Genomic DNA, 56,912 nt, shown 5'->3' with positions numbered 1-56,912 from the left:
GCCGTTGTTGGCGCTTTAAAAGAGTTTCCGCTTCTAAATGCGGAAATTCAAGGCGATGAGCTTCTCATCAAGAAGTTTTATGACATTGGCATTGCTGTTTCGACAGATAGCGGTCTCGTTGTCCCTGTATTGCGGGATGCCGATCGCCTCAGCTTTGCTGGCATTGAGAAAGGCATTGGCGAACTTGGCAAAAAAGCACGGGACAATAAATTGCAACTGGCAGATATGCAAGGTGGTACATTTACGATTACGAACGGCGGGGTGTTTGGCTCCCTCTGGTCAACGCCAATTTTGAACGCGCCGCAAGTAGGCATTCTCGGTATGCATAAAATTCAAATGCGCCCAGTAGCGATTGACAACGAACGTTTCGAAAATCGGCCAATGATGTATTTGGCGCTCTCTTATGACCACCGCATTGTCGATGGCAAAGAAGCTGTTAGCTTCCTCGTGAAAATTAAACAGCTGATTGAAGATCCTGAACAATTGTTGCTGGAAGGCTAAGAAGATAAGACAGCACAGGGCTGGCGAACCAGCCCTGTTTGCTGTACAATAAAGGAACGCAGCACAAGGAGGGACGATCAGTAGTGATTCACCAAACGTGGACGAATGCACCGACGATACGCATGGTGAAATGTGTACATACCGATGCGAAAAAATATATTGTCAACCGTGCTTTGACAGCAGGGAAAGAATATCCGCTTAAAAATGAAACCGACGAGTTTTATTTTGTCATTGACAATACTGGAAAAGTGGGCGGCTATTATAAAGAGTATTTTCAAGGCTAGTAGGCGCTTATTGTCGCAATAGGAACCCCCCGTGCTAAGGCAACGGGGGGTTCGATGTTTATTTTACATGTTTTAAGTAATCTTCATACGAGTCTTCGTCTATGATGCCATCCGCTGTCAACTCAATGACGCGATTTGAAATCGTGCGAATGAATTGTTGGTCATGGGAACTGAACAAGAGCGACCCTTTAAAATTAATCAACCCGTTGTTGAGCGCTGTAATCGACTCTAAGTCCAGATGGTTTGTCGGTTCATCCAACAGCAGCACATTCGCGCCAGAGAGCATCATTTTTGACAGCATGCAACGGACTTTTTCGCCACCTGATAAAACGTTTGCTTGTTTAAGCACCTCTTCGCCAGAGAAGAGCATTCTGCCAAGAAAACCACGCAAGAACGTATCACTGTCATCTTCAGGAGAGTATTGACGCAACCAATCGACAAGATTTAGCTCGTTTCCTTCAAAAAAGGCAGAGTTGTCTTTCGGAAAATACGATTGGCTTGTCGTAATTCCCCATTTAAATGTGCCCTCGTCAGGCTCGATTTCACCCATTAAGATTTTAAATAGCGTCGTTTTGGCGACATCGTTTGAACCAACAAGAGCGATTTTATCGTCTTTGTTCATGCGGAACGACACATTGTTCAACACTTTTTCACCATCAACGGTTTTTGACAACCCTTCAACCAAAAGCAAATCATTTCCAATTTCACGTGCTGGCGAAAAGTGGATGTATGGGTATTTGCGCGAGGAAGGTTTAATGTCGTCAAGGGTGATTTTTTCTAATTGCTTTTTACGCGAAGTCGCCTGTTTGGATTTGGAGGCATTGGCGCTAAAGCGAGCGATAAAGTTCTCAAGCTCTTTGATTTTTTCTTCTTTCTTTTTGTTTTGGTCTTGTGCCATTTTTAAGGCCAATTGGCTCGATTCATACCAAAAATCATAGTTTCCAACGTACAGCTCAATTTTCCCATAGTCCAAATCGGCAATATGCGTGCAGACATTATTTAAGAAATGGCGGTCATGGGAAACGACAATGACCGTATTCTCAAAATTAATAAGAAAATCTTCCAACCATTGAATCGCTTTTAAATCGAGGCCGTTTGTCGGCTCGTCCAGTAAAAGCACATCCGGTTTGCCAAATAGCGCTTGTGCCAGAAGCACTTTGACTTTGTCTGATTCAGCAAGCTCAGACAACGTTTTATGATGTTGGTCTTCGCCAATGCCGAGCCCTTTTAATAGGACGGCTGCATCTGACTCAGCTTCCCAACCGTTTAATTCTGCAAATTCGCCTTCTAGCTCAGCTGCTTTCATGCCATCTTCATCTGAAAACTCAGCTTTCATATAAATGGCGTCTTTTTCTTTCATCACTTCATAGAGGCGTGCATGTCCCATAATGACGGTTTGCAACACTTCTTCATGTTCATATTCGAAATGGTTTTGCTTAAGAACAGCTAGGCGCGAACCTTCTTTCATCGAAACATGCCCTGTCTGAGATTCGATTTCCCCTGAAAGGATTTTCAAAAAGGTCGATTTGCCAGCTCCATTGGCGCCGATTAAACCATAACAGTTGCCTGGCGTAAATTTAATATTAACGTCTTCAAATAGTTTGCGTCCGCCATATTGCAAACCAACGTTCGCTACAGTAATCATAAAAAAAGCCTCCTACACATTGAGCATAAAAGGATGCCGCTGTCGGATCCCTATCTCTTTCATCTACTACTACTACGTAGTTTACCGTTTAAACCGTTGCATGTAAACGAAAAGCAGCGATTTTCACGAAAATCATAGAAATCCCTATTTTTTACGATCACTGGAAATGTCAAAAAGGAAACAACCAGCAAACCCGAAAGGGCTTGCTGGTTGGATTTTAACGCGTATTCATTTCGCTCGGTTTAGCGCCCCGGCGTTGGTTGCGGTCAAGGCGATTAATCGCATCCATTTCTTCATCGGACAGTTCAAAATCGAACACATCAAAGTTTTCTTCAATCCGCGATGGCGTGACTGATTTAGGAATCACAATTGTATTATTTTGCAAGTGCCAGCGGAGGACGACTTGTGCCGTAGTTTTGTTATGTGCTTTGGCAATTTTTTCAACGACTTCGTCGGTTAGTACCTCGCCGCCTTGGTCAAGGGGACTCCATGCTTCCACATAAATATTGTGTTTGGCACAAAAGTCTTTTAGTTCATTTTGGGCAAAGTATGGATGGCATTCCACTTGGTTTAATACAGGCGTTATATCGCACTCGTCAAGGAGTCGCTCCAAGTGGTCAATGTCGAAGTTACAAACGCCGATTGCCCGGACGCGGCCATCGTTGTACAATTTCTCAAGCGCTTTGTATGTCTCAATGTACTGGTCATAATGAGGCGTCGGCCAATGAATCAAATAGAGGTCGATGTAGTCAAGGCCAAGGCGCTCCAGGCTCGCATCAAACGCTTTCAGTGTTTGCTCGTACCCTTGGTCTGCATTCCACACTTTCGTTGTAATAAATAGCTTTTCTCGATCAATGCCCGATTCTTTAATGGCTTTCCCAACGCCGGCTTCGTTTTTGTAAATCATCGCTGTGTCAATCGACGTATATCCCACTTCGAGCGCTTTAGCAACAGCGGGCGTTGCTTCTTCATCTGGCACTTGCCAAACACCAAAACCAAGCTGCGGCATGTTTACACCGTTGTTTAATGTCACCATTTTCATGTTCAGACACTCCTTTATCGGAATTGGATCAACTCTATGATAGTATACGACATTTACCGATACTTGTCCTTTTTTGTGCTTGCTTGTGTTAAGACAACTGAATGTTGTTTTTATGTTAAAGGATTTCTCTTAAGAGGGAGTCGACTTTATTATTAGCCTCGTACTATACTAAATAGAACAGATCAGTCTATGTAAGGAAGTGTTCAAATGGGACAGGCGTTATTGGATCAAGCGGAGCACGTGTTGCGGTCATTGTATGGCTATACGGCTTTTCGGCCTGGCCAACAAAAAATTATTGAGTCAATTTTAAATAAGGAAGATGCTCTTGTCGTCATGCCAACTGGCGGCGGCAAGTCTCTATGCTATCAAATTCCGGCTGCCGTGCTTGAAGGCGTTACGCTCGTCATTTCTCCTTTAATTGCGTTAATGAAAGACCAAGTAGACGCTGTCAATGAAATCGGCATACCTGCTACTTACATTAATAGTTCATTGACGAAAGCAGAAGAACGAAAGCGTTTGAAAGATGTCGCTGACGGAAACATTTCGTTGTTGTATGTTGCACCTGAACGCCTTTATGAGCCATCGTTTCAAGCAGCGTTGGCAAAGCAACCCCTTGCCTTAATCGCCATTGATGAAGCCCATTGCATGTCACAGTGGGGGCATGACTTTCGGCCAAGCTATTTGACGATGGCCGACTGGATTGATTCACTACCAGAAAAAGTGCAAGTTGTAGCGCTTACGGCGACGGCGACACCGGATGTGGCGCGCGACATATGCAGGCGCCTTCACATTGATGAAAACAACCAACATCTTACTGGGTTTAAACGAACCAATTTGACATTGCGTGTGTTGAAAGGACAGAAAAAAACCGCCTTTTTACAGCAATACGTTGAAGCAAACCAAGGGGTTCCAGGTATTATTTATGCCTCAACGCGGAAAGAAGCAGAAGCGATTTACAGAGCCATCGATGGAAAAACAAACGCTGTTCTCTACCATGGCGGCCTTCCAGAGAAGGAACGGACCGAAAGCCAGGAAGCGTTTGTCTATGACCGGGCTGATGTCATGGTTGCCACAAATGCGTTTGGCATGGGCGTCAATAAAGCCAATGTTCGCTATGTGCTTCATGCCAATATGCCAGGGACGCTCGAAGCTTATTATCAAGAAGCCGGGCGTGCCGGTCGAGATGGCGAGCCAAGCGAGTGCATGTTGCTATACCAAGCACAAGACGTTCAAACGCAACGTTTTTTTATTGAACAGTCCGACGCCTCTGAAGAGAAACGGAAACATGACTTTGAAAAACTGCAATGGATGAGCCGTTATGCCCATACCAACCAATGTTTAGAGCAATTTATTTTAAGCTATTTTGGCGAGGATGCAGGTGAACCGTGTGGGAAATGCAGCAATTGCAAACGGGAAGGGGAACAGCAAGATGTCACACGCGATGCGCAAAAAGTGCTTTCTTGCGTTGTTCGTGTCAAAGAGCGATTTGGAAAAACAGTGATTGCCCAAGTGTTGACAGGCTCAAAAAACAAGAAAATTGAACAGCTCGGTTTAGATAAATTGTCGACATACGGGCTGATGAAAGACAGATCCGCAAAAGAAGTCCAAGCATTTATCGACTTTTTACTAGCAGAACAATACATTGGGTTAACGCCTGCTTCGTATCCGACCATTCAATTGCTGCCAAAAGGCGCGGCGGTTCTAAAAGGCGAAGGCCAAGTTTATCAGTACAAAGAAACGGTTGAACGAACAGTAAGTGACGAAGACCCCATCTTTGCCGCACTCCGTGCTGAGCGGAAAGCATTGGCTGATGAGCAAGGAATTCCTCCTTATTTGATCTTCTCCGATAAAACATTAAGAGAAATGGCCGCTGTCGCCCCTCAGTCATTGGAAACATTGGCTACGATTTCTGGCGTGGGCGAACACAAGCTCAGCAAATACGGAGAAGCTTTTTTAAAAACCCTTACCCAATTTGAGAAGCAAGAAAACGCGGGTTTGCCTTTGGATAAGGCACAGTCTACCGGGCACAAACGTGTAAGTCGTGAGGAAGTCATCAAGCACTTTGAAGCTGGACAAGCACCAGCTCAAATCGCGGCAACACTCGGTTTTAGCGAACAAACGATTGTGAAACATTTAATTGCTGCTGAGAAGAACAACGAGACGACAGGTGTCGCCAATCTCGTTGAGAAAGAGAAGGCGGCCTTGATCCGCCAAGCAATCAAAGAAGTCGGCTCTTCTTATTTAAAGCCAATTAAGGAACATGCCGGTGATGGGGTATCTTATACAGAGATACGTATTGTCATTGAATTAGGGTGACGGATTTAAGAATGAGCGGTTGCGGCTTACAGGTGTGGTATGGTACAACAAAATGAGAACGCTAAAGGGGATGATCGCATGATTGAAGAGCTAACAACAGAAGCAGAATGGCAAACATTTTTACAGGGAAGTGGGGACACCCTATCGCTGCTATTTAAACATAGTACGCAATGCCCTGTATCGGCAGAAGCATTTGAAGAGTACAAGCAATTTGCGAATGAAAACAATTCCTACCGGTACGGGTTCGTAAAAGTGATCGAATCCCGGCCGGTTTCAAACAAAATTGCCGAAGACTTAGATACCGTTCATAAATCTCCACAAGTGTTTGTTTTAAAAAACAAATCCGTGCGATGGACAGAATCGCACTGGAATATTAAAAAGCAAACAATTGCCGAACATGTCGAAAACGAGCGCTAGCGCTCGTTTCTGCTTTTTGCCGCCTTGTCTTGTTTAAGGATGCAACCATATGTGAATAAAACAAACCCAATCACGAGCAGTGAACAGATCCGCTGAATGACAGAAAACCAATCCATTTTTCCGCCTCCTTGCATGTAGGTTCCCGCTCACAGGCGAATTTATTCTGAAAGAAAAAACAACGGCACTCAAGTTGATAGAAAACACTTGGTTACAGTTTGAAGGACCGAGTCCTGTAGGGTTCGGTCCTTGCAGTTAACCATGCCAAATAACGTGGCCTGATTGTGTTTCTTTATTGACGGAGACATGGAAATGGTGTTTTTTGTAAAAATGGATGAGTCTATCCAAATGATCCCAATCACGCTTGGCAAGCTTGCCTTCAATCAAACAATTGTGTTGCCAGGCCGCATCTTTTAAGTATGCCATGCAAATGGAACCAAAACCACGGTTCGGGTCACCTTTGATATCGTCAATAAAGAGACGATGGGCGTTAACGTATTCTGCTTGGAGGGCAAAATCCCAATGGCCATCATAGGGCGAATGGCAATCGTTAACCATGAGCTGGAGCGTGCGCCCATGTTCTTTTTTGGACACAATCACCCATTCTTCGTTGGGCGTTTGTTCAACGCCAATCACTTCTTTCTGTTCTTCTTTCGCAATTTCTCGAACTTGTTGCTGCATACGGATGAGCTGAATGTCTGTCTGATCAGCACCCCGTATATCGATTGTTGTCACAGAATCACTCCTCTTGAATTTGACACCGTGTTCTAGTATAAAGGAAGAAGTGTATAGGTGCAAAAAAATGTGGCTAGGAGGGCGGGGGAATGAAAGAAATGGCGATCGCGCCAATAAGCATAAAGTATTCAAAACATTTATGGAAATGGGTCTTTTCTCAAGACGACCCAGAATGGAAACAATGGGATGCTCCTTATTTTGAGCATCATTCGCTCCCTTATGATGCGTTCCGTGAAAAAGCAGAAAACTGGGTCAATCGCCAAGACGTGCAAGGAATTTTTGTAGAAGACGAATTAATTGGGACGGTGTCGTATTATTGGGAATGCGAAAAAACCCGCTGGCTCGAGCTAGGCATTGTCATCTTTAATCCTGCATATTGGAATGGCGGTTATGGCACTGAGGCGCTGCGGCGGTGGTCAGCTATTGTGTTTCACATGCATCCGCAAATTGAACGTGTAGGTTTTACAACGTGGTCAGGCAATAAGCGAATGATCGCAGTTGGCGAAAAATTAGGTTTTAGCCGTGAAGCGCGTATTCGCAAAGTTCGCTATTACCAAGGAGTCTATTATGACTCAATTCGTTACGGGCTAACACGCGAAGAATGGAATACGCGCCAAAACCAACGGTAAAGGCGTCTGTTAAGAAATAAAAGCCAACTCGTCCGCCAATTTAACGCGAATAGCAAGACGTGAAAGTTCCTTGTCAACTTCGCCCCGATTCAAAGAAAGAACAGCGTCATTGATAGAATAGTGGCGGAGTTCGGGAATGTCGCAGATAATGGCAGAAAGCTTTTTTGAAAGCTGAGTAGACGCTTGTCCAGCTAGTAGTTTTTTCTGTGCCCGTTTTAATGGCGGCTGGATTGTGTCGATTTGTTGATATAGCGATTCAATCGACCCGTACGCAGCGATGAGAGGCAGGGCGGTTTTTTCGCCTATTCCGGGACAGCCTGGAATATTATCACTTGTATCGCCGACGAGCGCCTTTACATCCACCCACTGGGTAGGGGAGAGGCCGTAACTGGCTTTGAACGACGCTTCATCGAATAACACTTCTGTTTGCTTTTTAGCAACAATTTGAGTGGTGCGGGAACTCAGCAATTGAAACAAATCTTTATCGTTGCTGTAAATATAGCAAGGACCGCTCGTTTCAGCTTCCCATTTGGCCGAAATAGCACCGATAATGTCATCTGCCTCATATGGCGGCACTTTTAATTGCTCAACCCCGATGTAGGAAAGTGTTTTCACACATTGTTGATATTGTTGGATTAATGGTTCCGGAAGCTCATTTCGCGTCAATTTGTAGTCGGGAAACGTTTTTCTTCGCAAGGCTTCCTCCCGAGGCACATCCCAAGTGACGATGCAATGGGAAATCGAATAATCGGTAACTAGCTTAAATAGTTTTTGGATAAACACACGAAGGCCGTTCACATATAAGCCTTCGTCGTTTCGTTCTAACTTTTCAATCGGGCGGTTATAGCTCGTCGCAAAATACCCGCGGCTCAATAAGTTAAAGCCGTCGACTAATAGCAGAGCCTGTTCATTGGCCAAAACAGTTCCTCCTTTTTAATGGAAAAAGCCGCCTCCCTGAAATTGGGAGGCGATTCACGCGAACGGATACGTCCAGAAACGTTCGTTGCAAAGCCGTTCCTTCGCTTCTTCGACGCCGTCATAATAGGCTTTTTCTAAGCTTGGCAGCGTCCATGCTAACTGGGAAGCATGGGCGCGTAACGTATCAAGCTTGCGGATGGCGTACGCTGAAACATCATGGACGATATCCGCTGGGCCAATCTCTTTTTCGTGGTTGTTTGAGAACGCGACTGCGTAAAAAGTAGGGCGCTCGCTCTTTGGTAACTCTGCTAGTGCGGACGCGACGGCAAGGCCAGTAGCGTCATGGTCAGGGTGAACAGCATATCCTGGGTAAAACGAGATAACGAGGGAAGGCTTAAGTTCAGCAACTAGGTCAAGCACCATCTGTTTCAAGCGTCCTGGTTGTTCAAATTCAAGCGTTTTGTCGCGATAGCCCATCATCCGCAAATCGGTGATGCCCATCACGGCGGCAGCCTGCTGCAATTCTTTGCGGCGAATGTCTGCCAATGATTCCCGTGTCGCAAAGGGAGGGTTCCCTAAGTTGCGTCCCATTTGCCCAAGCGTCAGGCAGGCGTATGTCACGGGCGTTCCTGCATCAATATAAGCAGATATCGTTCCTGAAACACCGAATGCTTCATCATCTGGATGAGGAAAGATGACAAGGACATGGCTTTGTTTTTTCATGCTCGTTCAACTCCCAGCAATCAATTAATCGTCAAAAGGCGTGCGTGAAAGTTCAAAGGCGACGCCAAGTTTTCCGTCAGGGCCGTGGCCAGCCATTAGTAGCCGCCCCTTTTTGTCTAGCTCAAAATGGGTTAATCCTTCGCCATATACCCAGCCGATGTTCAATTTTAACCCAACCCTGTATGGTCCGTTGCCAGCGACAACGCCATGTTCGTACGAAATAAGGGCATTGCGGATGTAGGCGCTGGCTGAAAAAAACGATTCATCAAAATGGGAAGCGTAAGCCCCATTTGTCGTTTCTAAATGCAAGTAAACGTCTTCGTTCAGAAAAGAATCAAGCAACGATTGAAGGCGTTCTTTCTCAATCGGTTCCATAATAAACCTCCAGCAAGTAGCATCTATGTATCCACATTATAAGTGAACGATCCAAGGCTGGCAACGGCAACGACTTGACAGGCAGGGCAGTCATTTTTGTAGCAAAGGGACGAGCGATGGTATACTGAATGTAAGAGAAGACAACGTCGAGGTCATTTTTTGCGAAAGGGTGTGCGGCTATTGACCATAATTACATTGACTTTGCCTCGTATAACGAGGGAATGGGTTGAACCCAACCAAGCTGTTGCTATGTACAAAGAATGGGCAGCTACTAACAGCGAAAAAGGCACATTGGCCCAATGGTAAACAACCATCCGCCAGAAGAAGAACGATTTGAAGAAGAGCCGCCACTTGAGGCATTTATGGAAGAAGAGCCGCCCCCAAAAACGAGACCTCTACGAAAAGCGGTCGTTATCATTGTAGCAGCTGTTGTCGCGTTGGCTATGCTTGTGCAAGGAAGTGCCTTTTTGTTTCAGCACTTCAGTTTAGACGCACTCCGCTTTACGAGTGAAAGCCAACAATTGGAAAAAGAAGGCGATTTTGAACCATTTAAAGAAGCGGTCGTTGCTGTGCAAACAGACAGAGGCCACGGGACAGGCTTCATCATTTCAGAAAGCGGCGACGTGCTCACCAATGAACACGTGATTCGTGGAGCTTCGTCCATTTATGTCCATTTGCCAGATGGAGAGCGTTACGAGGCGACTGAGACGAAAACAGACGAAACGAATGACTTGGCCATGTTGGCGCTTGAAGGGCAGCCAGACAATTTACCGACATTAACGCTTGCCGATACGGCAGCGAAACCTGGAAACACGGTATACGTAATTGGCCATCCGATGACGCATTCCTACATCACAAACAAAGGGGAAGTAAAAGAAAGCCATGATGCTTACCAAGTTTTAGCAATTACCAATGCTGTCTTCCCTGGACATAGCGGTTCGCCGGTGTTGTCAGAAGAAGGAGAGGTCATAGGAGTGGTCTATGCCCGCAGTAGTGGGGAAAACGGAAATGGCGAAGGGCTTGCTGTGCCGCTCCGCCAAATCCATGCATTTGTCAAGGATGATTCAGGCATTTAATCGTCGACTTTAACGCCTGCTCCTTTGTTTTTTGCAATTTTGCGTGCTCTTTGCAACGCTTCTTCTTTTGTATTTGCCACATAGGAAGCGCGCTTTGCTCCTTCCGCATAAACAGCCCATCCATCTTCGCGCTTGACAACATGTTCAGGCTTGTCGGCTGTTTCTGGTGAAGACGAGGAAGAATCATGTTTAGACGGAGTTACTTTGCCATGTTTCAAAAAATGGGCGATTTCGTTATCGTCAGCGTTTTCTTTCCATTTTTTCGCCTGTTCAGTGGCAATTGGAATGGCGCGGCTTTCAGAGTAGCCGTCTTTAACCATCGAGTTGGCCATTTCAATCGCTTTTTTGCGGATGGCCTTATCGAAATTTTTTAAAGATGAGGGGTAGTCATCCATTGTCCATGGCATAGCCAACACCTCCTTTTCCCTTTGTATTTCCGTTTTGCTGACATTTAAACATGGTTTGTTTTCATGCACAAAGGGTATACAGGCAGCAACGAAGAGAAAGGAAGTGTAGACAAATGAATGATCAAAAACAAAGCAATAACCAAGAAGATAAAGGCGAGGACATTGTCAAACGCCAATTTAACGAGTCGTTGCACCAAGGAACATCCGAGGACGACAAACAAAAAAGAAAACAGCAAAAGAAAAAATAAGCATGTGGTAGATCCACATGCTTAAGGTTGTCGACAAAGTCGATAACTGTTCTCAGACTGATAGAAAACGTTTGTCAGACGAGGAGTGCAGCCGAGGGAAGATGCGAATAGAACGTGGGTTCATGAGCATATGAGTGAGGCAAACGACGACGTATGCGAGCGTTTTTCTACAGTCTGAAGCATGTGGTAGATCCACATGCTTTTTATATATGGTATACTTTATCGGAATACACAGAAAAGGATGAGGCAAAGTTGTCAATTTTGGATGAACAATCAGCAGTGGGCCGGGAACAAGCATTGCGCCACATTCTAACAGGTTTTTCTGAAATTGGCGCCATCCACGACCACCAACAAACGGTGCCAATTGAAAATATTGCCGCCCTCAAGAAATCTGGCTATACAGCGTTGCCTGTAGAAACGAAATATGGAGGGAGACAGATTTCCCTTAGCGAAATGCTATACCTTCAACAATTGATTGCCGAAGAGGACGGTCCAACCGCCTTGTGCATCGGCTGGCATATGGGGACGATGTACCAGTTGGTCGAGGAGAAAAATTGGCCTAAGCATTGGCACGAACAGATCAGTTGTGACGTTGTTGAAAAAGGGGTTCTCCTCAACACGGCTGCAACAGAAAAAGCGACAGGGAGCCCGACACGAGGAGGAGCTTTTCAAACGACAGCCAAATATGAACGAGGGGAGTGGGTCCTAAATGGTACAAAAACCTTTACGACGCTTGCCGAACACTTAGATTATTATTTAATTCTTGCTACTGTCGAACCGGAAAAACAGGTAGGCTTGTTTATCGTACCGCAAAACACGCCAGGAGTGACCGTCGAAAAAACATGGGACATGATGGCAATGGGTTCTACTGGAAGCGAAGATTTGCACTTGAAAAATGTCAAGCTGCCAAGTGACCATTTTATTAAAAAGCAAGAAAAGAATGGCCTGCCAACAGCATGGCTGCTCCACATTCCTGCCTGCTATTTGGGAATAGCCTGTGCTGCCATCCGAGAAGCAGCGAAGTTTGCCAATTCGTATTCCCCTAATAGCATTCAAGGAACGATTGCTCAATTGCCACACGTCAAACAAAAACTTGGTGAAGCCGTGATTCTATATGAACAAAGCCGCCACTTCCTGTACAGCGTGGCTAATAAATGGGACAATAGTGACAAAGAAACTCGTATGCAGTTAAACACAGAATTAAAAATGGTCAAATACGCAGTAGTCAACAACGCAAACAGAATCGTCGACACCGTGATGAGAGCTGTTGGCGCCCATAGCCTATCCAATCAGTCGCCATTGTCACGGTATTATAAAAATGTCCGTGCCGGTCTCCACAATCCGCCCATGGACGACATGGTTGTCCATGCCGCCGCGGAAAGCGTATTGCAGAGGGAATCGTAGCAGCTCGGATGGAATTGCATAGCGACACAAAGCCAGCCTAACGAGAAGGCTGGCTTTGTGGGGCCATTTTCCATTCACCTACCAAATCACAAGCGCGAGTATCGTTGAAACGAGCAAGCCGGCAATTACAGGGATAAAACAGATCCGCACTAAATCTTGAACATGAACGCGAGCAATTCCTGCCACAGCAACGAGAGAAGACCAAGCGATCAACGTACCGCCGCCAACCCAGACCGCCCCCATTTGCCCAATTGCCGCCAAAGTGGCTGGATCGATCCCTGAAACAGGCGCCAATGCACCAGCAAGAGCTCCAGTCAATGGCAAACCAGAAAATCCAGAGCCATCAAGACCTGTAATCATGCCAATCATTAACAATCCAAATGCAGTCCAACCTGGTTCGGTAGGAATATAGGATTCGCCTGCTTTAACTAATTCAAATAAAAACGCGGGCGCTTCCTCAATAGCAAGAATGGCCGGAGCGAAATCGCTGCTACCGAGAAAAAAGAACCCGGCAATAGGAATAACCGGCCCCATGGCTTTAAAAGCAAACAAAAAGCCATTGACTAAATGATTGCTAACATCTTCAAACAACTGTTTTGGCCGGTAAAACAAGCCTGCCACTAGCAAGAGCAAGAGCGCCGCTCCACCAACCAATGCGGCTCCACTGCTGCCTTCTAACTGCAAATTTGTAAAAAAAGACGTATAAAGCATATACAAAATCACTGCTAAAAAAGCCAATGGCACGAAAGCGGCAAATAGTTTAGCCTTCCACGAGACCACTGCTGTGTACCTTTGCTTATAAGGCTGCATCCATTCCTTAGGGAAAGACGCACGAAGCCGTTCTTTCCGTCTCCGTGCCAGTAAATACAGCACGATCATAGCCGTGCCCCCTGCAATCAAAGAAAGCACCAAAGCCCGGTCAGCAACATCAGATACGGGGACGCCTGCGGCCGTGGCGCTTAGCATAGGAGCAATTTGAATCATATAATCACTTGAAAGAGCCATACCTTGCCCAGCGATGGCAATTGCTGCCGCTCCCACTAGAGGAGGCAGGCCCGCGCGGATCGCCACTGGGAGCAACAACGTGCCTACAAGCGGCACAGCGGGGGTAGGCCAAAAGAAAAGCGATATCACATAAGTCATGACAATGAGAATGAGGTAAGAAAGAGTAGCATTTTTCATGACTTTCCCAAATGGCTTAATCATTTGTTCGTTTGCCCCTAGGGAGTCGAGGCTTTGCAACAATGCCGTCATAATAGCGATGATCAAAAAAATGCTAAATAATTCTCCAGCTGCGACAAGGCTCGCCGAGAAAATGGTTTGTAAGGCGGCTGCGATTGAACCGCTAAAGGCATAACCAACTAAAAACGTCATAAGGATTGCAGGGACAACGACATTTTTGCGCATCAGCATAGTACCAATGATTAGCAAAATCCCGACAAAATACAGCCAATGCGGTGCAGTTAAGTCCATTAGGCATCCTTCTTTCGTAGGTGGATGCAATAGTGTATGAGCTTACCTAACAATAGGTGAATAGCCTAAATCTAAAGAAAAGCTAACAGAAGTTAATATCTCTAAAATTAATTTTAGACTTTTAAAAATGGAGACCTTAATTTGTTATATCGTCAAAAGAGAAAAAAGGGAAAATAATATTAAGAATTTTTATAAAATAACGTCAATAGTTTTGTTTCTAAATCAAAAGAGACCCACTCAGCGTGTAGGATCTCTTTTTAGGTATAAAGTATAATCTATAAAGCTACAACCATGAGTGTGTCCAATTATGTCTTTTATATTTTTATATACTCTTTATATGAAGCTGGTTCTGAAGAGCAAGACGAAGAAATGATTAACCATATTGGAAAGTGTTGCACCAAGTTAAAGACAACAATTTAAATTAAATGTATGAGCCATAAGGCTGTATACGCTTTTTTCTATACAAAAGGGGATGAACCCCTAAAAGGCTCCGTAATTAGTTAATCCATATTCATCTGCTTCTACCATCGTATTAAACTCAAGCATATCACCAACGCCGTTTTCCGGGGTAACTTCTACGCCGAGAAAACCATCTTGAGCAATCCATACGTCGAAAGATACGGAATCGGATTCATTAAAGTAGCTTTCGGAAAGCATGAACTCAAACATAGTCTCTTCAATGTATGTATTATAATCCATCCCTGAGTAGATAATGTCTTTCATCTGCGACATACTATAGTTCGATTCGGACTTAGCTTCTTCGTAAGACTGAAAGAGATCGTCCGAATCGGATGAGTGCTCGTCCGACGTATCAGCATCATTGGCATCATCACCAGCAGACTTATTTGTATCAGTATCTTTTCTTGCTGTTTCGTTGGAGTCATTTTCAGCGGTCGTGCTGTTAGTCTCTTTCGACTTTTTCTCACTGTCTTCCGTATCGCTTTCATCACTAGTAGGATCTGTTTCTTTCTCTGTTGTTTCTGTTGTTTCTGTTGTTTTTTGTTCAGTGTTATTGTTGTTTTTTAATGCACTAGTATCGTTGCCGCTCCCGCAAGCCGCTAAAGTGAGGGCGCTTAGTAAACCGAGGGTAACGAGTAAGTAATTTTTCTTCATTTCTTTCTCCTTTACCTGTATGTAATTTTGTATAATTCTAGTATAACTGGAATGTGACATAGGGTGTACTCATTCGACAAAACAAGACAGCGTTAGGTGCTGCAAATTTCAAGGTCGGTAAAGTAGATGGTGACTTTGGTAAACTGACTGAGGATGCGGTCCGACGCTTTCAAAAGGTATATCTTCCTCGAGAAGTTGATGGAGTTGCAGGGCTGAACACTTATCGCGAATTGGATAAAGTGGTGAATTAATACAAAAAGTCCCCGCTGAAACAGAGGGGAGCTTACATAATCACTTTTCCGAATACTGGTTAATCCAATCCCTAATATCCTCATCATCATACATGTATTCTCCAGGGCTTTCTAGAGTATCTAGGCCTGAGACAACTGTTAAAAAATCGAAAACAACCAAATCAGTTACAAGGTGATCGTATGTCATCACATATTCTGCGGCCCAGTCAGCTACTTCCTCTTTAGTAAGTTTATTTTGAAGTACGAGCTCCAGTTTATCAATAATCTCCTTTAAAGTAGGTTCTCTCATTTACTTTACAACCTTCCTATGGAATTGTCATGTTTATCAAAAATATAATGGAATCTAGTAGCACCTGCTAGGTATCGTTCTCATTCTTCTAATTCTCGGCCTGTAATTAAATCTTTTCCTATTACAGCTTCCAGGCTTAATGTTGCCAACCACGGGAATGAAATCGAGAATGGTTGATTCTGTTTCCTTTCCTACCGCCGGTAGAGGCATCTTCAATGCCAGAAGCAAGCTCATCATTGTCTTGTAGTAGGGATGGGCTGGCACAGGCGTTAATATATCTTTCTTGCGGTATCTGCGATATATTTTGTATTTCGTTCCCATTCGCATCTAGCATTGTCCCGGCAATTTGGTGATCTGGCGAATAATGGTGGACAACATCAATATGTCCGCTAGCCAAGTAAAACCAATTAGCAATGTTTACGATGAACGGGTTACTAAAATAGATAAATCCAAACGGGTTTGGCAAAAACGAAAAGTTCTGCGTATGTACGGCATGGTCTTTAAAGTGATGATAGGGGTTAATACACTGTACGTGCCGTTTAGCATATCTCCATCCTTGAATGGATAATAAAAGACCTAAGAGCATATGTCCAATTAAGTGTATCCTATCCATTTACGCTCTCCTACTAGTATAAATACAAAAGTAAAGAATAAAAATTTAAGTTAAACCCTTGCAATACAAGATATGAATTTATATAATACGTATATAACTTGCATTGCAAAACATTTTTTTGGTAAATACCTTGTAATACATGGTATTGGGAAGGGGGTATAAATTGTCAAGTTCAACACAAATGTTAAAAGGAATTATTGATGGCTGCCTACTAGCAATTATTAAAAAAGAAGGTGAGATTTATGGATACGAGTTGGCAACTAAATTAGAAGAATATGGCTTTCATTCATTTAGTGAAGGGACAATATACCCATTATTAATAAGAATGCAAAAAGAAAGCTTGTTAAGTACAGCATTGAAAAAGTCTACAGCTGGACCAAAAAGAAAATACTATTCCATCACGGGAAAAGGAGAGCAAGAACTATTAGAGTTTACGAAGCGATGGGAAAAACTAAATCATTCAGTAAATAAAGTTCTCAAATAAAAAGGAGTGTTAAATTTGATTTCAAAAGAGGGTAAGCAATATATTGAAAGTATGCGAGGTTATCTAATTTCTCATGGAGTGAAGGAATCAGAAATGGAGGAATTTTTAGAGGAAGCAGAGGTACATTTAATAAAAGGTGAACGAAACGGAAAAACCATTGAAGATATTTTTGGGAAATCACCCAAAAAATATGCTAAAGAAATCGTGGCTGTATCGACAATTTCAATAAAGGAAAATATCAAGCATATTATTAACCTGATTATCGGAACTTTTGGATTCATTATAACAGCTATCCTTATTAATAGACCATTAGAATTATCTGTACTTGAATTGGTGGGGTACCCTGTCAGCTTTATACTTTGGATTGCTTTTGCAATTGCCACACTTCGTATGACAGCATTTAAGAGTAAAACAAATGAATTGTTACTAACGTTTTTATGTGCGTTAATACCGAGTGCCGTAACCGTTGCTGTCTTAATCTATAGTCAAAGCTATAATGAAACAATATTAACTATAGAAGGTATTCCAAGATATGTACTTGGGAGTATTTTAATAATAGTTATGATTATTAACTTCGCAGTTTTGTTTAATTTAAAATTTAGTTTTCTTTACGTGATTTTGGTCTTTGGCAGCTTATGGCTGTTTGAGTATTTCAAATTAGAGCAAGTGATGTATAGTGAGTTAAGGTTTGTACTCCCAGGTGTTCTTACTTATCTAATGTGGCGATTTTACGGAAGGAAAATATTACTTGATCAGCAATAAAATATGATTATTAGCTGTTAAAAATGGATTATTAAAAGGTATGGTAAACGTTATTTTGCATGGAAAAAGGGAGCTCTATTCTAGTAGAATTAAGTTACCATACCTGTATATGGATGCGATAGTGTATGAGCTTACCTAACAATAGACTTTACCTCTAAAAAGTTAACGACTTCTTGTGAAAAGGATTCATTTTTAATTGGAACAATGAAAAGCCCTTCCAATTTTGAAGGGCACTTGATTGTTCATATGAAGACGACAAAGAATATAACAACCCAGCTGATTAGATCGGTCCAAACATTGGACATGTTAATTACGCCGAAATTACTTAATCCCGTTTGAATCACAAACGTAACCAAGGCAGTGATAAACACAGATAAAAACCAGTTTGTTTTCTTCAAGAACGACACCTCCTTATAGCGATTTGCATATATATTTAGCCGTTTTGGTTTCAGCACATCCTTGACAATAGCAGGGTTGATCTCAAAAGCAAAAACAGGGTTATTAACTGTACGTTTTACATAAATAAATTTATAAATATGACTTACATATTTATATAATAACAAGAAAAAACGTTATTTTCCAGACGATATATTATATGAATCGTAGGCAAGAAGGCTGGGGCGGCAATAAGATATGGCCACGTTGTTATGAATAAACTAAGAGTCCCGCCTTAAAAGTAGGCGGGGCTCTATACTAAAAGTCAATTTGAACATCTATGTCATGGCCCAAGCTTTCAAAATTTGCATCGTGTGGTGCGTTGATTAGGACTCTCACCCACTCAATCTCATTAGGATCAGAGCTTTCGAGCATATAACGAACGCTGCCTGATTTATTAACAGCCCCAATAAACACTCCACCGATGTGATCACTAGTCAATAAATCTGGTTCTAGTTGTTCTCCTGTATTAGTAGTGATCGTGGCTTGGTCCATATAAAAGTTAATGGTGTCATCAGATGAATTCGATACTTCCATATCTATTTGGATAACTCCAGTTGGCTCGAAGTCGTAGGAATCAGCTAGTTCCTCTGGCCATTCCACAACCTCTGCTACTGTTACTTGTGGGAAATGGAGAGAAATTGATGCTGTTTCAATTGTCTCAGATGTATCATTACGCGCTAACAATTTAAAGTTGCCATCTTCATTCATATCTCCGACTTGGTATTCCCAATCTCCCTCATTAGCATCTTCCTCACTGTCTTCCGCTTCGCTGTCATCACGAGTAGAATCTGTTTCTTTTTCGGTTGTTTCTTGTTTCGTGTCGTTGTTTTTTTCTGATGCATTAGTAGCGTCGCTCCCACAAGCTGCTAAAGTAATGACACTTACTAAACCGAGGGTAGCAAGTAGGTTGTTTTTCTTCATTTCTTTCTCCTTTATTTGTATGTAAATTTGATGCAAATCTATTATAAAGGGAATGTGACATCAAGTACAATCATTCGACAAAAAGTGGTATTTAATTTACTTACGCTTCAAAGTTTCATGGAGGCTTTAGAGCTAAGAAAGGACAAGTAGCCAGGAAACAAGCAAGCCTTAGGGCCCTTAGGGCGGCGCTCTTCTCCTCTCATCAAGTGACAAAAAACAAAAACATTGTACTTTTTTTTGATAAATGCTGTTTTTGTTCTCTATTAAGAATGAAGCACAACTAATACTTAAGGGGATGAGAAACATGGAAGAATTAAAATGGGAAAAAGAGGTTACTTACATTCTAGAGTATGAAGGGGACGTGTATAAAGAACATCACTTTGTAAATGGTATTGACGGTAGTCGTTATAGGTCAATAAGTGAAAATGTTGATACGAACCCACCAACTTTAACAACTCATAAAAGTACCGGTGAAGAATTTAAAGAGATGAAAGCGGAGTTGGTTGCATCCCGTGTAATATCCCAAAATGAAAATTTTAAGTCAGCGGAATTATTATACCGTTTACCGGATACAGGTCGATTCTTGAGATTACTGTACAGAAAAGACCGTTATGCTGATTTTTATTTCTCTATGATGACATATTAACCTGAATATAGAGCGTGTATGAGCCATAAGGCCGTATGCGCTTTTATTATTAAAATATGCTAGAACGCACGAGGAAAGCAACTAACGGGGACAAGGGAATTAAGTAATAGACCTGACCAACTTACCATCTTAAAGTTGGTAAATCTATGACCTTACAAAACATGATTGAGGTTTATGGCGTTTGCACATAAAAAATGACTAGCCGTATTATAAACAGGACAGCAACCATTTATGTTTTTGCTGTCCTGTGCGTTTTATTTGAATGACCTGTCTACAGAATTGGGGAATGGATCCGTTGTCGGTTTCTTTATACTTGAATAGTAACATGACTTTTAAGGACATTCGTCCATTTGCTATATACGACGTCCCCTGTATATTTTTCAATCATGTTTTCTCTGCTTATTTTACTCATTTCCGCCACTACTCCAGGACTTTCTAATAGGTAAATAATCTTTTCGGCCATCTTTTGTTTGTCATTATCCTCAATAATGTATCCTGTTATGCCATTCTTGATAATATCGGAAGCGCCATAGTTAAAGTTGTAAGATACAATCGGCGTTCCGTTCATAAGAGATTCAATTCCTGCTAAAGGTAACCCTTCAAAATCGGATGTTAACATGCTAATACTTGCTTTTTGAAATTCCTTTGGGATATTACTCGAATATCCTTCTAAAAAGACGTTATTCTCTAGTTTTAACTGCTTAATAAGGTTCCGTAGGTTTTCTTCTTCAATGCCTTTTCCGAAAATGGATAAAGTAGCTTCTGGAAGTTGTTTAACAACGAGTGAGAAGACATGCAGTGCTTCATCTAATCGTTTTTCTTTCTCTAGTCGTGTAACCATAATCACCTTAAGGGGGTTTCTGGCTTCATTATAGAGCTCTGGTACTGAGAGAGGATTAGGAATGACATAAATATTATCCTCACCTGGAAAGTCTGCTAATATATCTCGTTTTTGTTTTTCGGTTAAAACCACTAGGCCGTCTAGCGATTGTCTGTTTTCAAAAACTGGTTGGTACTTAGACTGCACATGACTTCCTGATGTATAAGGAGCCTCAAGGTGGTTACTATGGACGGTGAAAAACCGCAAGGCATGGTCAGGGTTAATGGCTGCAACTTTTGTGCCGCAATTTTGCCCATGGGCGATGAAAATGGGTTTTGTTTGATTGGCGGCATTATTGGCAGCTAGTTCATTTAACCAATGTCGATCAAAGGCTTTGGCGCCTTTAAAAGCATAAACTTTTTCATCTTTCCGGTTAAACAAATAAAATTCCCCAGAAACGCCTTTCTTCTTAAAGTGCCTTGTAGAATAACAGAAATCGTCATTTGTATAGAAAGACTCTTGAATAGGGTGTCCGTCTTGGTTGAACCAGACTTTTCTATCGACAAATCCCTGTTTATTAAAGTTCACTTCTAAATAAGGCTGATTTCCAAATTCAAAATAACGGACGGCTGTTAGTCTAGCGTCACTATACGTTTTCACTTTTTTTAATGTCCCATCCACAAAGCAATAGCGGTTATTGTCGCTGTCATAAAAAAAGGCTACGTCTTCATTCGCTTCTTCTTCATATAAAGCAGCAGTTGGTTTTGAGTCAGGCAGTGTGTTCTGATTTCTATAGTACTCAAATTTGTTTAAATGCTCTAGGCTGGGATAAATTCTCCCCATATCCGTTAGCTCTTGAAAAATAGATTGATAATTAGGTTGATAATCGAATGTAGTGACGGTGACCTTATGCCCATTATCCAAAAACAACTTTGATTGGTTAAATGCGGCAATAGTTAAACCGCCAGAATCAGACAGGATATTGTGAGTAACTAAAAAAAAATGTAACTTGTCCATTTTAATCCTCCTCGAACCCAGCTTACCATACTTTTAGTCTATATTCAGTAATAACCCTTAGTGTGGCTGCTTACATAATCAATTGTTTGAAAACTTTTTGATCCAATCTCGAATGTCATCGTCATTATGTAGATATTCGCCTGGGCTGTCCTGAAGGTCCAACCCTGAGACAGTCATCAACATTTTCCATACTTCCATGTCAGATACATCGTATTTTTCTTGCATCGTATATTCACTTGCCCAATCAGCAACTTCCTCCCTGGTTAGCTGATTTTTAAGCACAAGCTCTAGCTTATTCATAATTTGCTTTTTAGTAGGCTCATTCATTTTTTTCACCGCCTTCCAAAAGTAACGTCGCCACTATCGAATGATATAGCGTTTATTGGACTATATAGGCTGTTAGTGACATTGTACACGTATAAAGTGAAGTTTGGGCAAGTGTCACAAAATTATCTAGCTGTGACCAACAAGTTGATATAAAAGGGGAAAGGTTTTTGGCACTTAGGATTCCATAAAAGTTAGGTGGATATGTAAGTGGTGACAATCGGATGACTTCTTCCGGACAGTCAAGGACTAGGTATTAATTCAACTGTAGGATATAATTCTAGTAAAGATATTATTGACGAGAAGTTTGCAGATCCAGATAAATTTTCCCGTACAAATACGAGTATTAATTCGAGTAGAGCATCTTGGAACCTCGAACATTCTATTGGTATTCCTTTTTTGTATGAGGCTCCACCAAATATTGATTATAATTATGCTGTAAACATTACTGCTAACGGATCTGGAAGGATATCTGGGATACATGATCTTGCACCTGCACATGAAATTGCGGTATATATACCAGAATCAAGTATGCATTTCATGATTTATACAAGAGATAACGAAGGATTTCACAACCTTTTTCCAACTCATGGAAATCAAAACTTTAATGCTTCTTTCTAAATAAGTAAGGAACTGATTATATTGAAAAAATTTTCAAAAAGTCTATTAAAAACGATTATATTGACAATTCTATTAAGTATTGTTCCTTTACTATTAATTGCTTTTGTTGTAGACACATACTTTTTGATTTTTGGTGATGCCAATGATTATATGGGTGTATTTTGGATAATCGTTTTTACTCCTTTTATACTAGCCGTGACACTACCTTTGGCAATAGTTACTCATGCACTTATTGTGTTTTTTGAACGAAAAGATAGTAAAGAAAAGAATAAGAGTAAGAAATGAAAAAATACCCAATAAGTTCTTAAATTAACAGCGTGTAGGAGCCATAAGATGCTATTTAAGACGATTCTATGGGCGACTGTAATTAGTGTAGGTTCCTTATTTTTAATATTCCTTGTAGAGGATCTCTATTATCAAATAGTGGAAAATAAGGTCGGCAACAACGCTTTATTTTGGACATTTAGCTTTTCTCCGTTTGTACTCGCTGTTACTTTACCGTTAGCTATAATTTCTTATCTTCTTATCGCTTTCTTTGAATGGAAAGACAAGGATAAAGAGGAGGACAAATAGTGGGGGGCAAGTAGAAAAAAGCCCATGTCTTTTGTAGTTCTGTAGTCGAAACTCTAGTAATAAGTAAGTATGGAAGAGAATGCCCACCGTATTATATAAAGGGCGTGTATGAGCCATAAGGCAATATGCGCTCTTTTTACGGACAAATGATGCTGTCCAGCTTTGTGTTGACATTGACATTCTTATATACAGAGGCAAAGGCCTACGGGAGCTGTTCCACAATCTACCTGAAAGGTTAATGCTTAAAAGTCGTTAGTTTTTTGTTTAATCGCCCTGTCGCCTAAAAAGAAGGGAGATCTGTGTATTTTTTATGGGAATGGGAGGAACCACTCTTTTTTTGTCGTATATCGTATTGAATAAGGAGGAATCAATTGAAACGAACAAATAACGTGCTTAATGAAGGGAGAACGCTATTGAATCAATTAGTGAATGGCCATCTAGAAAAAACTAGAAAGAAACTTGTAAAAGAATTGGCGTCATTAAGTGATGCTCAATTTAATAGTAAGGCTGATGTAAATAAATGGAGTATAGCGCAAGTTTGCCATCACTTAGTTTTAGTGGAAAAGGCATCATTAAAGGCAATTACTTGGGGGTTGAAAGGATCGAATAGTAATGAAAATGAACGGAAGAATGTTCCTCTTGTATTATTAGATCGAACCAAAAAGATTATAGCTCCAAAAATCGTTGAACCAGATGAAGGACCTTTTGAAGTGGAGCAAGTAGTTAATTGGTTAAATGATTCAAGGGAAAAATTGATGAATTTTCTTAATACTATTGAAGATAAGTCCATATTAGCCGAAAAATCTATGAAACATCCTGCGCTTGGCGAATTGCCTCTTGATCAATGGATTGAACAGATATATTTGCATGAACAGCGACACATCGAACAAATAAAAGAGATAAAATTATTTTTAGATGCTAGGTAAAAGAAGATGAAATATTTATATAAAGACATCTTCTTTTTCCTTACATTTTGTTGTGAATAGTCCTACCGGATAGGGACAATTCCGGGAAGGTGGGAACGAATAGCTCTGCCTTGTGTTGCCCCAAACGGTTTAAAGGATATGCCCACTTGCAGAGCTATTTTAGCCGTTAATCTTCTAGTGTTAAATCGTTGTATAAGTCATGTAAGGATTCAGTTTCAATGTCATTTAGCAATTTTTCTTGATCTTTATTTTTATAAATAAGCTTCCATTCACTTCCGGGTTTTTCGTCAATGGCACTTACGCCATCTAAAACGGATAGGAGCCCAAAAAGTGCTTCGTCTATACTTTCGTGGATGATTTGGCTAACCATTTCTTTATCTTTTGAATCTAGGTTATTAAACCATTTAGATTGTGCTACAAGTTTGGCCCTTGGTTTTCTTCCAGGGGGTTTTTCCAACTTTTGAATGAGTCCTGCACTCGCTTCATCTCGAATATGCATTTTAATAAAGTGAACAAATTGTTCTTTATTCATGTTATGCAGACTCCCCATTTAATCGTCCTTACACGCATATTTTTCTCCTATACATAAGCGCCTCGATACACATGCCTGAACACCCCTCATTCTCATTCTCCACCAAAAATAAATTTCTCAATTGCTTTTCCAACTCCATCATTATTATTTGTATCAGTAATAGCATCGGCTACTTGCTGCACTGCTTTTTGGGCATTGCCCATCGCTATGCCGATACCGGCAGATTGAATCATTTTTATGTCATTGAGGCTGTCTCCTATTGCCATTACATGCTTCATCGTTATTCCTAACTTTTCACAAACCCATTCAAGTGCTGCAGCTTTATTCACGCCGGTAGGATTGACTTCAACCGTGAAGGCTGTCCGGTTGCTAACTTCTACGCCGTCTATCGATTGCACTTTCTCTGCCATCTTATTTAAAACTTCTTCATCCTTATGGGAGCAGCTGAATTTCAGCCACTGGTATGCGCTGCAGTTTTCCGGTAAATCGTTATAATACGCTTCCTTTGTGGAGATCGTCCATGTATTCATTCCGAGTCCTTGTGCAAAGTGATATAAATTAGCCAGCGTGGCTGTATCGAAAAGATGTTCTATCATAACAGAATGGTCGACTGCGTAAATTTGTCCGCCATTGCATGTGATCGAGTGGGAATGTAATTGCAAATCTTGAATGTAAGTGTGGCAGTGGGGAAAGGGGCGTCCCGTGCATAAGACGACAGTGATACCTGCATGCTGTGCCTTCCTGATTTGGTTTTTCGTCCAACTTGTAATCTCTTTGTTATCATTCAACAGCGTACCATCCATATCCAGCGCAATCATTTTTATATCTGTCATCCGTTCAACCTCCGTAGGTATGTTCTGTATTTTGGGTTTAGGAAAAGGAGAAGGGCTGCTCGGTTTCGTCTAGCAACACTCTCACCATATCACCTCGGTTCGAATAATTCATTACTCCGAAAATCATTTTTTGAATGACCTAGGTCATTTTCCATTACCTAAATAAGTTAATAGGAAACGGAAGCGCTTCAACTAATTTTTTATGCTGATAGAATAATAGCAGATAAAAAAATCCAAGTATGCATACACTCGTTCATTTGATTTTTTATCCAAAACGTAAATTAGATCATAGAGACAAGGGAGGTTTTGAGGGATGAATAAAAGAAAAATTGGTGACTCCATACAGCAATTCGGCAGAACGTTGCTTCTCCCGATTGGGGTATTGGCTCCGATCGGGATGCTTTTGGGGATCAGCGGAGCGCTTACGCAAGACTATATGGTAGAAAAAGTTCCTTTCCTCGGTAACGAGGCCGTCAATACTATCTTGGTAAGTATAAAAACAATCAGTAATGTTGTGTTCGATAATATCCCTTTATTGTTTGCGATGGGTGTCGCTTATGGAATGGGGAAAAAGGATAAAGGTATTTCGGTGTTTGCCTCTGTGGCAGGATATCTGACCTTAATTGTTGCAATGAATGTATGGCTGACCATCACAGGAACGATGGCCGATCCCGATGTGATGACGCAGCAGGGTCAGATCAATATACTTGGCATTCAAACGGTCAATATTAGTGCTGCCGGAGGGATTCTAACCGGTCTAATCGCGTCCTGGGCCACGGAACGGTTCTATAACCTAGAACTACCGGCTGCACTGGCGTTCTTTTCTGGGAAGAAATCAGTTCCAATCATCACGATCGGATTGATGGCTACCGTTGGGATGTTGCTTCCGTTTGTCTGGACCTATTTTGTAGGTTTATTGACGAACTTGTCTACCATCTTTTTAAGTGTGGTCGGTCCTTTCTTTACAGCGGCGGGCGAACGGCTATTCATTCCGTTTGGTCTTCATCATGTCTGGAATGCCTTGTTCCGATTTACGGAAGCAGGTGGGTCCTATGTCATTGATGGGAAAACGTATGTCGGTGTTGTCCCAGCGATTACGGAAATTTTGTTTAATCAGGGGCCAAACAGTGAGTATTGGTCCATGATGCCAAAGCTGTCCCGATTCATGGCTCAGCAGCAAATGCTTGTCGTCCTGTTTTTATTCCCTGCCATTGCCTTTGCTATGTACAAGGCTGCTTACAAGGAAAATAAAGTCTATGTGAAATCGATGTTGGTTACTATGGTGCTTACGGCTGTTCTAGGTAACGTAACGGAACCGCTGGAGTTCACTTTTGTTTTCCTTGCTCCGTTGTTATACATCGTCTACGCATGTATCGTTGGCATCGGTGCTGTATTGCTGTCGCTTGCAGATGTTTCCATTGGATATATCCGGGGGACCATTTTTGATTTTACGATCTTTGGACTCCTTTATGAAAACTCACGATGGCTCTTTTTGGTGTTAATTGGTCTAGGATTAGCTGTCGTCACTTATTTCATTTTTTATTGGGCGATTATCCGGTTTGATATTAAAACACCAGGCAGGGAAGAACTGCAAAACGTTGACAGTACCCTACTTAAAGAAAAGCGCTACGACGAGATTGCCAGTAAAGTAGTGGAAGCGTTGGGAGGAAAAGAAAACATTCTGAACGTGGATAACTGTATTACCAGGCTTCGGATTGATCTAAAAGAAGTTAGGGAGATTGACAAAGAGTTATTGAACAGCACTGGCTGCTCCGGCTTCTTTTTCCCAACAGCGAAGCATATTCATATCGTCTATGGGACGCAGGTAGAATTTATCAAAAATGCAGTCGATGAAAAAGTTTAGAGGCATAAAGGAGTGATAGTATGAAAGCGTTATATGATTCTAAAAGTAAAACAATTGACGATCGTGGTCTGAAAAACCTCTTTACAGAGAAGGAAAAATATAAAACTTGGCTCTTGTTTGAATCGGCATTGGCTGAGGCACAGGCTGAATATGGGCTTATTCCAAAAAAAGCTGCGCAGGAAATTAAAGAGGCCGCCAAACTTGAAAACCTTGATCTCGAAGAAATGGACCGTATTTACAAAGAAATTGGCCATGGCTTTGTCCCTTTCTTAAAAGTTCTCGTCAAAGCATGTCCACCAGATAGCGGAAAATATGTTCACTACGGAATCACAACACAAAATATACAGCAAAGTTCGCAGCTTTATATTTTGAAAAAAGCTCATATGATATTTATGCGCCTGATTGGTGAGATTTTAGAAAACTTAAGCATTCTGGCCTCGGATAACAAACATACGGTCATGCCCGGTAGAACGCATGGGAGACATGCGATTCCGATCACATACGGGTATAAAGTGTCCGCTTGGATAAGCGAATTGATCAGTTGTCATCAACGCATGGCTGAAGCGGAAAAAAGAGTTTTTCAAGTAATGATGGGTGGGGCAGTCGGCACGTTCAGTTCAATGCCGGAGATAGGAATAAACGTTCAAAACCGTGTGGCTGCCTTAGTTGGCATGTATCCAATGACTGTGCCATCTAGAAATATTAACACACATAAATTGGAATACATGTCGAATTTGGCCCTATTGGCAAATTGCTGCCATAAAATAGCTGAGGAAGTATACAGTACAACATTGGAAGAAATCGCTGAAGTATCCGAAGGGTTCAGTAAAGGGACTGTCGGCAGCAGTACCATGCCCCATAAAATCAACCCAAAACTTGCTAAGGGAATTATCGCAAATGCACAGAAACTCTATTCTCTTCCTAGTATAGGGATGTATTCAGCTGCACGTCCATATGAAGGGGACAGTAGTTCTTATATGCTATTTGAAGGATTGTTGGAAGAGTCGATGGAATTGATGACAGAAATTTTGATCCGCTGTGAAGAATTGACCCGTACACTGACCGTGCATAAAGAGAGAATGCTCCATAACGCCAAACGCAACAAAGGCCTTGATAATAGTGAATACGTCATGATGAAACTAGCAGAGAAATTAGGCAAGGATCAGGCCCATTCTCTTATGTATGAGATTGCTATGAAGACAGCTGCCGAAGGGCAGGAATTCTATGATAACTTAAGAGAAAACAAACAAGTCCGGGCAAACTTCACAGATAAAGAAATAAAGCATATGATTGAACCTGGGAACTATACCGGCTTAGCAGCTCATTTAGCGGAAAAAGAGGCGGAGCGGGCAAAAGAAACTGCAGAAAAAATCCGCGAAAACTACAGCCATTAATGAACGACAAATAGCGTTCTTCTTTTATGGAAGAGCGTTATTTTTGTCGTTTTTACTAGCACCACTGCCTACGCGATTTAAAGGTTGGCCAATTTATCAACCAACAAGTCAATCGTAAGAAAAAAACCAGTTCTTGAAATGGTGTCATTTTTGCTTGTGTTCGTTTTGTCGGTATAACAAAATAGGTTGTTCGTCGTATACCGGGTCAATTCATTTGTTTTGAATGAAGTGATACTAATGATTTCGGCTTTTTTTAAATGAATTTTTTTCGCAGTATTAATAATTTTTTTCGTGTCTCCCGATAAGGAAATAAAGATGACAATATCCTCTTCGGCCACAAAATCCGTAAACACTTCCGATAAATTGTAATCCTTTATAAAGATACATTGGATGCCAATTGTCAATAAGAGATGCTCCAAATAATAACCGACAGCTTTGCTTGTTCCTCTCGCCATAATAAATACATTTTTCGCAGCTTTAATTTTGGCAGCTGTTTTTTGCAGCTGCTCTTCCGTGACAAGGGAGAATGTCTTATCCATAGACTGTTTTAAAATCTCCCGATACAGGACCGTGCTTGTTTCCTGTGCAGACATTTTTTCAATGATTCTCTGGCTGATATAATATTTCATTTCTCGGAAACCGGAAAAATCTAATTTCTGCGCCAAATTGATAATGACCGTTTTTGAAACAAACGTTGCCTCTGCCAAATCATTAATTTTAATATGGGGAATTTGATCTTGATTTTCCATGATGTAGCTCAGGACTCTCTTTTCACTTACGGTCAGTTCTTCATAGTTCTTCAAAATATCAAACATATTCTCTCCATCCAATCAAAGTTCTAAAAGCAATACATATTGTAAATATAGTACACCGGATGGGACCATTTTAACAGAGCCCTTGTATTTGTATGTTTTTGGAGGAGAATGTTGCCGTGTATGGTTGTTCGGCTTATTTGCTAATGGTGGAGTATGTGAGATTAGGCTTTGTACCCAAAGAATGACGTTAATGACTTGGGCGAATCGGGATGGGTAGGCGGCAAGAGCCGCCTGTAAGTTATTCTCCGTTAAATGCATGTGTGATTTCGTCGATTTCTTGTTCGATCGCGCAAAAGATGGATTCAGTCATCGCTTCTACCTCTTCACGTCTAGGATCGTCTTCTTTCATCCGGCCGAAAACGAAAACATTTTTCATGATCACACCTCCTTATCCAAAGGATAGTGTGTGACGTAAGGGAACTGTCAACTGTCACTCCAACTTTTTGTAGCTTAGTATCCAAACGGAAAAAAGCAGTTATTTCTTTTCTAACTGTTCGATTCGCTGCTCTAAATCTTTGATTTTTCCATCTTGTGTTTTGGCATAAGTAAAGGCAATAGCCGATACAGCAAATGCACTAGTTTGTTTGCGTGGTTTTTATTCTAATTGATTTTCTTCTATTTGTATCGTAATATAAGATATAATCTGTTGGAACGATATAAATGAGGTGTTATGATGGACAAAGTAAGTATGCTCAATTCGAATTGGACAGATATTTATTATCATTTGAGACATGAGTATGAAGAAAAAATTACACACCAAAGTATTAGGATATTGCAGGTCATTGAGAAAGAACCAGAGGCAGGCATTAAGAAAATAGCTGAATGTATCCAGATTTCTCACAATACAGCCTCTGAACATGTAAAACGGTTAATGAAGAAAAAGTATGTTTATAAAACTCGGAGTTTAACAGATGAACGAAAAGTTGTATTAAAGCTCACACATTTAGGAGAAGATATCCTTCGTAAGCATACGAGTTTAGATGAAAATAAACTTAATGACATTTTTAATCGTTTAACCGATGAAGAAACAGAAATAATACTAACTGGATTTAAATTACTTAAACAGAAGGCTAGCGAAAGCAATGTTTACAGTCATTAAAATAGGGATATCAGCGATCATTATTGGGCTTATTACTGCTATAGCCAGTCGCTTTCCTACTTATGTGGGTATGGTGGCTGCTTTGCCATTAGTGAGTATTTTAAGTCTGGTATGGCTCTATGTAGAAGGCCAGCAAGTAAATTCACTTGCGAAGTTTGCTTTTGGAGTGTTAGAAGGATTACCGTTTGTCTTCTCTTACAAAATGTATGTGTAAAGTTTATTTTTTGACTATACCCAATTCGACATGAAAAGATTCAGTTTTAGTTAATGCCATGACAAACTTCGTACGACGTTTCTAAAAGGGACGGAAGCCTAGGCCGCTGTCTTTTTTATGTGTTATCATAAGGCATAAGAGGTGATTGGAATAGAATATAAAACAATATTGTTACCGGTGGCAAATAATAACAAAAATGCGGCACGGATCGGTGACACCCTAAATGAATTGGCCAAGGAAGGTTGGGAGCTAATCTCGCTGGTGGCCCAACAAAGTTATGGTGGAACTGACGGGAATCTAGCTGTATTTAAACGGAATCCATAAAGCAAGGTTTCTACTCCGTCTTTTCTCCGTGACAAGTTTCATGAAGATTTGAGGCTACCCGATCCAGATGCTAAGAACAAAGAGCGTGTATGATGATAAGTCATATGCGCTTTTTTAATTGAAAGGACTACAACTATGAGTAATAACTGTAAATGTTGGGTAAAGAATAAGGAATCTACTTAAAAGGAGACTGTTAAACATGCCGTATTTAATGAAAGTATACGTTGTTGGGAGAGACAAACCTGTTTATGAATCAGAGCGGCCGGATGATGATGTGAAAAAAGCAGTTAGGGCGATTGATGAATCTTTATCGAAAAACCAATTTGTGTCTTTCGGTATGATGGGGGAGGAAGAGGTTATTGTGGGCTCTCGCAATGTAACACATATTGAAATCACAGCCCTTCAAAAAGAGTGACACGAGGGTAGCCATGTGGCTGCTCTATTGGAAGCTTAACGTGGTATAGGGTAGGCAATGATCATCTTTTTCTTTGTAAGGGTTAGGTGTGAAAGTGGTGCTCTAGGTTGATTATTTGATTTTTTCATCTTCATCAGCAAGTGGATCCACCCAATCTTCTCTATCCCATTCACGCGGTTTTCCTACCTCACTTGGGAAAGATCTAAAAAAGGTTACTAGTAAAGCAACTGGTAGAGCTAAAATTGCTATAAGAGGTTCTATTTCAAAAGAATCTCTTTTTCCTTGCAAGTAAAGGATGTATTCCGAGCTGTGATAAGAGATAAAGAGGCCAATTGTCATTCCGACAATGTTTGTAATTTTTCGCATCAGTATCCTCCAAATTATGGATACTTTCATTGTAAATGTTCATCAATCGATTGTCTATAAGCTTGGTGAGGAGGGGAAGCAGCGCTCATAAAGAGCAAACGAAAATTACTTCTCAATATGCTGATACCGATATGATGGGCGTCGTATACCACGCAAACTACTTGAGTTTATTAGATGACCGGCAACAAAAACAAAGATCTTTCAAAAGTTAATTTCGATGTATTAAAAAAGAGTATTATTGAAGAAGCGAAGCTATTCATAGACTTTGTAAAAACGCTCCGCTTTAGAGAAAAATCAAATTATGAAATTTGCTAGAGCAATAAGTACTATTCGAATAAATATGAGTTCGAAACATTGAAAAAGCAAAGCCCGTCCCTTGTTTTTTTACAGGCGCGGGCTTTTTATTATACGAAAAGTTATTTAACTGGAGACATTACTCCAATAATTTGTCTAGTTCTTTTTTGACGATGGTGGCCTCGGAGCCTAGGACGATTTGTACGTTGTTTTTGTCGATTTTGATGACGCCGTGGGCACCTGTTTGCTTAATGCGATCGACGTCTACGACTTCTGTATCATGGAGTTCGAGACGAAGGCGCGTCATGCAGTTATCATTCGTGATAACGTTTTCTTTTCCGCCGATAAATTGCAATACTTTCTTGGCCATGTACTCGTGATTGGAATGGGACAACTTCAACTCTTTCTCGTCCTCTGAAGATTGTTCGCCAAAGTCCAGCTCTTTTTCTCGGCCAATAAGGGGGATGTCCTTTTTAACAATCATAAAATAAAACGTGAAATAGTACAGTGCAAAAAAGGCAAGGCCAACTGGAATGATGAGCAACCCTCGATCTGCGAGGTTCAAGTTTAAGACGAAGTCAATGACACCGGCTCCCCATGAAAATCCGTGCCTGATTTGCAACAGATAAAGCACAGCTCCTGCCAGCCCAGTGTATACCGCATGCATAAAGTACAACAGCGGAGATGTAAACAAGAATGTAAATTCCACTGGTTCTGTAATCCCTGTAATAAAAGAGGTTCCGGCACCTGAAGCCATTAAAGACTTCGTTTCTTCTTTCTTTTTCTTCGCAGCCCGGGTAATGGCGAGAGCGATGGCCGGTACACCGAACATCATCGTGATAAAAAATCCGCCGATAAAGTATCCGGCTGTAGGGTCGCCGCTTAAAAAGCGGGTGATTTCACCATTCACAATTTCTCCAGAAGGCGTCTCATATTCCCCCAAGCCAAAATAGACGTACGTATTTACAACATGGTGCAAACCAAATGGCAGTAAGAAGCGGTTTAAGAATCCAAATATGAACACGCCTAGCGCGCCAAGCCCCATCAACGTTTTACTGAACGTATCAATACCGGACTGTGCGTATGGCCAAATTAATGACATCAGTCCAGCTACTGGAATCATCGTAAAGATAATAACCGTAATAGGGAATTTTTCTCCGCTGAAAAAGGCCAGCATACTTGGTAGCTTTGTATCTTTAAACTTATTATAGATGAAGGCTGCGATTAAACCAGCCAATACGCCTCCGAATACGCTCATATTGAGCTCTGGGTCCATAATTGTTAATCCTTCTTTTAAGACAAGAATGGCCAGAAAACCTGTGAGTGCCGGTATTCCTTTATCCTTTGTTTTTGCAAGCCCCATCGCAATTCCGATCGCAATCAGCGCATCCATCTGAGCCAAAATGACACCGGATGCTTGGAATAGAGGGATGTCCAGCAAATCCTCGGCACTTAATCGAAGGAGCAGTCCGGCAATTGGCAAAGCAACAATTGGTATCAGCAGCGATTTTCCAAACTTCTGCAAAAAGCTTTTCATCATAGAAGCCTCCCTATCGTCCATAGTATTTAGATCGATTGATACGTGACCAGTTGAATATCTTTACGTGACCGAACACGTGTAACGATTTCCTCATCAGTTAAAAATTCCAGTTCGTCCACTCTTGGGAAGGTAAACGAAGAGCTAGCCAGAAGTTCCTTGTCTAAATAGGCCGGATGAGACATGACTTCAACCGAATCATGGTTTTTAAACAGATTGTCTAGCGCCTCATCATCTTTTAACGTCGTTTCAATCAAATAAGAGAAGGAATCCGTTGTTTTGATTCCTTTCCGCTTCAGTTCCGCTGCAGTTTTCTCCCCCATATTGTTTCGTACCGGTAGTCGATACTCTTTGGCAAGCGTCAAAAATACGTCGGGGATGCTGCCAAAGGAATTGACGTGATGGTGGCTGTCTAAGTGCGTCGGTTCCAGGCCGTAGGACAGAAACGCTTCGATCTGCGTTTTCCACTCAGCATAAACCTCGTCGTAATCAATCGTGAACGCTCCTTTATAGAAATCGAGTTTACGGAAGTTTCCTTGAACATCCACGATCGTTTTGTGGGTACGAAGGAGAGGCCTGCCGCAAGTCAGTACAAGATGAACGCCAATTCCCAAGTCAGGGAATTGGTCGGCCAGCTCGGCTGCGTGGTCCGCTCCTGGCATGTTTGTCATCAATGTCGTTGAAGTTAAAATACCTAAACGGTGCGCATCCACAATTCCGAAATTAACGCCTCTTGAATAGCCGAAATCATCCGCGTTAATAATTAATTTTTTCATAGCCGTTCATCCTTTTCTTCTCTTAAATTTAGTAAAGGTCTACGAACTTTATTTTAGGTCTGGCCAGTATTCTTTGTTGGCAGCAATGAGATCGTCTAATACTGCTTTGGCTGTAGATACATTAATAACAGTACGGTTTAAAGTAAGGGCTTGTAGCAGTTTCTGGTAGCTCTTCTCAAAGTATGCGTCCACTACCAATTTTTCATAAGCGAATTGGCTCTCTAGCAAACCTTTATAAAAAGTAGGAATAGCGCCTACTACGAATGGTTGGGCGCCGTTGCTCGTTAAAAGAGCTGGCACTTCGACCATGGCGTCTGCCGGTAAGTTGGAGATAATGCCGCGATTCTCTACCATCACAATGAATCGTTTGCTCAAGTTGTAAGCTAGCGATTCAGCGGCTTTAATCATAAACACGCCGTGGATATCGACATGGAGGTCCGCGCCAGCAGCTGTGCCATTTTGGATGATTTCGTCGCAAAGATCATGGATGCGTTTTTGGCGGCCTTCGATCACTTGTCTTGCCCTAGTGCGGTTCGGGTTTTCTTTCGCCGCCATTTTGTCAGGATACAAATAATATTGTAAGTACGTATTAGGGAGAAACTCTGGAAAATCAATGAGCATTTGCCGAGCCATCGCAAACGTCTCCTGCCATGATTTGTCATTGGCGATTTCTTTATCTTCTGGTTTGAAACCATTATGAATAATAAGTTGCTTTAATCGTTCCGTATGGTCGGTACCGCTTTTGTCGTATATTTTCGTAAACCAGCCAAAGTGATTAAGGCCAAAATATTCAGGGACGAGCTCCCATACGTCCAGACCAAGAATTTTCGCGTAGCTGATCATAATTGCAATTGGCATGTCGCAAATATTCAGCAAGCGTGTATCTGTCGGAAATTCCCGCTTTAATGCCTCAGCCACAATGGCGGCCGGGTTTGTATAGTTTAAAATCCAAGCATTCGGAGAATGGCGGCGGATGTCTTTTACGAGCTCAATCATATCCCTAATCGAACGCAGCCCGTAAGCCATTCCCCCGGGACCGCATGTTTCTTGACCGACAACGCCGTGCTTTAATGAAATTTGTTCATCCTGCTCTCTCATGGCTAAGCCGCCTGTACGAATTTGAACGAATACGAAGTCTGCATCCTTAAAAGCTTCTTTTTTGTCGGTTGTATAAGAGAATGACGTCAATTCAGGATAGCGTTCCTTGAAAAGAATCTCCGTTGCTTTGGCTGTACGTTCCTGACGTTTTGCATCAATGTCATAAAAAACCAATTCTTTTAGCGGAAAGCGTTCCTTCTCTTCAATTAAGCTCATCATCATTCCCATCGTGTAAGTGCTTCCACTTCCGGCAATAACCAATCGCTGTCTTTTCATGTTAGCTCCTCCTCGCGTGGTTGCTTGTCTTATAATTCTGTTATAGCACCATGGTGATACAAAATCAATACTAATCTTGTATTAAAGTTGTATTATTTATTTGGCGCAACCAATTTAAGCGTATAATTGACAAACAAATGAATGCTTCAGTTAGGAGACAATATTCCTGATTGAATAGGCGTTTTCAGGTATGCTGCGAGTGGAAAGATAGAAGTTTAAACGGAAAAGATGAAAACAAAATGATTTTTAGGTATAGTTGTATTTAAGACAATACAAATTAAAGATAGAAAAACGGAGGTATTTTTTTCTTGGCTATTCACTCTCCTCTATATAAACAAGTAGCGGAAAAAATTAAAAAGGATATTTTTGCATTAAAATTAAAAAAAGATGAAGCCATTCCTTCCGAGAATAAATTGGTAGAGAAGTATCAAGTCAGCAGAGTTACAATACGGCAGGCGATTAAACTTCTGGTCGAGGAGGGGATTTTATACAGCATCAGGGGTTCCGGCACATATGTAAAAACGGGGAAAATCGAGCAGGACATCTATCGCTTACAAGGCTTTACCGAAGAGATGATTTATTTAAACAAACAGCCTGCTAACGAAATTCTTGATTTTTCCATGCAAGAACCAACTGGGAAAGTGAGAGAAACATTACAACTGGAAGACGGAGAAAAGGTATTTTTTATTCGAAGATTGCGGCTAGCTGATGGCGAACCTCTCATTTTGGAGGAGACGTATATGCCAGTTTCGCTGTTTCCTGACCTATCCGTCGAAGTAATGACCCGTTCTAAATATGCCTACGTGGAAAAGAAAGGGTACCGTATTAAGGAAAGACAGGGGGAGATCTTCCCGTTGCTGCCGGATGAACAGCTTAAGCAAACGTTGAAGCTGGAAGAAGGAGAGCTCGTATTGTTCATGGATCTATGGGCTTATTTCGAAAACGATACGATTTTTGAATACACGAAATTATACTTTAGGAGTGAGAAATACACGTTTAAGTTCACTTCAAAACGAATCTGAATGTTATCCCTTCACACGCTTTGCGAAAGGGGATTTCTCTTTTCAAAAGGTGATTATGAAAGGGTGAATGGATGCTGCGTGGTGCGATTGTATTCTGATAACGTGGTACTGGAGCAAAACTAAATAGTATGTTGACAGGCCACGCAGCAAACCGAATGACTGTAATAAAAGAGAATAGTTCGTTTTTACGTATTTTTTTGTGTTTGCTTACTCATTGTCCACTTTCCTGAAATGGCTGATAACATAAGCCAAGGCTCAATAATTAAATTAATCAACATATGAGCAACGATTGGGGCAAACGTACTTCTTCCTGACATAATGTACAGTGTTGCCAAAAAACACCCTAAAATTGTAGTTGAAATAATGACAGGCAAGACTATTTTCATGTCACGTCTTAAAATTCCCCAAGCCCCATGGGCGAAGCCAAATGCCGCTCCTGAAAGTATGATTTGCAGAACATCAGAAACATGGAGAGACTGTAAGAAATCCATCAATAGATGTCTAAACAAGACTTCCTCGACTATACCTGTAGCCAATGCTGCCCACACTCCAATGATTTTAAGCCAGGACATGTGAAAAAGGTGTGCTCTAACAAAGGGTAAGGCAATGATTGTATAGACAACATAACCTAATACAATGATGAAGGTGAATAGCCATACGTAAAAGTCTGCAAATACACCTTCGTGAATCCCCATCCTTGTTTCGATAAAGCGCTTAGGGTTTCCTATAAACCAAAAAAGAATACTGGTGGTTAACAATAGAGAGGTACTAGCCAAAATCCAACCCGTTTTTACTCTATCATGATGTGTAGTTAAATTAGACAACCTATCATTCCTCACTTTCAGCTATTTTCTTCACTCATTATAGTTTTCCGGTATTACAAATACTATTGTCTGGAGTCATGAAGTCTCTGTTAAAAAATTGACTAAAGTCACTCGTTACTCAAACGGTCTTTTCCGACTATCATCATGTATGGCTGTAACGTCTTCAAAAACGCGACTTCTCCGTAAAATGCCGGCATGTTAAAAAAGGTGCAAGCCTTCATGGCTGCTGTGCACCTTTCATTGTTTATCTGTTTAAGCTATTGTGGCTTAAAACTCGAACTATTGCATGAACCGATTGGGCCACAGTATTTAATAGACTGAAAGAAAAAATAAAATAGCTATAGCTGAGGTTGTGTTAGGTCAGGTTTGCATAGATTGACTGTTTAAAGGGAATACGTCAACAGTGTATATAAAAAAGACTATTCTTTTTTTGTTTAATAAGAGCGCTCTTTTATAAATAGAACAATGGGCATGGGTCTATATAGATGTTTATTCGACAGGGTGATGCGTATTAGGGTCTAAAGTCTTGTGTCTATAGATTTAGATGATATCTTAAAAAAAGTAGTTAAGGATACACTTGTAAAAACCAAGCCTCTTGAGCGCTGATCCATGTGAAACCGGTTTAATCAGCTAGGGAAATGGACTCTCTTATTTTTCTGTCCTAATATGATAGAATTAAAAATCCATGAAAAGAGGTGAAGAGGTTGAAGGGAAAGTCGTTCATTGTTGTTGCACTCCTATTTAGCACATTTTTTATTTTCTTGGAATCATATGCTTCTGCTTATACTGTCCAAACAGGGACAGTGATCACAAATACGAGTTTAAATGTACGCGAGAACCCTAGCAATGATGCTCCTGTAATTGGCCAGTTGCAGTCAGGAGCCAAGATAGAGTACGTGGATGTTGGCTATGACTGGGTTCGAATTACATACAACGGAAAAGCCGGATATCTTAACAGCCTTTTTATTAAGGGAAACCGGCCAACCAGCCAAGCAACGGGTCATCAAGCAGAGAGCCATCAAACAACGAGCCATCAACCACCTGCTGTTTCTGGTGTGAACGTTGGTAAGGTAACAGCAAAAAACGGTCTGATCGTTCGTGCACAAGCAAGCACTAATTCCGCAATGCTTGGGAAAATTGATTATGGTTCAATGGTCGAGTATCGAATCTCAACGGATGGTTGGGGCCAAATTACGTATAATGGGCAACGGGCGTTTATTGATACCTCGTATTTATCTGGTTCTACTAGCAATGAAAGTATATCTGGATCGACCAGTAATGAAAGCAAAACTGTCGACCAGCAAGCAGCTGTAACAGGAACCATTTCCCGTGTTGTCATTGATCCTGGGCATGGCGGTAGAGACCCTGGCGCGAAAGGAAATGGGCTAATCGAAAAAAACATTACGCTCTTGTTCGCTAAACAAATAAAAAAATCTTTACAAGAGAATGGTATAGAGGTTTATTTAACAAGGTCTAGCGATGAGTATGTTTATTTACAAGAACGGGCTAATATCGCTGATTCGTTCCAAGCAGATCTTTTTCTGAGCATTCACGCAAATGCCCATGAAAATTCGCTTATAGGAGGCATGGAAATTCATTCGTTTGCGCCAAGCAACATAGCCGTAAAACTAGAAAATCAGTTCCGTGACTTGCCAAACGCTGTTTACCGAGGCCATTATGACTCGAATTTTTATGTACTTAGAAATACCTCAACTCCGTCACTCTTAATTGAATTAGGGTACGTGTCCAACCAAGCAGATGCTGCACTGTTGCAGTCACAACAATTTCAAATTCAAGTTGGCGAGGCAGTAAGGCGTGCATTGCAACATTAAATTGTTTCGCCACAAGCCTTTAGGAAGTTTGACGCATCTATAAATATAGATGCGTTTCTTTTTGCCTTTTTTCAGGAGTGACTGTAAACGTTCATGCAAACAAAACCGTGGAATGGGTGAAAGTTAGTTATTTAAATCACTAATTCCAGGGCTGTGTTCATTCGGCATTTCAGGAAATTGTGGAACAGGGAAACCTTCTGGAGGAGGAGTGACTGAAAATGCGCCTTCGTTTCTGCTCGGGGACTTCCCTTGAAGAATTTCTCCAATTCGGGTTTCGTCTAATCTGAAATTGAACTGGATGTTATGGTAGCCCATATCAACAAATTTTCGGCATTCTGGATATTTATTAATGTCGTAATTTGGGATAGGGAATAATTTGCCCCATTCTACGCCAAGTGTTTCAAGTGCTTTCGCAAATGCATTTTGATGGGCATTATCTCGAACAATTAGAAATCCAAGTGTTTCTCTAAAGGTTGCATTGGAACTCATTTCATAAATGCGAGTTTTTTGGAGCACGCCTGTGGATTCCAATACAACGTTATTGAGCATATCCGCTGCTAAGTTTCCATGGCTGTACACCCACGAGCCATTCCATGGGTTCCCGGATGCGTCAAAAGGAAGAGAAGCTTGGGCACCTATAATATAGTGGTGGGGATTGGCATCTTGTAAGGCCGTATCGAGAGGAGCATGATTGGGGGCTTGATTTCCTACTCCTGCTTCCCCTGATTCGTCAAGCAATGCATTAATGGTCGTTTGGACGAGCTCTACATGGGCAATTTCTTCTAGGAAAACGCCTCGCAACAAATCACGATATTGTTTATCCTTCCCTCTGAAATTGGACCCTTGGAAGAAATATTGCATCATCGTGCGCATTTCTCCATAATGCCCTCCGAGGATTTCTTGAAGGACTTTAGCTGCCGCTGGATCCGGTTTATCAGGCTTAATGATGTTAATTAATTCTTCTTTGTAATAATACAAAGGTATTCCTCCTTATCGGATCATCGTTAACTGCTTTTTTAGTTTGAACAAATGATTTCCAAATATACACTAAATCTACAACCGTTTTTTACGCTTAAATGCTGAAGTTGTCCAAAGCTAATAAAAGTTCAGGGGGGATATTGTCTTAGAGGAGGCAATTGTTCTTAAAAAACATGAGAGTGGAAATGAAAAAGGAACACGGACGTCTTAGGAGAGAGAAAAACGCCCGTCTGTTGTTGCTGATTTTGCGGAAAGTGAAGGTAGAGATGATACAACAACATCAAAACCATTTCCTATATGAGGAGAAATCATCCGTAAGAATAAGAAACATTAAGTCATTTGTGCTTCACGTTCGAAATGTGCAGCGAGCCATGTGCCTTCGCTCATAAACAGTTTAAGGACATGTTCACGGCTTGTTGGCGCCTCTTCGATCCATTTCTGCAGCATGCGGACGATAGGTTCTTTATCCTGATAATATTGAATAAAAACATCGGACTGTTCATCAAGTTTTGTCGTCCAAACTTGAGAGCGGGCCATCACCATTGAATAGTATGTGCGAATAAGCTTGCGGGCGAAATTTTTCGAAAGTTTTTCAAATTCTTCTGTGGGGGCTGACTGTAACCGGTCAATGGTTCGGTCGTAAACATCACCAATGTCACCATTAAAGCTTATGGCGATCTCTGCAGTAAGTTTGTAGGGGCCGAAGCAGTCTCGAAGATCGGTTCCGTAAATACAAACACAGAGTTCTTTTAGAAAAGCCTGTTCGTAATAATTGATTGGGTTCATCACGTGATCGAGATCTGCAACTGCTATACCAATATCGCGGATTAAATAGCGGTATGTTTCAGACAGTGTCGTTGAGAGTTTTTTTACTTTCATTTTCTCACTAGCATTTAGTCTACTATTGAACACAGCTAAAAGATCCAGGTCTGACTTAATCGCGATCGCATCTCCTCTTGCGACGCTGCCATAAACATAGACACTGTGTAATTGATTTGGAAATAAGCGAGATATTTGTTCTACAGAGTGTTGAATGCATGGCTCGTATACTTCGGGAATTTTATGTATGGAGACATCACTTGAAATATAGCCATTGTCGTCGAGTCCATACCCTGCTTGCAAATACGTCATTTTATGTCCTCCTTTTCCCTTTACTATACCAAAAACGATTACTGGTTGCTTTTATTTTTATCATAAAACGCTAACGGCCTTCTCCCAAAGGCTGCATCGCTCATACAGCCTGGGCGTATCAAAAAACGCAATCGAATGTGGAACAAGCCGCAGGAGGATCGGTTAGCTGAGAGGAAATAGTTGGTCAGTCCACTTGTGTGAAGGTCATATCCTATTAGAAAAGGAGCAGCTACAGCTGGGCGCAGGTTTACTAAAAAGATGAGAACTAGTATGGATGGTATTCGTCTGGACGGTTGTTGTCTTTTCGAAAGGCAAGCCAAGCCGTTTTGAAGGATGCGTATAATCCTACTGCCCCATTGCCGTATAGGAAACCCATAAATAGGCCCGCTGACAAGCTGTGGCGATGGCTGACAAATATGGAAAGTAATAAGCCGGCTATTGTGGCAAGCGTTGGCAAATAGCGGTGTTTGATTGGCGTCATAAACTTTATTATTTGGATAAATAGGACAATGCCTGGTATGGCAATGACTCCGTCCCATATGTTTGTATGGATAATTGGAAAGTCCAAAAGGATGCCGCCTTTCTTTTTTGCATGTGTAGACGATGAACGAATCATTTTAGTGTGCGGCAATTGTCTCATTTTATGCGATTCTTACTGGGCGAACATGCTTTAGAGCACTCTTTTTAGCAAATAAAGCAGCCATAAGTTCGTATGTAGGCAACGCGAAAAGCGCGCTGTTTTTTGTCTGTTTTGGTAATATGGTATAGTGTTAGCGAGATGGAAAGAAGGGATAAGGGAGAATGGCAGAAACGGTTGATATTTTAGCTTGCGGCGCCCACCCAGACGATATTGAAATCGGCATGGGGGGAACGGTTGCAACTTACATACAAAAAGGGTACAACGTCGCTTTTCTTACTTTAACGCTTGCTGAGTTGTCGTCGAATGGCGATATAGCGAGCCGGCAGCAGGAAGCAAAAGCAGCTGCAGAACAATTAGGAGTGCGCGCACGTTATCAATTGGAATTGCCTGATAGGGGACTAACGTACATAGGCGAGGAAAAACTGGAGGAAGTGGTTGACATTATCCGCTTGACAAGGCCAACGCTCGTCTTTATGCCGGCGGCTGACCGCCATCCCGATCACGGTCAGTGTGGGGCTCTAATCAAAGAAGCCATTTTTAATGCGGGCATTCGCCGTTACGGCAATGGTGAACCCCATAAAGTAAAAGCAGCGTACAGCTATTTTATTAATGGCTTTGCCAAGCCTGACTTTGTTGTTGATGTAACAGATAACCATTCAGCTAAAGTGGCGGCACTTCAAGCATACAAAAGCCAATTTGTTGCACAAGGCGGAGTGCAGACGCCATTAACTGATGGTTATATTGAAGCAGTGATTGCGAGAGATCGTTTGTTTGGCAAAGAAGTAGGGGTGGCATTAGCTGAAGGGTTTGTTGCCGAGAAGCCACTTGTGATGGCAAATTTATTAGAAGGGTGCGGGCGCTGACGTGGAAAAATTGCGAATTGGCATTAGCTGTTACCCAACAGTCGGAGGATCAGGCGTGGTGGCGACAGAACTAGGAAAACAACTGGCCTCTCGGGGGCATGAAGTCCATTTTATTACGACGGAAATCCCCTTCCGCCTTGATGATAAAGTTTACCCAAACATTTTTTTTCATCAAGTTGAAGTCAACCAATACGCTGTATTTAAACATCCGCCCCATGACTTGAGTGCGGCCAGCAAGATTGCTGAAGTGATCTTAACTCATGATCTTGATTTGCTCCATGTCCATTATGCTGTACCCCATGCGATTTGTGCGATTCTTGCACGGGAGATGAGTGGTAAAGACATAAAGATCATGACGACGCTCCACGGTACAGATATTACCGTACTTGGATTTGAGCCGTCTTTGCGACCGCTTATTCGCTATGGGATTGAACAGTCAGACATTGTCACAGCTGTGTCCTATGATCTGGCCCGGCAAACAAACGAGTTAGTACGTACTGATAAGCCGATTCAGACCGTTTATAACTTTATTGACGAACAAGTGTATTATCCAAAACAAGTGGAACAATTGCGGGCGTGTTACGGCCTTTCGGAAACGGATGATATCATCATCCATATTTCGAATTTCAGACCAGTGAAACGGATTATGGACGTGTTGAAAACATTTCAACTCATTGTTAAAAGCAGAGATGCGAAGTTGCTTTTAATCGGCAATGGGCCAGAATTGCCGATTGCAAGGCAGTTTGTGGAAGAAAACGACTTGACAAACGATGTCCTCATGCTAGGCAACCAAAAGCATGTGGCGGAATTGTTGTCTATGAGCGATTTAATGTTGTTGTTAAGCGAAAAAGAAAGTTTTGGTTTAGTGGCGCTTGAAGCGATGGCATGCGGTGTGCCAGTGATCGCAACAAACATTGGCGGCATCCCGGAAGTTGTTGAAGATGAAGAAACTGGTTATTTATGCTCCCTTGGGAACATTGAGGAGGCAGCTGCAAAAGCGATTTCCTTATTGGCAGATGATCAAAAGCGCCAAGCCTTTAAACGAGCGGCACTTAATCGAGTAAAGCAATCGTTTGATTCGCAGCACATCGTTAGTCAATATGAGCATTTATATGAAGCCATGCTTAAAGAGGAGCGGTTATGAGCATTTGGATGGAAGGATTTAAAGCCGTTCGCACGTTAAACGCCGCCGGTTTCGAAGCCTACATTGTCGGCGGAGCTGTTCGCGACTATTTGCTTGGCAAGGATGTCGACGACGTTGACATTGCGACGCAAGCATCCCCTCATCAAGTTGCCGACATCTTTACTAAAGGCGTGCACATTAACCAGGAACACAAGACGGTGCTTATTCCCGGAGAAAAAGGCCCAATCGAAATAACGACATATAAAGGCGAGACACTTGCCGAAGATTTGCAAAAACGCGATTTTACGATTAACGCACTAGCAATGACGGAAACGAGAGAGGTCATTGACCCTTATGGAGGCAGACAGGATTTACAAAAACGCCTATTACGTTCATATGATGCTCAAAAGCGTTTAAGCGAAGACCCTTTGCGAATGTTGCGGGCGGCGCGGTTTATTAGTTCATTAGGCTTTGAGGCTGATCGGCAATTGGTAAAGGAAACAACTGTACAAAAAGCAGCTTTGCAACGTTGCGCTCGTGAACGGGTCGTCGTTGAACTGGAAAAACTGTTAAAAGGAATGGAGAAAGAAGCGGCGTTTGCATTTTTACAGGAGACAGGCGCCATTCACCGCCTTCCAGGCATTCAAATTACTGACAGCCAATTAGCTGAACTGATGCGACTGCCAAAACAACAGTGGGACAGTGGCGACAGAGCTTGGCTTGAATTTGCGATTTGCACAGGCGGACCAAGCAGCATTGCGGCTTTGCCATTGCCGAAAAAGCGAAAACAGCTAGTGGCAGCCGGAATAAAGGCGTTTGAATATCGGCAAACACAACAGCGCTGGAGCGACTGGCAGCTGTACATTTCCGGTTTGGCGATCGCTATGCAAATCGAAGAGATTCGTGCTGGGCGCCAATTGCCGAGCATCCAGAAAGAAGAATTGGCTGAACAGTGGTCTGCCTTACCGATAAAAGCAAAAAGCGATTTGGCGATTACAGGCCGTGACTTGCTTCATGTAAAAGTTGCGCCAGGCCCGTGGATGAAGGAGGCGCTACAAGCAGCAGAAAAGGCCGTTGTGACAAAAAAGTGCCCAAATGAAAAGGCGGCGATTTTGGCATTTTTAACGATGAGGGAGGATGGAAAATGAAAGGACAGTTATTGGCGCTGCTTCAGTCAGGTGTTTACATTTCTGGCGAGGAAATGAGCCGTAAGCTCGGCGTTTCCCGTACAGCCGTGTGGAAGCAGCTGTCTGCGCTGCGAGAACAAGGCTACGAGCTTGAATCAGCACCGAAGAAGGGCTATCGATTGCTCTCTTCTCCAGACACTTTGCTTGCGCATGATATCGAAGCACATTTACAAACAAAAACGCTTGGGCGAAACATCCACAGTTATGATTCGGTCGCCTCTACTCAACCTCTTGCCCATGAAGAGGCAGCCCGCGAAGCCCGAGAAGGCACGCTTATTGTCGCCAATGAACAACAAGGGGCAAGGGGCAGGCTTGGACGCCAATGGCAATCTACGAAGGGGACAAGCCTGTCGATGAGCTTGCTTTTACGGCCAGACATTAGCGTTAGCCAAGCGCCGCAGTTAACGCTTTTGGCTGCGGTAGCCGTCACAAGGGCAATTGAGGCAGTAAGTGGGTTAGTTTGTGACATCAAGTGGCCAAATGATATTTTGTATGGCGGTAAAAAATTAGTAGGCATTTTGACGGAAATGGCTGCTGATCCTGACCGAGTGAACTATTGCATTGTCGGTATCGGCATCAATTGCAATCAGGAGAGCAATGATTTCGCAGAAACTTTAGCCGGAATCGCCACGTCGATTAAGCTGGAAACAGGCAATCCGGTTCAAAGGGCAAAGCTAGTAGCCGCTGTGATGAATGAATTTGAATGGCTGTACGATGAATATATAAAAAACGGATTTGCTGCGATTCGCCCGCTCTGGGAAGCGCGCTCAGTCAGCCTCCATACGAAACTGTCTGCTCGAACGCCTTCTCGGATTGTACAAGGCTATTCATTAGGCATTACCGATGACGGACGCTTGCGCATTCAAGACGAGGACGGGCAAGAACACTTGATTTATTCTGCAGACATTGAACTCGACAACTGATGGCAAACGTGTGCTATACTAGGTGCGCAAGGGCTGTATCTGCTAGAACGGCACCCAAAAGAGGTATGGGATTGTAACGTAACGAAAGCTTGCCTGGATCTTTCGGAGACCGGGACATAGCTTCACGTTGCCTTCGGCTCCTTGCACTAGGCGCAAGGAGTTTTGCCGTTTCATGCAGTTCAAAATTTGAACACATGAAACAGGAGGACCGATGTGAAAACAACAAAAACGTTTAAACAAATGAAGCGAGATGGTGAGCCGATTGCGATGCTTACGGCTTATGATGCTCCTTCTGCCCGCTTGGCAGAACGAGCTGGCGTAGACATGATCCTTGTCGGAGATTCCCTCGGAATGGTAGTGCTTGGTTACGACTCCACGGTTCCTGTAAGCGTTGATGATATGGTGTTGCATACGAAAGCAGTCAAACGTGGGGCGCCGAACACATTTGTTGTCACGGATATGCCGTTTTTAACGTACCATAGCTCCTTTTCTGAAACGGCTGGCCATGTGCGCAGGCTGTTGCAAGAGGCAGGAGCCGATGCGGTAAAGCTGGAAGGAGGCGCAGACATTGCCAGCACTGTGCAACGTCTAACGGCAGCGGGTGTGCCTGTCGTTGGCCATATCGGCTTGACGCCACAATCAGTCGGTGTTTTAGGCGGCTATCGCGTGCAAGGAAAGGCGCAAGAAGAAGGCGAACAATTGCTTGCTGACGCACAGGCATTGGAACAAGCAGGCGCGTTTGCCATTGTCGTTGAGTGTGTGCCAAAGCAGCTTGGTGCCCTGTTGGCTAAAGAAATCAACGTGCCGATTATTGGCATTGGCGCTGGAGCAGAGACAGATGGCCAAGTCCTTGTTTATCACGACGTGATTGGCTACGAGTCGGAACGAGTGGCGAAATTTGTCAAACAATATACGGCTGTATCGCCAATCATTGAGGAAGGGCTCGCTTCTTATGTCACCGATGTAAAACAACGGGCATTTCCTGAAGAAGCCCATACGTATACAACGAACGATACAGGCTGGTTGGCTGTGTATGGGGGCGACAAAAAATGATCGAAGTGCAAACAACAAGCCAGTTGCAAGAACAGTTGCAGGACGCACGTGAACAAGGGAAAACGATTGGCTTTGTGCCAACGATGGGTGCATTGCATGGCGGTCACCAGTCGTTGGTGCGTGCCTGTGCGCAAACATGCGACTTGGTCGTTGTCAGCATTTATGTGAACCCCCTGCAATTTGGCCCTCATGAGGACTATCATGAATACCCAAGACAATTGGAAAAAGACCGCGTGTTAGCAGAAGAGGCAGGGTGCGATGTGCTGTTTTGCCCAACGGATGAAGAAATATACCCCGATGGGTATACGCAAACGGTTCATGTGAAACAAGGTGCCAACGTGTTATGCGGCAAAAGCCGCCCTGGCCATTTTGATGGAGTAGCTACCGTTGTGTTGAAATTGTTTATGCTTGTTCAGCCTGATTTTGCCTTTTTTGGTGAAAAAGACGCGCAGCAAGTCGCCATTATTAAACAACTTGTTAAGGAGTTCTTCCTTCCTGTAACGATTGTGGCTTGTCCGACTGTTCGCGAAGACGACGGCTTGGCGAAGAGCTCCCGCAACGCCAATTTGACGCCAGCAGAACGCCAAGTCGCACCGAAGTTATATGCTGCCCTACGTGATGCAGCAAAGTCGCCGACAAGCCAACTAAGCGACCTTGTCCAACAAGTGCGGCAACATCTTGCTGCATTGCCTCTAGGCTGCATAGACTATGTCGAAGCGTATGAGTATCCATCCCTTAAAAAAGTTGAGCAAAGCGACGGCATTGTCATTTTGGCTCTCGCTTACCAATTTTCGAAAGCACGTTTAATTGACCACATCTTAATTGACATGAACAATCGCAACGGAGGGTTGAACGATGTATCGGACAATGATGAAAGCAAAATTGCATCGTGCACGGGTGACTGAATCAAATTTAAACTATGTGGGCAGCATCACCATAGATGAAGACCTCATGGATGCAGTTGATTTGCTTGAAAATGAAAAAGTACAAATTGTGAACAACAACAATGGTGAACGGTTTGAAACGTATGTCATTAAAGGGCCAAGAGGAGAAGGGGGCATCTGTTTAAATGGTGCCGCCGCGCGAAAAGTCCAACCTGGAGACGTCGTCATCATTTTGTCTTATGCGATGATGGAAAACGCAGAAGCCCTAGCCCATCAGCCGAAAGTGGCGATTTTGGATGAGAACAACCGAATTGTGGAAATGTTAGGCACAGAGCCAGCTTCTACCGTCCGTTAGCACGCATATTCCCTCCCCTGGTGATACACACTGAATGAAACAAGGCATTTTGCCAATAGGGGGAGGGATTTTTTTGCATTCATGGATTAACGAGTGGCAAGCACTTTACCAAAATATTTGGCAGTCGCCGACTAGCAAAAGCATGGATGATGTGATCGTGCTTGAACAGATGACGCAGCAAGTACTGGATGTTTGGGGAGCGATGGATGAGGCGTTGCACCAATTGCGGCAGCGGTTAAAAGAAGCGGCTCCAATGTTTGTGTACGAATCAAAAGGGACGATTCTGTTCGATGCCCATCAGTTTGAGGAAGCGCTTTGTTGTTTGAAAAACGAAGAGGCTGAAGGCGAAAGAGAAAATATTCGTCTGTTGTATATTGCCTATGCTTTCTTATACACGGAGAAATTTGAAGAAGCGAGAAGCGGCTTTTTATATGTATTGCAAGTATCTTTTGATCCGCTCGTCACCCACTTTGCTTACCTAGGCATTGGCATCATCGAAATGGTTGCCCGCCGAGCAGAAGAAGCGATATTGTTTTTAGAAAAAGCAAATTCATTAACAGACAACCCTGATGTCGTGTATAATTTAGGCATATGTTATTATTGGTTGGAAGCTTACGATAGTGCTGCAGCTTATTTTCACTCTTATACGCAAGTACGCGACGATGCCGATGCTTTGATGTTGCTTGGTCTTTCGCTTTATAAAGGTGGAATGGTTGAGGAAGCGCGTGGCGTATGGCTTGATTGCGCAGAGAACGTTGATTCGAGCGAAGCGCTTTTGGCGCTGGCAAAGCTAACTGAATGGTATGGCGAACATGAATTGGCATGCTACAGTTACGAACAGTTAATGTTTATTAACGGGAAAACGCCGGAGTTGCTTCATGGCTTTGCCTGGAACCAAGCATTGTCAGGAGATAGCCGTGCTGTTGATTTATTGTTCGAGCTTGGCAAGACAAGCCAGCAAGCGTATGAATCATGGTGCATGTTGCAGGCTGCCCAAGGAGGGTAAGGCTTCCGAATAGAGGTGTAAACGTGTCTCAATCGTTTGTTGTCATTGATTTGGAAACAACCGGAAACTCGCCAGATCAAGGCGCAAAAATGATACAAATTGGAGCTGTTAAGGTGGAAGGTTGCACGATTACGGATCGGTTCTCAACATTTGTGGATCCTGGTTGCAGCATTCCGCCTTTTATTACAGAATTAACAGGCATCACGGATAAAGATGTGGAGGGGGCGCCTGTTTTTCGAGAAATTGCAACCGATTTGCTTGCCTTTATGGAAGGCTCCAGTTTAGTTGCCCATAACGTGCCTTTTGATAAAGGCTTTTTAGAAGCGCAATTGGAAACAGAAGGATTAAGGCTTCCAAAATGTTGCCAATTTGATACCGTTGAACTTTCAAGGGTATTGTTGCCGACGCAGGAAAGCTACAAATTGTCAGAGCTATCAAGCAGCCTTGATATGGACCACGATCGACCCCATCGCGCTGATAGCGACGCAGAAATAACAGCAGAACTGTTTATTAAACTCTTACATAAACTAGAACGGCTGCCGCTTGTGACATTGCAATCATTAGAGCAAGTCGCAAAGGGATTGAAAAGCGACTGGGACGTATTAACGCGGCCGTTGATTCAAAAAAAATGGATGAAAGTAAACGAAGACGAAAGAGAATATGACTTGTTTCGGCAACTGGCGCTTAAGCGCGTGGCAGAGGAGAGCGAAAGCAGCGAGTCATCCGACCATAAACCGTTTGTTGAAGTAGAGGACGAGCTTTTTTCTAGTAGTGGCGCCATCGCCCGTGTCTTTGACTCATTTGAAGATCGTCCAGGGCAAAAGCAGATGATGAAAGAAGTTTACGCTGCGTTTGAAGAACACGCCCATGCGCTTATTGAAGCCGGTACCGGCACTGGGAAAACGTTGGCGTATTTAGTACCGAGCGCTTACTTTGCTTACTCCAAGAAAAAGCCAGTGGTGCTGTCGACCTATACGATTCCGTTGCAAGAGCAACTATTGCAACGAGATTTGCGCTTGCTTGCTTCCATTGTTCCTTTTCCACTACGTACGGCTGTCCTCAAAGGAAGGAGCCATTATCTCGATTTACGCAAATTTGAACAGGCGTTGCAACAGCTAGAAAACGACTCTTATGACGTTTGTTTAACGAAAGCCCAATTGCTTGTTTGGCTGCTTGAAACAGATTATGGCGATGTGGAAGAGTTAAATTTGACAACAGGAGGGCGCAGCTTTTGGCCAATGGTCCAAAGCGACCCCGAGTCTGATTTAGGCAAGTACAATCCGTGGTTTTCCCGGTGTTTTTACCATCGCTCTCGCCGGCAAGCGAAAAAAGCAGATTTAATTATTACGAACCATGCATTGCTGTTAACAGACGTTGTGCAAACTCATTCGGTTTTGCCCTCCTATAGCCACGCGGTCATTGATGAAGCCCATCATTTCCAAGAGGCGGCGAGCGCTTACTTTGGGCTAACGGCTAGTTTTTTATCGGTTAGTTTTGCCATTCAACGCATCGGTGATGACCATCACGAATACGGTGCCATCGCGCGTTTAGAAACGCTCGGGGAACAAATGAAGCAGCCGCTAGCGCTTGACGACGCAAAAGAAGGGCTTGTTCGCTTTCGAGAAGACACCGATGAACTGTTCCGAATGATCCACGTGTTTGCTTTAGACGCACAAGAAAGCAATGCGACAGATGTAGGGCGTATTAGTTATGTATATAAAAGCTTTTCAGAAGAAGGCATGCTTTGGCAAGCGATTCTTGAGTGCGCGATGCGCTTGCAGCTTCACGGCGAGCAAGTGCTGGCGGCTTTAAAGGCGGCTTATCAAGTAGTCGAGGAAAAAGTGGAAGCGGAATACGAAAGCCGTTCTCTTCTAGCTGATACACAAGGGGCAATTGCTGCTTTTGAGGAAACGGTACAATTGCTGTATGAGCTCCTCCTTGAATACGACGACAATTATGTTTACTGGATTGAAGTGGAGCCAAAAGGGGCAAAAAATGCTACTTATTTGTATGCAAAGCCGATTGAAGTCTCAGAAAGGCTGGCTGACCAATTTTTTGCCAAAAAGAAAAGCGTCGTTCTGACATCGGCGACTTTGACAGTCAACCAATCATTTGATTACCAAATTGACAGGCTAGGCTTAGTTGATTTTGGTGTGAAAACGAAACAAATTGAGTCTCCTTTTTCTTATGCGCAGCAAGCAAAATTGCTTATTCCTTATGATATTCCCGATGTCCGTGGCCCAGATGATGAGCTGTTTGCACAGGACATCGCCATTAAAATATGGCGAATTACGGAAGTGATGCAACGAAAAGCGCTTGTCCTCTTTACTTCTTATGATATGCTCAAAAAGGTATTTTATTATGTAAAGGACTTAAACGACGAAGGCAAATTGGCGTTAATTGGCCAAGGAGTGACCAGCGGTTCGCGGATGAGGCTGTTAAAGTTATTCAAACAAGCTGAGCAAAGGGCAGTGCTGTTTGGCACAAATAGCTTTTGGGAAGGAATCGACCTCCCAGGCAACGAGTTGGAGTGCCTCATTATTGTCAGGCTTCCATTTGCACCGCCGAATTTGCCATTAAACCGGGCACAAATGGAGCGAGCAAAAGCAGAGGGGAAAAACCCTTTTACTGATTTGGCTCTCCCTCAAGCAGTCATTCGTTTTAAACAAGGATTTGGGCGGTTAATTCGTACGAAAGGAGACAGAGGGCTCATCTTTGTTTTTGACCGGCGGATTGTAACAACCCGTTATGGTCGGACATTCATCGATTCGCTGCCGGATGTACCAGTATACGAAGGGAAGCTGGAAAGGTTGCTTGAAGATCACCTTGACTTTAGGGAGGAACAGTCGTGAAGACGATCATCAAAAATGCAAAAGTAATAACGATGAATGAAGCAAGGACGATACACGAGCATGGCTATGTCGTCATTGAAGACGGCGTATTTACGGCGATTGAGCACGGGGAGCCGGCAGAAGAGGCTGCAAAAGGAGCGAATGTAGTCAATGCTGATAAAAAATGGCTCATGCCAGGGCTAATCAACACGCACGGACATACAGGCATGTCTTTGTTCCGTGGCGTTAGCGATGACTTGCCTCTGTCTAAGTGGCTTGCAGAACACATTTGGCCACTGGAACAAAAACTTGACCAAAAAGCAGTAGAAGCAGCCCGCCTTTTAAGTATGGTGGAGATGATTGAATCTGGAACAACGACGTTTTTAGAAATGTACCATTTGCATCTGGACGATTTCGCTGCGGCGGTTGAAGAAGCAGGCATGCGGGCAACATTGATGCGGTCTGTGATCGGCCTCTGTTCAAAAGAAGAACAGGAAGAAAAATTAGCAGAATCTCTTGGGTTTGCAAGAAGATGGCATAAACAGGCAAATGGGCGGATTCAAACGATGCTCGCCCCTCACGCCCCGTATACATGCCCGCCTGATTACATCGAGCGCATTGTGGAAGCTGCTCGCCAAGAAGGTTTGCCTGTCCATATGCATCTTGCTGAAACAAGAAAAGAAATCCACGATTATATGGATGAATATGGAATGCATCCAGTTGAGCTTTTGCAAGAAAGAGATCTACTTAGCGGGACAGAATGGCTGTTTGCCCATGGCGTCCATATGCATGAGCAGCATTATGAACTGTTGGGCGCTCATCAAGCAGCTGTTTCCCACAATCCGAAAAGCAATTTGAAACTTGGCTCAGGCATTGCCCAAGTAGCAAGTATGCAAAAACATGGCATCGTTGTTTCCCTTGGCACGGATTCGGTTGCTTCCAATAACGCTCTCGACTTATTTGAAGAAATGCGCACAGCCGTGTTGCTGCAGCGGGGCATTAATGAACAAGCTGACATTGTCACGACATGGGAAGGATTGAATATGGCTACGTCCAACGGTGCGAAAGCATTGCGCTTTGCCAATCTAGGGACGATCGAAGTAGGTCAGCAAGCTGATTTTATTATGCTTAACCCTGAACAAGCCCACTTGCACCCAAGCAGCCAGGCTGTTTCCCATCTTGTCTTTGCCGCGAAAGGGTCTGATGTAACGGACGTGTATGTCCAAGGGGCGCCGTTAATGAAAGACAAGCAGTTGCTTACGCTAGACAAAGAGCGAATTTTAAAGGAAGCGAACGAACAGCTTCGCCGCTTGCAACAATGAACACGCGCAGTTAAAAAACGCTGCGGCGTCCGCAGCGTTTTGAGGTGTGGGTAGAAGGTTTTTAGTCAGTTTCAGCCTGCGTGTCTGCTCCTTGAGCAGAGGTTGCGACAAACATCGCCGGAAATGCGGTTTGTTTTAGTGTGAACGGCCAGACGTCTTCAATGGACTCATTGGCCCGACAAAGCAAAGCAGCTTTGTCTTTGTTCTGCTGAAACCACTCGGCTAAGCCATATTGATTCATTTAAAAACGCCCCCCTTCAACTGGCGTATCCTTAGTATGGCACGAAGGGTCGGGGCTATGTTTAGCAATGATTGTGGGTGAGTGTAGATATTGGCGTGTATAAACGAAGGAAGGGGCGTGTCGTTTTGGAGCGTTCAGATATGAAAATGAAAGTGTTGTCGACTGTGACAGTGGAGAAAACAGATGATTTTTATAAAGTAGTGGACCAACTAAATCGAACCTTAAAAGACAAGGGTTTGACATTTGGCTACGCGCTTGATGAAAAGGATCATTCAAAAATAACAATGACGATTTATGAAGTGTGAGTGGAAGCGAATGAAAAAAAAGCTAAGCATCATTTTTTCTGTTGTTTTACTTATTGTAATTGGGCTTGGGATTTACCTGTATACGGCGATTCGTAGTCCATTAACCGAGGGAGCAAAAGAAGCGACTGCTTTTGTGACGGAGCAACGGATGATGGCCGAAGTGGACGACGTGTCTTTTTACCATGGAGAAGAAAGCTATTGGATCGTATCTGGCACGAGCGATGAGGGAGAAGCCCTGTTTGCGTGGGTAAACGACGATCCCGAAAAACGGGAGTCAACGCTTGTGCTCCCTCAACATGCAGGTGTGCCTATAGAGGAAATGAAAGAAACCGTTGCCCAAGAATTAGGCGTTACCGCTTTTGATTCCGTGCGCCTTGGGTATGAAAACGGCCAAGCGGTTTATGAATTTACGTATACATCGGATACGCAAGGGAAATTATTTTATTACACCGCTTTTGAAACAGGCGAATATATGAAAAGCTTTAGTATTCGCACGAATTAATGCTAATTCATTCGCCAATTGACGGCGAAAAACAGATGAAGGTATAATAATGAAGTCTTTTTTAGAGAACGGAAAATGTCGTTTGGCAGGAGGAGTCACGAGTGAAAACAACAATCGCCCAAGTGGGACGTTATGTCAATGAACAAGTAACGATCGGCGCATGGATTGCTAACAAACGGTCAAGTGGAAAAATCGCATTTTTGCAACTGCGAGACGGGACAGGCTTCATTCAAGGAGTCGTCGTCAAAGCGGAAGTGCCTGAGGATGTATTTGCGTTAGCGAAATCGATCACGCAAGAAAGCTCTCTTTATGTTACAGGCACCGTTCGTGAAGATGAACGCTCGCCGTCAGGCTATGAGCTTTCGGTAGAACAGATCGAACTCATTCACCAAGCGACTGACTACCCGATCACACCAAAACAACATGGAACCGAGTTTTTAATGGATCACCGCCATTTATGGCTACGTTCAAAACGGCAACATGCAATTATGAAAATCCGCAGTCAAATCATTCGTTCGACGTATGACTTTTTCAGTGAGCGTGGCTTTACAAAGTTGGATTCGCCGATTTTAACAGGCAGCTCGCCTGAAGGGACGTCAGAGCTTTTCCATACAAAGTATTTTGATGAAGATGCGTACTTGTCCCAAAGCGGCCAACTTTACGCTGAAGCAGGAGCGATGGCGTTAGGGCGCGTTTTTACATTTGGCCCGACATTCCGCGCTGAAAAATCAAAAACACGACGCCATTTAATTGAGTTCTGGATGATTGAACCGGAAATGGCATTTGTGGAACACGAGGAAAGCTTAGAGATTCAAGAGCAGTATGTGGCCCACTTGGCCAAAGCTGTTCTTGACCATTGTCAACTGGAATTGAAGCAACTTGGCCGGGATGTAACGAAACTGGAAGCAATCAAAGCACCGTTTCCGCGGATCACCTATGATGAAGCGCTTGATTTGCTCAAAGAAAAAGGGTTTGATGACATTTCATGGGGCGATGATTTTGGCTCTCCGCATGAAACAGCGATTGCTGAGCATTTCGACAAACCGGTGTTTATTACACGTTACCCAAGGTCATTAAAGCCGTTTTACATGCAGCCTGCCCCTGATCGTGACGATGTTGTCCTTTGTGCAGACTTAATTGCTCCAGAAGGATATGGAGAAATCATTGGCGGGTCTGAACGGATTCATGATTACGATTTGCTTAAACAAGAACTGGAAAAGCACAATTTGCCGTTAGATGCGTATGGATGGTATTTGGATTTGCGTAAATACGGGTCTGTTCCCCATTCAGGCTTTGGCTTAGGGCTCGAACGTACGGTAGCGTGGCTGTCCGGTACGGAACATGTCAGGGAGACGATTCCGTTTCCACGGTTATTGAACCGCCTGTACCCATAAACAGAACGAGGCTGGCCTTGGAATTTTTCAAGCCGGCCTTTTGTTTTTTCCCAACCGTCCCTTAGCCCATGGTATACTATAGCTTCAAGAGGTGGTTTGAATGAATCAGCACGTATTTTTAAAATGGGCGCAGCAAAAGCATTTATCGATCCCTTCGCTGCTACTAGAACATTATACCGATCTACAACTAGACGAGTATGAATTCGTTGCTATTTTGCACATTCAGTCGTTTTTAGATGGAGGCGATGCGTTTCCAACTCCACAGTTATTAAGCGAACGCATGTCAATCAACCTCGATGATTGCGCCAAATTAATCGGTGCACTCGTGAAAAAAAAGCTGCTTGCCATTGAGAATCGCCTTGATGATACAGGGGTTTTTTATGAGAACTATACGCTTGAACCATTGTGGGCCGCGTTGATCCGTTTGCTCGAACAAAAAGGCAGAGACGTGCAGACAAAAACGCAAAAAAAGCAAGAAGGGGAGCTGTATCAACAGTTTGAACAGGAATTCGCCAGGCCGCTTTCCCCAATCGAGGCTGAAACATTGTCCATGTGGCTCGACGAAGACAAGCACTCGGCTGAATTAATTAGCGCCGCTTTGCGAGAAGCCGTTGTTTCTGGAAAGCTCAATTTCCGTTATATTGACCGAATTCTGTTTGAATGGAAGCGCA

The 56,912-nt window shown here is 42.7% G+C and carries 64 protein-coding genes (2 of these 64 running past the window's edge); 37 read left to right on the top strand and 27 right to left on the bottom strand.

Going from position 1 to position 56,912, the window contains the following annotated elements; translation table 11 throughout:
- Together odhB and V5G21_RS20105 are read left to right on the top strand one after the other, a co-directional pair.
- A protein-coding gene (odhB, locus tag V5G21_RS20110; RefSeq protein WP_011246956.1) for a 2-oxoglutarate dehydrogenase complex dihydrolipoyllysine-residue succinyltransferase crosses the window boundary here: on the top strand, positions 1-501 show its end. The gene continues 762 nt to the left of window position 1, outside the view; the window shows 501 of its 1,263 coding nt (coding positions 763-1,263); its start codon lies beyond the left edge, outside the window; its stop codon occupies positions 499-501.
- Between the two features lie 83 nt (positions 502-584).
- Positions 585-785 carry a DUF6501 family protein gene (locus V5G21_RS20105; protein WP_011246955.1) on the top strand — a complete coding sequence of 67 codons (201 nt, stop codon included), beginning with the start codon at positions 585-587 and terminating at the stop codon, positions 783-785.
- Positions 786-843: 58 nt separating this feature from the next.
- Here V5G21_RS20105 and V5G21_RS20100 read toward each other — a convergent pair whose 3' ends face one another.
- Both V5G21_RS20100 and V5G21_RS20095 read right to left on the bottom strand, forming a co-directional pair.
- Positions 844-2,430: an ABC-F family ATP-binding cassette domain-containing protein gene (locus V5G21_RS20100; RefSeq protein WP_011246954.1), complete on the bottom strand. Its 1,587-nt coding sequence runs from the start codon at positions 2,428-2,430 to the stop codon at positions 844-846.
- Positions 2,431-2,647: 217 nt separating this feature from the next.
- Positions 2,648-3,472 carry an aldo/keto reductase gene (locus V5G21_RS20095; protein ID WP_011246953.1) on the bottom strand — a complete coding sequence of 275 codons (825 nt, stop codon included), beginning with the start codon at positions 3,470-3,472 and terminating at the stop codon, positions 2,648-2,650.
- Positions 3,473-3,679: 207 nt separating this feature from the next.
- Between V5G21_RS20095 and recQ the strand changes: the two genes are divergently transcribed.
- Positions 3,680-5,788, top strand: a complete 2,109-nt coding sequence (recQ, locus tag V5G21_RS20090) for a DNA helicase RecQ (RefSeq protein ID WP_035201351.1) — start codon at positions 3,680-3,682, stop codon at positions 5,786-5,788.
- Positions 5,789-5,866: 78 nt separating this feature from the next.
- On the top strand, positions 5,867-6,205 hold the full coding sequence (gene ytxJ, locus V5G21_RS20085) for a bacillithiol system redox-active protein YtxJ (protein ID WP_011246951.1): 339 nt from the start codon (positions 5,867-5,869) through the stop codon (positions 6,203-6,205).
- Positions 6,206-6,457: 252 nt separating this feature from the next.
- Here ytxJ and V5G21_RS20080 read toward each other — a convergent pair whose 3' ends face one another.
- Entirely contained in the window at positions 6,458-6,937 is a 480-nt protein-coding gene (locus V5G21_RS20080) for a hypothetical protein (RefSeq protein ID WP_011246950.1), read from the bottom strand.
- Between the two features lie 89 nt (positions 6,938-7,026).
- Between V5G21_RS20080 and V5G21_RS20075 the strand changes: the two genes are divergently transcribed.
- Positions 7,027-7,566 carry a GNAT family N-acetyltransferase gene (locus V5G21_RS20075; protein ID WP_035201347.1) on the top strand — a complete coding sequence of 180 codons (540 nt, stop codon included), beginning with the start codon at positions 7,027-7,029 and terminating at the stop codon, positions 7,564-7,566.
- 9 nt (positions 7,567-7,575) lie between these two features.
- On the opposite strand, the gene V5G21_RS20070 is transcribed toward V5G21_RS20075, so the two are convergent.
- Genes V5G21_RS20070 through V5G21_RS20060 form a run of 3 tightly spaced genes read right to left on the bottom strand, consistent with a single transcriptional unit; the run spans position 7,576 to position 9,582 of the window.
- A complete protein-coding gene (locus V5G21_RS20070) occupies positions 7,576-8,484 on the bottom strand; it encodes a 5'-3' exonuclease (protein WP_011246948.1) in 909 nt (302 codons plus the stop codon).
- Between the two features lie 54 nt (positions 8,485-8,538).
- Entirely contained in the window at positions 8,539-9,207 is a 669-nt protein-coding gene (bshB2, locus tag V5G21_RS20065) for a bacillithiol biosynthesis deacetylase BshB2 (protein WP_011246947.1), read from the bottom strand.
- 24 nt (positions 9,208-9,231) lie between these two features.
- Entirely contained in the window at positions 9,232-9,582 is a 351-nt protein-coding gene (locus V5G21_RS20060) for a YojF family protein (RefSeq protein WP_011246946.1), read from the bottom strand.
- Positions 9,583-9,762: 180 nt separating this feature from the next.
- Between V5G21_RS20060 and V5G21_RS20055 the strand changes: the two genes are divergently transcribed.
- Both V5G21_RS20055 and V5G21_RS20050 read left to right on the top strand, forming a co-directional pair.
- Positions 9,763-9,888 carry a hypothetical protein gene (locus tag V5G21_RS20055; RefSeq protein ID WP_257006657.1) on the top strand — a complete coding sequence of 42 codons (126 nt, stop codon included), beginning with the start codon at positions 9,763-9,765 and terminating at the stop codon, positions 9,886-9,888.
- Complete coding sequence (locus tag V5G21_RS20050; RefSeq protein ID WP_011246945.1) at positions 9,882-10,658, top strand: S1C family serine protease; 777 nt, start codon at positions 9,882-9,884, stop codon at positions 10,656-10,658. The genes V5G21_RS20055 and V5G21_RS20050 overlap by 7 nt, the downstream gene beginning before the upstream one ends.
- Here V5G21_RS20050 and V5G21_RS20045 read toward each other — a convergent pair.
- Positions 10,655-11,065 carry a DUF2188 domain-containing protein gene (locus tag V5G21_RS20045; RefSeq protein WP_011246944.1) on the bottom strand — a complete coding sequence of 137 codons (411 nt, stop codon included), beginning with the start codon at positions 11,063-11,065 and terminating at the stop codon, positions 10,655-10,657. The genes V5G21_RS20050 and V5G21_RS20045 overlap by 4 nt on opposite strands.
- A 113-nt stretch (positions 11,066-11,178) precedes the next feature.
- On the opposite strand from V5G21_RS20045, the gene V5G21_RS20040 reads away from it, so the two are divergent.
- Together V5G21_RS20040 and V5G21_RS20035 are read left to right on the top strand one after the other, a co-directional pair.
- Entirely contained in the window at positions 11,179-11,313 is a 135-nt protein-coding gene (locus tag V5G21_RS20040; protein ID WP_259406022.1) for a hypothetical protein, read from the top strand.
- A 252-nt stretch (positions 11,314-11,565) separates the two neighbouring features.
- Positions 11,566-12,717: an acyl-CoA dehydrogenase family protein gene (locus tag V5G21_RS20035; protein ID WP_035201344.1), complete on the top strand. Its 1,152-nt coding sequence runs from the start codon at positions 11,566-11,568 to the stop codon at positions 12,715-12,717.
- A gap of 78 nt (positions 12,718-12,795) precedes the next feature.
- Here the strand turns inward: V5G21_RS20035 and V5G21_RS20030 are convergent, their stop codons facing one another.
- Together V5G21_RS20030 and V5G21_RS20025 are read right to left on the bottom strand one after the other, a co-directional pair.
- On the bottom strand, positions 12,796-14,190 hold the full coding sequence (locus V5G21_RS20030) for a hypothetical protein (RefSeq protein ID WP_338465041.1): 1,395 nt from the start codon (positions 14,188-14,190) through the stop codon (positions 12,796-12,798).
- A 480-nt stretch (positions 14,191-14,670) separates the two neighbouring features.
- Positions 14,671-15,303: a hypothetical protein gene (locus V5G21_RS20025; RefSeq protein WP_063608375.1), complete on the bottom strand. Its 633-nt coding sequence runs from the start codon at positions 15,301-15,303 to the stop codon at positions 14,671-14,673.
- Between the two features lie 71 nt (positions 15,304-15,374).
- On the opposite strand from V5G21_RS20025, the gene V5G21_RS20020 reads away from it, so the two are divergent.
- A complete protein-coding gene (locus V5G21_RS20020; RefSeq protein WP_082111816.1) occupies positions 15,375-15,554 on the top strand; it encodes a peptidoglycan-binding domain-containing protein in 180 nt (59 codons plus the stop codon).
- Between the two features lie 40 nt (positions 15,555-15,594).
- Here V5G21_RS20020 and V5G21_RS20015 read toward each other — a convergent pair whose 3' ends face one another.
- Positions 15,595-15,843, bottom strand: coding sequence for a hypothetical protein (locus V5G21_RS20015; RefSeq protein ID WP_011246939.1), 249 nt, complete (start codon positions 15,841-15,843; stop codon positions 15,595-15,597).
- Positions 15,844-15,979: 136 nt separating this feature from the next.
- Positions 15,980-16,456, bottom strand: a complete 477-nt coding sequence (locus V5G21_RS20010) for a hypothetical protein (protein WP_338465040.1) — start codon at positions 16,454-16,456, stop codon at positions 15,980-15,982.
- A 163-nt stretch (positions 16,457-16,619) separates the two neighbouring features.
- Between V5G21_RS20010 and V5G21_RS20005 the strand changes: the two genes are divergently transcribed.
- Entirely contained in the window at positions 16,620-16,940 is a 321-nt protein-coding gene (locus tag V5G21_RS20005; protein WP_063608377.1) for a PadR family transcriptional regulator, read from the top strand.
- Positions 16,941-16,955: 15 nt separating this feature from the next.
- Positions 16,956-17,702 (top strand): DUF1129 domain-containing protein, encoded by a 747-nt coding sequence (locus V5G21_RS20000; RefSeq protein ID WP_338465039.1) that lies wholly within the window; start codon positions 16,956-16,958, stop codon positions 17,700-17,702.
- 693 nt (positions 17,703-18,395) lie between these two features.
- Here the strand turns inward: V5G21_RS20000 and V5G21_RS19995 are convergent.
- On the bottom strand, positions 18,396-19,061 hold the full coding sequence (locus V5G21_RS19995; RefSeq protein WP_011246936.1) for a hypothetical protein: 666 nt from the start codon (positions 19,059-19,061) through the stop codon (positions 18,396-18,398).
- Positions 19,062-19,365: 304 nt separating this feature from the next.
- Between V5G21_RS19995 and V5G21_RS19990 the strand changes: the two genes are divergently transcribed.
- Positions 19,366-19,707, top strand: coding sequence for a hypothetical protein (locus V5G21_RS19990; RefSeq protein WP_011246935.1), 342 nt, complete (start codon positions 19,366-19,368; stop codon positions 19,705-19,707).
- Positions 19,708-20,014: 307 nt separating this feature from the next.
- Here the strand turns inward: V5G21_RS19990 and V5G21_RS19985 are convergent, their stop codons facing one another.
- Together V5G21_RS19985 and V5G21_RS19980 are read right to left on the bottom strand one after the other, a co-directional pair.
- Positions 20,015-21,544, bottom strand: a complete 1,530-nt coding sequence (locus tag V5G21_RS19985) for a glycosyltransferase (protein ID WP_212929808.1) — start codon at positions 21,542-21,544, stop codon at positions 20,015-20,017.
- A gap of 78 nt (positions 21,545-21,622) precedes the next feature.
- Positions 21,623-21,871, bottom strand: a complete 249-nt coding sequence (locus V5G21_RS19980; RefSeq protein ID WP_063608381.1) for a hypothetical protein — start codon at positions 21,869-21,871, stop codon at positions 21,623-21,625.
- Between the two features lie 639 nt (positions 21,872-22,510).
- Between V5G21_RS19980 and V5G21_RS19975 the strand changes: the two genes are divergently transcribed.
- Entirely contained in the window at positions 22,511-22,774 is a 264-nt protein-coding gene (locus tag V5G21_RS19975) for a hypothetical protein (protein WP_095254756.1), read from the top strand.
- 701 nt (positions 22,775-23,475) lie between these two features.
- On the top strand, positions 23,476-23,988 hold the full coding sequence (locus V5G21_RS19970) for a DinB family protein (protein WP_212929855.1): 513 nt from the start codon (positions 23,476-23,478) through the stop codon (positions 23,986-23,988).
- A gap of 166 nt (positions 23,989-24,154) precedes the next feature.
- On the opposite strand, the gene V5G21_RS19965 is transcribed toward V5G21_RS19970, so the two are convergent.
- Positions 24,155-24,520, bottom strand: a complete 366-nt coding sequence (locus V5G21_RS19965) for a hypothetical protein (protein WP_035201206.1) — start codon at positions 24,518-24,520, stop codon at positions 24,155-24,157.
- A gap of 92 nt (positions 24,521-24,612) precedes the next feature.
- Positions 24,613-25,353 (bottom strand): Cof-type HAD-IIB family hydrolase, encoded by a 741-nt coding sequence (locus V5G21_RS19960; protein ID WP_212929807.1) that lies wholly within the window; start codon positions 25,351-25,353, stop codon positions 24,613-24,615.
- 313 nt (positions 25,354-25,666) lie between these two features.
- Here V5G21_RS19960 and V5G21_RS19955 point away from each other — a divergent pair, with 313 nt between their 5' ends.
- Together V5G21_RS19955 and V5G21_RS19950 are read left to right on the top strand one after the other, a co-directional pair.
- Positions 25,667-27,217: a PTS transporter subunit EIIC gene (locus V5G21_RS19955; RefSeq protein WP_212929806.1), complete on the top strand. Its 1,551-nt coding sequence runs from the start codon at positions 25,667-25,669 to the stop codon at positions 27,215-27,217.
- 20 nt (positions 27,218-27,237) lie between these two features.
- Complete coding sequence (locus V5G21_RS19950; protein WP_011246929.1) at positions 27,238-28,611, top strand: class-II fumarase/aspartase family protein; 1,374 nt, start codon at positions 27,238-27,240, stop codon at positions 28,609-28,611.
- A 77-nt stretch (positions 28,612-28,688) separates the two neighbouring features.
- Here the strand turns inward: V5G21_RS19950 and V5G21_RS19945 are convergent, their stop codons facing one another.
- The gene (locus V5G21_RS19945) at positions 28,689-29,426 is read right to left on the bottom strand and encodes a MurR/RpiR family transcriptional regulator (RefSeq protein WP_011246928.1); all 738 of its coding nucleotides are present in this window, start codon (positions 29,424-29,426) and stop codon (positions 28,689-28,691) included.
- 238 nt (positions 29,427-29,664) lie between these two features.
- A complete protein-coding gene (locus V5G21_RS19940) occupies positions 29,665-29,802 on the bottom strand; it encodes a hypothetical protein (RefSeq protein ID WP_011246927.1) in 138 nt (45 codons plus the stop codon).
- Between the two features lie 294 nt (positions 29,803-30,096).
- On the opposite strand from V5G21_RS19940, the gene V5G21_RS19935 reads away from it, so the two are divergent.
- From V5G21_RS19935 to V5G21_RS19925, 4 genes are all read left to right on the top strand, one after another.
- Positions 30,097-30,525: a MarR family winged helix-turn-helix transcriptional regulator gene (locus tag V5G21_RS19935; RefSeq protein ID WP_035201204.1), complete on the top strand. Its 429-nt coding sequence runs from the start codon at positions 30,097-30,099 to the stop codon at positions 30,523-30,525.
- On the top strand, positions 30,509-30,739 hold the full coding sequence (locus V5G21_RS19930; protein WP_011246925.1) for a DUF3147 family protein: 231 nt from the start codon (positions 30,509-30,511) through the stop codon (positions 30,737-30,739). Before V5G21_RS19935 ends, V5G21_RS19930 begins: the two co-directional genes overlap by 17 nt.
- Before the next feature lie 141 nt (positions 30,740-30,880).
- Entirely contained in the window at positions 30,881-31,063 is a 183-nt protein-coding gene (locus V5G21_RS21490; RefSeq protein ID WP_073304124.1) for a DUF4177 domain-containing protein, read from the top strand.
- Between the two features lie 199 nt (positions 31,064-31,262).
- Positions 31,263-31,478 carry a hypothetical protein gene (locus tag V5G21_RS19925; RefSeq protein ID WP_035201202.1) on the top strand — a complete coding sequence of 72 codons (216 nt, stop codon included), beginning with the start codon at positions 31,263-31,265 and terminating at the stop codon, positions 31,476-31,478.
- A gap of 111 nt (positions 31,479-31,589) precedes the next feature.
- Here V5G21_RS19925 and V5G21_RS19920 read toward each other — a convergent pair whose 3' ends face one another.
- The 4 genes from V5G21_RS19920 to V5G21_RS19905 form a co-directional block, all read right to left on the bottom strand.
- Positions 31,590-31,844 (bottom strand): hypothetical protein, encoded by a 255-nt coding sequence (locus V5G21_RS19920; protein WP_011246924.1) that lies wholly within the window; start codon positions 31,842-31,844, stop codon positions 31,590-31,592.
- A 433-nt stretch (positions 31,845-32,277) separates the two neighbouring features.
- Positions 32,278-33,675 carry a PTS transporter subunit EIIC gene (locus tag V5G21_RS19915; protein ID WP_011246923.1) on the bottom strand — a complete coding sequence of 466 codons (1,398 nt, stop codon included), beginning with the start codon at positions 33,673-33,675 and terminating at the stop codon, positions 32,278-32,280.
- A gap of 29 nt (positions 33,676-33,704) precedes the next feature.
- Positions 33,705-34,451, bottom strand: a complete 747-nt coding sequence (chbG, locus tag V5G21_RS19910; RefSeq protein WP_011246922.1) for a chitin disaccharide deacetylase — start codon at positions 34,449-34,451, stop codon at positions 33,705-33,707.
- Between the two features lie 48 nt (positions 34,452-34,499).
- Positions 34,500-35,825, bottom strand: coding sequence for a 6-phospho-alpha-glucosidase (locus V5G21_RS19905; protein WP_011246921.1), 1,326 nt, complete (start codon positions 35,823-35,825; stop codon positions 34,500-34,502).
- Positions 35,826-36,133: 308 nt separating this feature from the next.
- Here V5G21_RS19905 and V5G21_RS19900 point away from each other — a divergent pair, with 308 nt between their 5' ends.
- Complete coding sequence (locus V5G21_RS19900) at positions 36,134-36,847, top strand: GntR family transcriptional regulator (protein ID WP_011246920.1); 714 nt, start codon at positions 36,134-36,136, stop codon at positions 36,845-36,847.
- A gap of 185 nt (positions 36,848-37,032) precedes the next feature.
- On the opposite strand, the gene V5G21_RS19895 is transcribed toward V5G21_RS19900, so the two are convergent.
- Complete coding sequence (locus V5G21_RS19895) at positions 37,033-37,671, bottom strand: CPBP family intramembrane glutamic endopeptidase (RefSeq protein WP_011246919.1); 639 nt, start codon at positions 37,669-37,671, stop codon at positions 37,033-37,035.
- Between the two features lie 704 nt (positions 37,672-38,375).
- On the opposite strand from V5G21_RS19895, the gene V5G21_RS19890 reads away from it, so the two are divergent.
- Complete coding sequence (locus tag V5G21_RS19890) at positions 38,376-39,503, top strand: N-acetylmuramoyl-L-alanine amidase (RefSeq protein ID WP_011246918.1); 1,128 nt, start codon at positions 38,376-38,378, stop codon at positions 39,501-39,503.
- Positions 39,504-39,626: 123 nt separating this feature from the next.
- On the opposite strand, the gene V5G21_RS19885 is transcribed toward V5G21_RS19890, so the two are convergent.
- The 3 genes from V5G21_RS19885 to V5G21_RS19875 form a co-directional block, all read right to left on the bottom strand.
- Positions 39,627-40,481 carry a manganese catalase family protein gene (locus tag V5G21_RS19885; protein ID WP_011246917.1) on the bottom strand — a complete coding sequence of 285 codons (855 nt, stop codon included), beginning with the start codon at positions 40,479-40,481 and terminating at the stop codon, positions 39,627-39,629.
- 330 nt (positions 40,482-40,811) lie between these two features.
- On the bottom strand, positions 40,812-41,612 hold the full coding sequence (locus tag V5G21_RS19880) for a nucleotidyltransferase domain-containing protein (RefSeq protein ID WP_011246916.1): 801 nt from the start codon (positions 41,610-41,612) through the stop codon (positions 40,812-40,814).
- 265 nt (positions 41,613-41,877) lie between these two features.
- Complete coding sequence (locus V5G21_RS19875) at positions 41,878-42,180, bottom strand: hypothetical protein (protein ID WP_035201668.1); 303 nt, start codon at positions 42,178-42,180, stop codon at positions 41,878-41,880.
- Positions 42,181-42,413: 233 nt separating this feature from the next.
- Here V5G21_RS19875 and bshB1 point away from each other — a divergent pair, with 233 nt between their 5' ends.
- From bshB1 to V5G21_RS19825, 10 genes are all read left to right on the top strand, one after another.
- Positions 42,414-43,115, top strand: coding sequence for a bacillithiol biosynthesis deacetylase BshB1 (gene bshB1, locus V5G21_RS19870; protein WP_011246914.1), 702 nt, complete (start codon positions 42,414-42,416; stop codon positions 43,113-43,115).
- Position 43,116: 1 nt separating this feature from the next.
- Positions 43,117-44,259, top strand: a complete 1,143-nt coding sequence (gene bshA, locus V5G21_RS19865; protein WP_035201196.1) for an N-acetyl-alpha-D-glucosaminyl L-malate synthase BshA — start codon at positions 43,117-43,119, stop codon at positions 44,257-44,259.
- Positions 44,256-45,386, top strand: coding sequence for a CCA tRNA nucleotidyltransferase (locus V5G21_RS19860; protein ID WP_338465038.1), 1,131 nt, complete (start codon positions 44,256-44,258; stop codon positions 45,384-45,386). Before bshA ends, V5G21_RS19860 begins: the two co-directional genes overlap by 4 nt.
- A complete protein-coding gene (locus V5G21_RS19855) occupies positions 45,383-46,348 on the top strand; it encodes a biotin--[acetyl-CoA-carboxylase] ligase (RefSeq protein ID WP_011246911.1) in 966 nt (321 codons plus the stop codon). Before V5G21_RS19860 ends, V5G21_RS19855 begins: the two co-directional genes overlap by 4 nt.
- A gap of 213 nt (positions 46,349-46,561) precedes the next feature.
- Positions 46,562-47,401: a 3-methyl-2-oxobutanoate hydroxymethyltransferase gene (gene panB, locus V5G21_RS19850; RefSeq protein ID WP_095235868.1), complete on the top strand. Its 840-nt coding sequence runs from the start codon at positions 46,562-46,564 to the stop codon at positions 47,399-47,401.
- The gene (gene panC, locus V5G21_RS19845; RefSeq protein WP_011246909.1) at positions 47,398-48,306 is read left to right on the top strand and encodes a pantoate--beta-alanine ligase; all 909 of its coding nucleotides are present in this window, start codon (positions 47,398-47,400) and stop codon (positions 48,304-48,306) included. Before panB ends, panC begins: the two co-directional genes overlap by 4 nt.
- Positions 48,257-48,640, top strand: a complete 384-nt coding sequence (panD, locus tag V5G21_RS19840; RefSeq protein ID WP_011246908.1) for an aspartate 1-decarboxylase — start codon at positions 48,257-48,259, stop codon at positions 48,638-48,640. The genes panC and panD overlap by 50 nt, the downstream gene beginning before the upstream one ends.
- Positions 48,641-48,713: 73 nt before the next feature.
- On the top strand, positions 48,714-49,646 hold the full coding sequence (locus V5G21_RS19835; RefSeq protein WP_338465037.1) for a tetratricopeptide repeat protein: 933 nt from the start codon (positions 48,714-48,716) through the stop codon (positions 49,644-49,646).
- Positions 49,647-49,669: 23 nt separating this feature from the next.
- Positions 49,670-52,498: an ATP-dependent DNA helicase DinG gene (gene dinG / locus V5G21_RS19830; RefSeq protein WP_095295312.1), complete on the top strand. Its 2,829-nt coding sequence runs from the start codon at positions 49,670-49,672 to the stop codon at positions 52,496-52,498.
- Positions 52,495-53,799 carry an amidohydrolase family protein gene (locus V5G21_RS19825; protein WP_011246905.1) on the top strand — a complete coding sequence of 435 codons (1,305 nt, stop codon included), beginning with the start codon at positions 52,495-52,497 and terminating at the stop codon, positions 53,797-53,799. The genes dinG and V5G21_RS19825 overlap by 4 nt, the downstream gene beginning before the upstream one ends.
- Positions 53,800-53,860: 61 nt before the next feature.
- Here V5G21_RS19825 and V5G21_RS19820 read toward each other — a convergent pair whose 3' ends face one another.
- Positions 53,861-54,040 carry a hypothetical protein gene (locus V5G21_RS19820; RefSeq protein WP_035201187.1) on the bottom strand — a complete coding sequence of 60 codons (180 nt, stop codon included), beginning with the start codon at positions 54,038-54,040 and terminating at the stop codon, positions 53,861-53,863.
- A gap of 125 nt (positions 54,041-54,165) precedes the next feature.
- Between V5G21_RS19820 and V5G21_RS19815 the strand changes: the two genes are divergently transcribed.
- The 4 genes from V5G21_RS19815 to V5G21_RS19800 form a co-directional block, all read left to right on the top strand.
- Positions 54,166-54,345, top strand: a complete 180-nt coding sequence (locus V5G21_RS19815; protein ID WP_011246904.1) for a YpmA family protein — start codon at positions 54,166-54,168, stop codon at positions 54,343-54,345.
- A gap of 10 nt (positions 54,346-54,355) precedes the next feature.
- Positions 54,356-54,847, top strand: coding sequence for a DUF5590 domain-containing protein (locus V5G21_RS19810; protein WP_063608396.1), 492 nt, complete (start codon positions 54,356-54,358; stop codon positions 54,845-54,847).
- Between the two features lie 101 nt (positions 54,848-54,948).
- A complete protein-coding gene (asnS, locus tag V5G21_RS19805) occupies positions 54,949-56,241 on the top strand; it encodes an asparagine--tRNA ligase (protein ID WP_011246902.1) in 1,293 nt (430 codons plus the stop codon).
- Positions 56,242-56,341: 100 nt separating this feature from the next.
- Positions 56,342-56,912 carry the 5' portion of a DnaD domain-containing protein gene (locus tag V5G21_RS19800; protein WP_011246901.1) on the top strand. It continues 131 nt past the right edge of the window, so the window shows 571 of its 702 coding nt (coding positions 1-571); it begins with the start codon at positions 56,342-56,344; the stop codon falls past the right edge of the window.

This window comes from Shouchella rhizosphaerae (assembly GCF_036700015.1).
Taxonomy (GTDB): Bacteria; Bacillota; Bacilli; order Bacillales; family Bacillaceae_D; genus Shouchella; species Shouchella rhizosphaerae.
This window is presented reverse-complemented; position numbering and strand designations above follow the sequence as displayed.

Coding starts and splice junctions, on each gene's coding strand:
- V5G21_RS20100 (WP_011246954.1), bottom strand. CDS start 2,430: ATGATTACTGTAGCGAACGTTGGTTTGCAATATGGCGGACGCAAACTA.
- V5G21_RS20095 (WP_011246953.1), bottom strand. CDS start 3,472: ATGAAAATGGTGACATTAAACAACGGTGTAAACATGCCGCAGCTTGGT.
- recQ (WP_035201351.1), top strand. CDS start 3,680: ATGGGACAGGCGTTATTGGATCAAGCGGAGCACGTGTTGCGGTCATTG.
- ytxJ (WP_011246951.1), top strand. CDS start 5,867: ATGATTGAAGAGCTAACAACAGAAGCAGAATGGCAAACATTTTTACAG.
- V5G21_RS20075 (WP_035201347.1), top strand. CDS start 7,027: ATGAAAGAAATGGCGATCGCGCCAATAAGCATAAAGTATTCAAAACAT.
- bshB2 (WP_011246947.1), bottom strand. CDS start 9,207: ATGAAAAAACAAAGCCATGTCCTTGTCATCTTTCCTCATCCAGATGAT.
- V5G21_RS20060 (WP_011246946.1), bottom strand. CDS start 9,582: ATGGAACCGATTGAGAAAGAACGCCTTCAATCGTTGCTTGATTCTTTT.
- V5G21_RS20050 (WP_011246945.1), top strand. CDS start 9,882: ATGGTAAACAACCATCCGCCAGAAGAAGAACGATTTGAAGAAGAGCCG.
- V5G21_RS20045 (WP_011246944.1), bottom strand. CDS start 11,065: ATGCCATGGACAATGGATGACTACCCCTCATCTTTAAAAAATTTCGAT.
- V5G21_RS20040 (WP_259406022.1), top strand. CDS start 11,179: ATGAATGATCAAAAACAAAGCAATAACCAAGAAGATAAAGGCGAGGAC.
- V5G21_RS20030 (WP_338465041.1), bottom strand. CDS start 14,190: ATGGACTTAACTGCACCGCATTGGCTGTATTTTGTCGGGATTTTGCTA.
- V5G21_RS20025 (WP_063608375.1), bottom strand. CDS start 15,303: ATGAAGAAAAATTACTTACTCGTTACCCTCGGTTTACTAAGCGCCCTC.
- V5G21_RS20015 (WP_011246939.1), bottom strand. CDS start 15,843: ATGAGAGAACCTACTTTAAAGGAGATTATTGATAAACTGGAGCTCGTA.
- V5G21_RS20010 (WP_338465040.1), bottom strand. CDS start 16,456: ATGGATAGGATACACTTAATTGGACATATGCTCTTAGGTCTTTTATTA.
- V5G21_RS19995 (WP_011246936.1), bottom strand. CDS start 19,061: ATGAAGAAAAACAACCTACTTGCTACCCTCGGTTTAGTAAGTGTCATT.
- V5G21_RS19990 (WP_011246935.1), top strand. CDS start 19,366: ATGGAAGAATTAAAATGGGAAAAAGAGGTTACTTACATTCTAGAGTAT.
- V5G21_RS19985 (WP_212929808.1), bottom strand. CDS start 21,544: ATGGACAAGTTACATTTTTTTTTAGTTACTCACAATATCCTGTCTGAT.
- V5G21_RS19980 (WP_063608381.1), bottom strand. CDS start 21,871: ATGAATGAGCCTACTAAAAAGCAAATTATGAATAAGCTAGAGCTTGTG.
- V5G21_RS19965 (WP_035201206.1), bottom strand. CDS start 24,520: ATGAATAAAGAACAATTTGTTCACTTTATTAAAATGCATATTCGAGAT.
- V5G21_RS19960 (WP_212929807.1), bottom strand. CDS start 25,353: ATGACAGATATAAAAATGATTGCGCTGGATATGGATGGTACGCTGTTG.
- V5G21_RS19955 (WP_212929806.1), top strand. CDS start 25,667: ATGAATAAAAGAAAAATTGGTGACTCCATACAGCAATTCGGCAGAACG.
- V5G21_RS19950 (WP_011246929.1), top strand. CDS start 27,238: ATGAAAGCGTTATATGATTCTAAAAGTAAAACAATTGACGATCGTGGT.
- V5G21_RS19945 (WP_011246928.1), bottom strand. CDS start 29,426: ATGTTTGATATTTTGAAGAACTATGAAGAACTGACCGTAAGTGAAAAG.
- V5G21_RS19940 (WP_011246927.1), bottom strand. CDS start 29,802: ATGAAAAATGTTTTCGTTTTCGGCCGGATGAAAGAAGACGATCCTAGA.
- V5G21_RS19935 (WP_035201204.1), top strand. CDS start 30,097: ATGATGGACAAAGTAAGTATGCTCAATTCGAATTGGACAGATATTTAT.
- V5G21_RS19930 (WP_011246925.1), top strand. CDS start 30,509: ATGTTTACAGTCATTAAAATAGGGATATCAGCGATCATTATTGGGCTT.
- V5G21_RS19925 (WP_035201202.1), top strand. CDS start 31,263: ATGCCGTATTTAATGAAAGTATACGTTGTTGGGAGAGACAAACCTGTT.
- V5G21_RS19920 (WP_011246924.1), bottom strand. CDS start 31,844: ATGCGAAAAATTACAAACATTGTCGGAATGACAATTGGCCTCTTTATC.
- V5G21_RS19915 (WP_011246923.1), bottom strand. CDS start 33,675: ATGAAAAGCTTTTTGCAGAAGTTTGGAAAATCGCTGCTGATACCAATT.
- chbG (WP_011246922.1), bottom strand. CDS start 34,451: ATGAAAAAATTAATTATTAACGCGGATGATTTCGGCTATTCAAGAGGC.
- V5G21_RS19905 (WP_011246921.1), bottom strand. CDS start 35,825: ATGAAAAGACAGCGATTGGTTATTGCCGGAAGTGGAAGCACTTACACG.
- V5G21_RS19880 (WP_011246916.1), bottom strand. CDS start 41,612: ATGACGTATTTGCAAGCAGGGTATGGACTCGACGACAATGGCTATATT.
- bshB1 (WP_011246914.1), top strand. CDS start 42,414: ATGGCAGAAACGGTTGATATTTTAGCTTGCGGCGCCCACCCAGACGAT.
- V5G21_RS19860 (WP_338465038.1), top strand. CDS start 44,256: ATGAGCATTTGGATGGAAGGATTTAAAGCCGTTCGCACGTTAAACGCC.
- V5G21_RS19855 (WP_011246911.1), top strand. CDS start 45,383: ATGAAAGGACAGTTATTGGCGCTGCTTCAGTCAGGTGTTTACATTTCT.
- panC (WP_011246909.1), top strand. CDS start 47,398: ATGATCGAAGTGCAAACAACAAGCCAGTTGCAAGAACAGTTGCAGGAC.
- panD (WP_011246908.1), top strand. CDS start 48,257: ATGTATCGGACAATGATGAAAGCAAAATTGCATCGTGCACGGGTGACT.
- V5G21_RS19820 (WP_035201187.1), bottom strand. CDS start 54,040: ATGAATCAATATGGCTTAGCCGAGTGGTTTCAGCAGAACAAAGACAAA.
- V5G21_RS19810 (WP_063608396.1), top strand. CDS start 54,356: ATGAAAAAAAAGCTAAGCATCATTTTTTCTGTTGTTTTACTTATTGTA.